The following is a 56,417-nucleotide window of genomic DNA, read 5'->3' on the forward strand; positions in this document are numbered from 1 at the left end:
TACGGACACCGCCACCTCCGGTGCCTGGGAGCGCGGTACGTCGCAGGCGACCAACTCCAGCGGTGCCAAGCAGCTCGCCCCGGCGGGTGGCAGCAACGACCTGTCCACCGGCCGGCTCGCCGGCACCGCCGCGGGTGACTACGACATCGACGGCGGGCTCACCAGCGTCCGTTCGCCCGCGGTGACGTTGCCGGGCAGCGGCACGTTGACGCTGTCGTTGTCGTACTACCTCGCGCACGGCTCGAACGCGTCCTCGGCGGACTTCTTCCGGGTCAGCGTGGTGCACAACGGTGGCACCACCGCGCTGCTGACCCAGGCCGGGGCGGCGAGCAACCGCAACGGCGCGTGGACGTCGGCCAACCTCAACCTGTCCTCGTACGCGGGGCAGTCGGTCCGGATCCTGGTGGAGGCGACCGACGCCTCCGGCGCGAGCCTGGTCGAGGCGGGCGTGGACAACGTGACGATCACCAGCTCCTGATCATCCACAACCGACACTGCCCCGCCGGCCGGTCTCCCGGTCGGCGGGGCAGTGCGTGTGCAGAGGGTTCAACTGAACCGGCGACCCTCGTCCCGGCGGTACGCCCAACCGGCCGCCGAGGCCAGCACCACAACCCAGACCCCGAGCATGATCAGCGCGGTCGGCTCGGGACTGAAGTCACCGACCGCCGCCCACATCAGCTCGACCGCGCCACGGGTCGGCAGGAAGGGCGCGATCGTCTCGATGAAACCGGGTGCGTTACCCGGCGAGGAGAGCAGGCCACCACCGAAGGCGAGCGGGAAGAAGACGACCTGCGCCACCACGATCGCCGCCTTGCTCGGCAGCGCGTACCCGATGGTCAGTCCGAGCAGGGTGAACGGCACCGCGGCCACGACCACCGCGCCGAGCGCGAGCACGAACCCGGTCCCCGTGATCGTCGCCGGTGTCGCCACCGCCGCGATCACCACCACCGGGATCAGCGAGACGAAGGTCAGCGCGAGGCCGGCCAGGATCCGGCCGACGAAGCGCGGCGCCGGCCCGGCCGGCAAGGTCCGGGTGTACGGGTCCCAGGGCTGTGCCCGGTCCTCGGCCACGCCGATGCCGTACTGGAAGATGTTGCTGCTCATCACCGCGAAGGTGACCATCGAGGCGGTGGCGAAGGTGGCACCGGCCGGGTCGTTGCCGGTGAACGGCACCACGAAGAAGAGCATCGAGGCGGCCGGGAAGAAGGCGCTGCCGATCACCGCGATCGGGATTCGGATCGTCTCCAGGAGCTGGTACCTGGCATGTACGAGCGCGAGCTGCATGACTATTCCCCCGGTCAGGCGGTGATCGGTTGGGTGGCGGGCGTACCGGTTCCGACCGGTCGGTCGGTGTCGGCGGTCAGGGTCAGGAACGCCTCCTCCAGCGAGGTGGGTCGGATCTCCAGCCCGGAGAAGTCGACTCCGCTGGTTACCAGGTCCCGGACGAGTTGGTCCGCGTCGGCGGTCAGCAGGTGCGTACGCCCGTCGGTGTGTTCGGTGCCGAGCACACCGGGCAGCGCCGGCAGGTTCCCGGCGACCAGGCTGACCCGGCGTACGCCGACGATGTCCCGGATCGCGGTGACGGTGTCGTCGGCAAGCACCCGGCCCTGGCCGAGCACCACCACCCGGTGCGCTAGCGCCTCGATCTCCTCCAGGTAGTGGCTGCTCAGCAGCACCGTCCCGCCGTCGGCGTGGAAGGACCGGATGGCGGCCCAGAGGCTGTGGCGGGCCTCCACGTCGAGGCCGGTGGTGGGCTCGTCGAGGACGACCAGCTGGGGTCGACCGACGAAGGCCAGCGCCACCGCCAGCCGCCGCTTCTGCCCGCCGGAGAGCCCGCCGGTCTGCCGCCGGGCCAGGTCGGTGATGCCGAACCGGTCGAGCAGTTCGCCACGCGGGACCGGGTCGCTGTAGTGGGCGGAGACGAAGTCGACCACCTCGCCGACCCGCAGGGTGGGCGGCAGTCCGGTCTCCTGTGGGGTGACGCCGAGGCGCTGCCGGCTGCCCGGGTCGCGCGGGTCGCCGCCGAACAGTTCGACCCGCCCGGAGGTGACCCGGCGTACGCCGACCAGCATGTTCAACAGCGTGCTCTTGCCGGCCCCGTTCGGCCCGAGCAGGCCGACGAGTTCACCGGTACGGACTTCGAAGCTGACCTGGTCGAGGGCGGTGACGTTGCCGTACCGGCGGGTGGCCTGGTCGGCGCGGGCGAGAATCATGACGACTCCTGGGCGGGGATGGCTGCCTCGGGCGGGTCGAGCAGGGCGCGCAGCGCGGCGGTGTACTCCTCGAAGGCGAGTCGGCCGCGTCGGCTCAGCCGGACCAGGGTGGCCGGCGTACGCCCGTGGTGGGTCTTGGCGATCTCGACGTACTGGGCGTCTTCGAGTTTGCGTAGGTGCACCGAGAGATTGCCGGCGGTCATCCGCAGGATCTCCTGTAGCCGGGGGAACGTGATCCGGTCGCCCTCGGCCAGGGTGGCCAGGGTGGACACCACCCGCAGCCGGGCCTGGGCGTGGATCACCGGGTCGAGTTCCGGTGGTGTGGTCATGGCCTGTCCCGGCGGTTGAGCCAGGCGATCGTGCCGCCGATCAGCATGCCGCCGCCCCCGGCGAGCGCGACGATCAGCGCGTGCCAGCCGGGTCCGGCGTACACGCCGACGATGTTGATGGCGCTGAGCCAGATACCGAGGCGGAACAGGTTGCGGTCGAGCCAGATCGCCCCACCGGCCACGTGCAGCACCCCGGTCAGGCCGACCGCGGCGGCGGCCCAGAGCAGCCTGGCCAGGTCGTCCGGCTGCTGGTCGGTGACCCGGCCGAGGATGATCCCGTAGCTGACGAAGCCGAGCAGCCAGGCGACGCCGTACCACTGACCTCGACGGGCCGAGTCGCCGGTGATCTGCCCGTACGACCGGGCGCCGGTGATCGCGGAGAGGATGCCGGCGGCGCCGAGCAGGACGAAGAGCGCGGTCAGCGGCAGCCATTCGGGCAGGTTGACGAAGACCCGGTCGTCCGGGCCGAACCGGAGGAAGAACAGGCCGAAGCCGACCAGCCAGGCGATGCCCCACGGCCAGTAGACCAGCCGGGGGTCGGGGTTGAGCTGCCGCGCCGCCTCGGCCTGTTGCTGCCGGATCAGGCGCAGGGTCTCGGCCGGGCTCGCCGGGGGCTGTTCGTCGTCATCGTCCAGGGGCACGCAAACTAGTTTACATTTCAAAGCTGCTGCCCGGACCCACCCCGTCACCCACCCGACAGCCCAGCACCCGAACAAGCCCCGCCTACACCCCCCACGAGAACCCCCCTCACCTCACCCTCCCCTCCCCAGATCCGCCCTCTTGTAGAGAAAGAGGGCCTATCCGGGGCGGAATAGCGCCTCTTTCTCTACAAGAGCTGGGTCGGGTTCCCCACGCGTGCGGAGCGGGGTGGCGGGTTGTGTCGGGGGCGCACACTTGTCGGAGCGAGCCAGATCGGAGGCGGTCGATGCGTTCGAGGTGTCTTGTCCGGCTATCGGGTGACGTGTCATGAGGTGGTTCGCGGCCAAGTGCCCGGTGACCTCCGACGAACAACAGTGGATAGAGGACTCGCTGGACTGGCTGGTCGGCGAGTTCGGCAACGAGGTCCTGCGCCGCCCGGTGGTGCTGCCGACCCCGGAGTTCTTCCCGGACACCTACACCGGGAGCGAGGCCGACGTGCACCGGGTGGTCGGATTGCTCTGCCGGCGGCTCGGTGTCGACCCCGCCCGGCTGGAGGTCGAGTTCTTCGACGACGGCATCGGTGCCGACCTGCTGGCGAGCCTGCCGTCGTTCGCCGGTTCGTGGGCCGGCGCGGCAGGCCACTACCAACCCCGTGGCGACCGCGCCATTATCTCGATCAACAGCGCCGAGGCGGCCAACCCGATGTCACTGGTCGCGACGGTCGCCCACGAACTGGGTCACGTACTGCTCCTCGGCGAGCAGCGGATCGCCCCGGAGCGGCGGGACTCGGAACCCCTCACCGACCTGCTCACCGTCTTCTTCGGCTACGGCGTGTTCAGCGCCAACGCGGCGTTCGACTTCACCACCCACGGCGGCGGCTGGCGGGCCCGACGAACCGGGTACCTGACCGAGCCGATGTTCGGGTACGCGCTCGCCGCGTACGCCTGGCTGCGGGGTGAAGCCGACCCGGACTGGGGCCGGCACCTGGACACCAACCCGCGCGCCTACCTCAGGAAAGGGCTGCGCTACCTGCGGCAACGCGGCTGATCCGCAAGCGTTGTCGTCGTCGACCGGCTAGCCGAGCGCGAGCGCCACCGCCTGGCGCAGGGTGGTCGGCGGGCGGCCGAGCACCCGGTGCAGGTCGTCGGTCTGCCGTTCGAGCGCACCGGACCGGGCCAGACCCATCAGCCACCCCATCGGGCCGGGCGCCTGCTCGGTGGCCTCACGGTATTCGACCACCTGCCCGGTCGCCTCACCCAGGACCTCGGCGAGCTGCGAGTACGTCCACAGGGGACCGGTCAGGTCGTACCCTTGTCCCAGGTGTGCGTCGTCGATCAGCACGTTCGCGGCGGCCTCGGCGAGGTCGGTACGAAACGCGGTGTTCAATCCGCGCCCGCCGGTGCCGCTGGTCAGCTCACCGGACTCGACCGCCGATCGCAGCCCGGCGTTGATGAACGCGTCGCTGTAGAACGGGTTCCGCAGCATCGTCCACGCCAGCCCACTGTCCACGATGGCCCGCTCGGTGCCGTGGTGGGCCGCGTTCATGCCGTCGCCGTCGCGGTCCGCGCCGAGGAAGCTGGTGTAGGCGATGGCGCGTACGCCGCTGTCCCGGGCCGCCTCGACGGCCGCCAGGTGCTGCCGGATCCGCCGGTCCGGGGCAAGCTCCGGGGAGGAGATCAGCAGCACCCTGTCCGCCCCTGCGTACGCCGACCGGAGGCTCTCGGGCCGGTCGTAGTCGCCGAGGCGTACGTCGACACCGAGCGCGGCGAGGTCGGCGGCGCGGGCCGGTTCGCGTACGGCGGCGGTGATCCGGTCTGCGGGCAGCCGGGTCAGGAGGTGTCCGATCACCAGTCGGCCGAGTGCGCCGGTCGCGGCGGAGACAACGATCATGCAGGTTCCCCTTGCTGGTGACGGGCGGGACGATCCCGCCCTGTGGATCTAGCGGTGCCAGGGAAACCCGAACCGTGACCGGGCGCCACCGATTTTCCCGTGACCCGTCCCTACAGCGGGGCGGGCAACGGTTCGTGGTGCAGGACCGCCAGGCGGGAGACGGCGCGGGTCAGCACCACGTAGAGCCGGTGCAGCCCGCGTGGCTCGGCGGCCACGATCTCGGCCGGCTCGACGACGATGACGTGGTCGTACTCCAGGCCCTTGACCAGGCTGGCCGGGACGACGGTGACCCGCTCCGGTGCGTCGACGTCGTCGGCGGTCGAGGTGGCGATGCCGGCGCCGGTGAGGGCGGCGGTCAGCCGGTCGACCGCCGCGTCCGCGGCGATGACCGCGACCGAACCTTCGTAGACCAGCGCCGCCCGTACCTCGGCCACGGTCGCGGCGTCCAGGTCGGTGACCGTACGCAGGTCGAGCGCGCCGTCGCGGCGCAGTGACTCGGCCGGTGGTACGTCGACCGCGAGCGCCGGCAGCAGTTGGTTGGCGAACGCGACCACCGCCGCCGGCACCCGGAACCCGATGGTCAGCGGCACCACGGCCGCGTCCGGCTTGCCGAGGTGGGCAAGCGACTCCCGCCAGTCGGTGGCCGCCCACGGCGCGGTGCCCTGGGCGAGGTCACCGAGCAGCGTGATCGAGCCGTGCACACTGCGCCGGGCGATGGCCCGGCACTGCATCGGGGAGAGGTCCTGCGCCTCGTCGACGACCACGTGCCCGAAGCTCGTCACCCGTTCGATCAGCCCGGCCGCCTCGTCGATCAGGACCGCGTCGGCGGTGCTCCACTTCGCCGCCCGGGCCGTCCTGGGCGGTTTCGCCCAGACCAGCAACTCCTGTTCGGCGTCGGTGAGCAGGTCGGCGGCGGCGCTGGCGAGCGCGGCCGGGTCGCTGAGCAGGTGGTAGACCAGCCCGTCCGGGGTGAGCGCCGGCCAGGCCGCGTCGAGGAACTCGGTCACCGGCTGGATCCTGCCCATCCGGCGCAGCCAGGTGTCGTTCGGCGACTCGCCCCGACGCGCCTCGGCCTGGCGTTGCAGCAGGCCGACGACCCGGGCCCGGACCCGTTCCCGGCCGGTGCCGTACGGGAGTCCTTCCCGGCGGACCTCGTCGACGATCCGGCGCAGCACCTCGACCCCGATCCGCCAGCGGAACGAGCCGTCGGGGACGGTCATCGGCTGCTCCGGTTCGCGGATGTGCGCCTCGACCGCGCGGCGCAGCACCTCGGCCATCCGCACGTCGTGTTTGATCTCGGCGGTGGCCGGGGCGTCGCTGCCGCGTACCGCAATGGTCCTGGGCCGGTCGGCGCTCTCCGGCCGGACGGACGCCGCGGTGACCAGGTCCTCGACCGTGGCCTGCGCGACCTCGACCTCACCCAGCGCCGGGAGTACGGCGGCGATGTACGACAGGAACGCCCGGTTCGGCCCCACGATCAGTACGCCGGAGCGGCGCAGCCGTTCCCGGTGCAGGTAGAGCAGGTACGCGGCGCGGTGCAGCCCGACCGCGGTCTTGCCGGTGCCGGGCGCCCCCTGCACGCAGATCGACGTCTCCAGGTCCGCCCGGACCAGTTCGTCCTGCTCGGGCTGGATGGTGGCGACGATGTCGCGCATCGGGCCGACGCGGGGCCGTTCGATCTCGGAGGTGAGGATCCGGGAGGCGGTGCCGAGTTCCTCGCCCCGGTCCAGGTGCTCGTCCTCGAAGCTGGTCAGTAGACCCGCGCTGAAGCCGAACCGGCGGCGGACGTTGACGCCCTGCGGGTCGCGCACGCTGGCCCGGTAGAACGAGCGGGAGACCGGGGCCCGCCAGTCGAGCACCATGGGCTCGCCGAGGTCGTCGGTGACGTGCCGCCGGCCGATGTGGTAGTCGACCTCGGGAAAGGTGAGCCGGCCGAAGAACAGCGGGGTGGTCGGGTCGTCGGCGAGTTCGGCGACCCGTCGGGAGAGGGTACGGCCGAGCATCTCGGCGGTGTACGAATCACCGGCGACGTTCTCGCCGGTGCTGAAGAGGGCCTCGGCGCGGCGGCGCATCCGGTGCAGCGCGGCACGGGAGGCGTCCAGGTGGGCGCGTTCGCCAGCGAGGTCGGTGTCCAGGTCGGGTGCGGGCATGCTGACTTCCTTGCGATCATCTGCTGCTCGCTCGCGTATCCGGGTTCGGATGGCCGTCACCCAGCGCGAAGACGTCCGCTGCGGTGCATGTTCACCTCGGCCGTCAGCCCAACCACACTACGCATCCTCGCTGGGTCGCTCCACCGAATTAGGTTGACGGCGCATCGGTGCGATCGGTGAGCGGGCTGTCACCGCCCCGATCCGCTATTTTGCCGAGGGGGTGCGCCGGTACCTGCGCATGGGAGATCGAGCGGGTGCCGTGGGTGTGATCTGCCCTGTCGCTTCCAGAGTCTTGAGGGCGCGCAGCACTTTCATGTAGCTGAGCCCGGTGCGTTCCTCGAGATCCCGACGACTCAACTCGGACCCGTCGGCGAGAGCCTGCGAAACCAGATCTTCCGCGCTGCTCCCGCTGGGCCGTTCCGCAAGCAGGGCCGGTGGTGGCGTGGCGGATTCCGGTGCGAGTAGGTAACGGGCGTGGCGCCGTTCGCCGACGCGTACCACGATGCCGCGGTTCACCAGATCCGACAGTTCACTGGTGGCGCGGTGGGCTTCGAGACCCAGATTTCGCATCGTGCCGTTTGTGACCGTACGGCCGGCGCGCATTTCTGCGAGCGCCAGATGCTGTGTAGAGCTGAGTCCAACCTGTCCTAGCCCCGCCAACCACGCCATTGTCTCGTCGTCAAGCAGAGCGTGCCTCGGCATGATTACCTTGAATCGCGTTATCCGACTATGGAACTCTGGCAGAGGTGAACCGGCACGTCGTAGCTCGCGCAACATGGTCGGAATGCCACTTGCGCGATTCTCGCACACCATCCGTCCAGTCTCGGGAAGTCGCACGTCCTGGAGTAGCTTCGCCAAGACGGGATTGCGCGTCGATGTCACACCCTCGCCGCCAAGGTCGTCCTCCGTGATGGCGCCGAACAACCCTCCCGGATTGGCGACTACCAGGCGGTCGACGTACAAGGTGATTTGTACGGGGGTTCCTCGCGAGTACGGTGAATAGTCACGATGAAGGAGCGCGTTTGCGACGGCCTCGCGAATCACCTCTGCGGGATAGTCGTAGACGTCCACCCGACCGCTGCCGTCGACAAAGGAGCGTACCGACGTGTTCCGGAGGATCGCGCTGACGGTCTCGTCCACGATCGCCGGGATTGGGCCGTCGAACGAGCGGTTGTCCAGGAAGCGAGGACCATTCGTAGGAATGTCCTGGGCCGAAACCCCCGGATAGGCGACGAATGTGACGTTGAGCTGCGGAAAGAACTGTTGCGGATAGGCGCCCAGTGACAGCAGGCCGCCCAGTGTGGGGCGGGTAACGCCCTCCGCGTCGTCCGCGATGACGTTGAGTCGCCGCAGTATCTGTTCCTCGGACAGTCCGGCGAACGCTCTGGGCTGCCGCTGACGGACCCGGGCGACCAGTAACTGAGTTTCCGACGGATCGAGATCTGCCACCGTCGCTTCGGGTACCGGGCGACGGTCGTCATCGGGCTGGCCCCGATTGGTATGGAGCAGATGGATCTCGAAGTCGGTGAGTCGCCTGTCGCCGTCGCCGCCACGGGTGAACGACCCGTTGTACTCGCCTCGGGAGGCCACGTAACACGGCTTGAAACGGGGATCCAGTTCGCCGACTTCGGCGACCACGACCAGCGTGTCTTCAAATTCGATGATCTCGATTTCCGCCCGCACAGGTGGCTGCAGATCGTCATTACAGGCGGCCGCGAGCGCATCGCGGATGCGTGAGGCGTTGAAACCGGGTGCGGGGCGGAAGGCCTGCTCCTCCTCCAGGCCGAGGATGAGGGTGCCACCACGGCCGTTGCTGAACGCGCTCAAGGTATCCCGTATCGACTTCGGTAGGCCGCCGCTACCCGCCTTCACCTCGACATCCTCAAGGTCGGTGCCGGCCTGGCGTAGCAGCGCCACCAGACGCTTCAGCTCTGATCCGCCCACCGGTCCTCCTTGCTAAAGTCTTGCGCAAAAGACTTTAGCAGCTTGTGTGGTGAATCCGGTGACACCTGCGACCCGGCGGGTCGGACTGGTGGCCGGGTCAGTGCTGGGGCAACTGTTTGCTTAGGGCCGGATTCGCGCTGGCCACGGCGGGGGCGGGATCATGGCGGGATGAGCGAGCAGACTCCCGGGCGGCGGTGGGCCACGGTCAGCGACCCGAAGGTGATGCGGGCGCTGGCGCATCCGGCCCGGCTGTCGATCATGGAGCATCTCGGGTCGACCGGAGAGTCGGTGACGGCGACCGAGGTGGCCGAGGTGGCCGGTTTGTCCCCGAGCGCGACCAGTTACCACCTGCGGGAACTGGCCAAGACCGGCCTGGTCGAGCAGGCGCCGAGCCGGGGGGACGCGCGGGAGCGGCTCTGGCGGGCGGTGCAGGCCTCGTTCGCGGTCGACGCCGGGCAGGATGCCCCTCCGGAGGCACGGGAGGCCGCGCAGACGCTGGTCGACGTGTACTTGGACCGGGACGTCGAGCGGGCACGCGACTGGATGCGCCGCGCGCACGACGAGCCGAAGGAGTGGTACGACGCCGCCGTACTCAACGGGACCACGCTGCTGCTCGACGCCGAGGAGTTGAGCCGGCTGAACGCGGCGGTGATGGACCTGCTGGAGCCGTACAAGCGTCGGCACCGGCAGGCCGACCCGCCGGCGGATGCCCGGGTGGTACGCGTCAACTACTGGACGCTGCCGGTGGAGTGACGGGGAGGTCGGCTGGGCTGACCCTTGCGCGGAGCAGATGTGAAGGATTATTTTCGAAGTATGTCTTTCACGTCTGCCGTGGTGCGTCCTCCCGCCGTACGGACCGCCGCCTGGCGGGACGTGTACATCGCCGCCACCGCCAAAGGCGTGACCATCTGCGGTGACTTCCTCGCCGCCACCACCCTGGTCCTCACCCTCCAGTCGGCCGGGGCAGGTGGGATCGCCGTCGCCGCACTCCTGCTCGCCTCGACCCTGCCGCTGGTGCTGCTCGCCCCGGTCGCCGGCCGGCTCGCCGACCGGGTCGACAGCCGTACGCTGCTGATCACCGCCGGGGCCGCCCAGGCCGCCGTCTGTGTCGCGCTTGCCCTGGTCAGGGAGCCGGCCGTGGTCATCGGACTGGTCTTCCTGCTCTCCTGCGGGCTGGCGGTCAGCCAACCGGTCCTCTCCGCGCTCATCCCGGCGATGGTGGATCGCGAGGACCTGCCCAGGGCCGGCGCGATCAGCCAGACCGCCGGAACCGTCGGCGCCCTGGTCGGTCCGGCCCTCGCCGGCCTGCTGGTCGGGCAGTTCGGCACCACCGTGCCGCTGCTCATCGACGCGGCCAGCTACGGCGCGCTGGTGGCGGCGGGACTGCTGCTGCGTACCCGTCGGGGTGGTCGGGCAGCGACCCAGACGGGCCCGGCGACCTCACCGTCGGCCGGCGCGGCGGCGAACTGGTCACTCTGGCGGGACCCGCTGCTGCGGGCCATGGTCGTCTCGGTCGCCGCCGTGATCGGCGTGGTCGGCGCGATCAACGTGGTCGCCGTCTTCTTCGTACGCGAAACGCTCGCCGCCTCGGAAACCATGTACGGCGTGGTCGAGGCGGCCTGGATGGTGGGGCTGCTGGCCGGCGCCTGGCTCTGCGCCCGGCTGGCCCGACGCACCCGTGACGACGCCGCACTGGTCGCCGGAATCCTGGTCCTGCTCGGCGCGACCTGCCTGATCCTGCCGGTCGCCGCCGTGGTCGGTACGGTCGCCTGGCTGATCCCGCTCTGGGTGATCGGCGGCGCCTTCAACGGCGGGGAGAACGTCTTCGCCGGAGTGGTGATGGGCAACCGGGTACCGCAGGCGGTGCTCGGGCGCGCCTTCGCCACCTTCGGCGGTGTCATCCAGGGAGCGAGCATGGCCGGTTACCTCGCCGGTGGCCTACTCGCCGACGGGGTGCCGATCCGGCCGCTGGTCGCCGGCCTGGGGCTGGTCGGGCTGGCGGTGGTGCTCGGGCTGGCCGTACCGGTGGTCCGGATCACTCGCCGGGAGCGGACCCGGGCCGCCGTCGCGGCTCCGACCGACGCAACCGGTGCGGGCTTGGCCACTTCTTCGGTGACTGGTTGAGTGGGTGTCCGAAGCGCCGGATACGGTGGAAATCATGGGCGATCTTCAGAGGCCACGGGTCGGGCACATCCAGTTCCTCAACTGCCTGCCGATCTACTGGGGGCTGATGCGGTCCGGCGCCCTGCTCGACGTCGACCTGCACAAGGATTCGCCGGAGCGGCTCAGCGCCGCCCTCGTCGCCGGTGACCTCGACATCGGCCCGATCACCCTGGTCGAATACCTGCGGCACGCCGACGAGCTGCTGCTCCTGCCGGACCTCGCGGTCGGCAGCGACGGCCCCGTGCTCTCGGTGAACGTGGTCTCCACCCGGCCGCTCGCCGATCTCGACGGGGCCAGGGTGGCGCTCGGCTCGACCTCGCGTACGGGCGTCCTGCTCGCCCAGATGCTGCTCGCCGACCGGTACGGCGTACGCCCGGACTACTTCACCTGCCCGCCGGACCTGACCCAGATGCTGCTCGAAGCCGATGCCGGGGTGCTGATCGGCGACGTCGCGCTCCGCGCGCTGTACGAGGCACCGGGCCGGGGACTGGAGGTCACCGACCTCGGTCAGGCGTGGCGGGACTGGACCGGCCTGCCGATGGTGTTCGCCGTCTGGGCGGTCCGGCGCGACTTCGCCGCCGCCCATCCGGGACTGGTCAAGGACGTACACCAGGCGTTCCTGCGTTCCCGCGACCTCTGCCTGTCGGAGCTGGACGAGGTGGCCGAGGCGGCGGCCCGGTGGGAGTCGTTCGACGCGGCGACCCTGGCGTCGTACTTCCGGGTGCTCGACTTCTCCCTCGGCGAACGCCAGGTCAGCGGCCTGCGGGAGTTCGCTCGGCGGGCCGCCGGGATCGGCGCCACCCCGCTGCTCCCGCCGGACGGCCCGGCGTTCTTCGCCGGCTGAGCCGGGCCTTACCCGTCCGGTCTCTCAGTCGACGCGAAGCTGCTCGGCGACCTGCTGGCAGATCTTGGCGCCGTACGTGTAGCCGAGGTTGATCGGGTACTTCGTCATCACGCCCATGGTCCAGCCGTCCCCGATGGCCAGGCAGCTCACGTGGTACTCCTGCTCGGCCTGCCGGTCGACCCAACCGTTCTTGATCGCGATCGTCTTCTGTACCGCGGCCGGGAACGCCTTGCGGATGCCGAAGTCGCCGACCCCGCGTACCGCGCGCATCTCGTCCAGCAGCCACTTCGTCCAGGTGGGTCCGGCGGCCCGCCCGTCGCCGATGCAGGCCGCGAGCCGGGTGATGTCGCGCGGTGAGAGCTGCGTACGGCTCCACCCGCCGTCCTTGGACACGCTGCTGTCGGTGAGCTTGCAGGTGCTGATCAGCCGTTGGATCGACGCGGCCCGTCCGACGGTGTTGTAGAGCGACTCGGCGGCGTTGTTGTCGCTGTCCCGGATCATCACCCGGACCCGCTGCAACTGTGCGTCGGTCGGCTCCTTGTCGGCCTCGGCGGACCGGCGCAGGAAGTCCGCCCCGATCCACGACTTGATCAGGGAGGCGGTGGTGCTGGTCTCGGTCATGTTCTCCGAGCCGGAGATCTCGCCGGTCCGGGTGTCCTGCATCGACCAGGCCCACCAGCCCTTGGCGTCGATCTTCACGTCGGTCGGGGCGATCGGCAGCGGCGGCAGTTCCGGGGTCGGTGTCGGGTCGGGTGCCGACCGGTTCGACCGGCTGGCCGCCTGGTCACCGGCGTGTTCCCCGGCGGAGGCGGACTGCTTGGGCTCGCCCCAGTGTGCCGCCGCGTTGGCCGCCAGCGGCGACCCCGGCAGCAGCCTGAGTGCGGCCAGGACCAGGACCAGGAGTACGCCCGTGATGATCGCGATCCGCAGCGGGGTGATCTCCGTACCCCGGTTGGCCCGTCGGCTGCCGGCCATCAGGACGCCCCACCCGCGCGCACGGTCTTGCCCACCGGTACGGGCACCTTGAGCGCCGCCCCCGGCTGTGCGGTGACAAGCTGGGTCGCCACGCTGGAGCAGACGTCGGCGCCGTAGTCGAGACCCTGCTTCTGCGGGTATCGAAGGAGTACGGCGAGCACCCACTTGTCCGCGACCGCCAGGCAGTTCACGTGCCACAGCCCGTCCGCGAAGATCATCGTCCAGCCGTTCTTGATCGCGATCGGGCCCTGGTCGACGATCTCCTTCGGCAGACCGTCGATGATCCCCCAGCGCCCACCGCCCCTGGTCAGCTGCTGGTCCTTGGCCGCGGTGCTGCCCTGCACCTTGGTCATTTCCTCCAGCACCCAGGTGGTCCACTTCGGGCCGGCGGCGGTGCCGTTCTTGATGCACTCGCCCATCCGGACCGCGTCCTCGGCGGAGATCTTGGTGTAGCTCCACCAGACGGTCTTGTAACCGGGCGGGATGACCGGCTGGGTTTCCGTCAGACCGCACATGTCGATCAGGCGGTCGATCACCGGCTTGCCGCCACCGGCCTGGAACAGCGCCTCGGCGGCGGAGTCGTCGCTGTTGATGATGGCGCTACTGGCCTGCTTCAGCCTCGCCGCCGGCGCCGGCTTGTCGCCGAGCCGGCGCAGGTAGTCCGAGACCAGCCAGACCTTGATCATCGACTCGGTCGTGTTGGTCGCGGTCAGGTTCGGTGCGCCGGAGATCTTGCCGGTGCCCCGGTCGAGCAGCGCCCAGGAGAAGAAGCCCTTGTCGATCTGCACGGAGACCGGTGCGGCCGCGAGCGTCGGTGGCGGCGGGGCGGCCAGCTTGGCCGCTGCCACGGACCCCGTCGCGGATTCGGTCGCGGTCGTGCTGGTGTCGTCGAACCGGGCGTACGCGGCCGGCACCAGCAGGACGCCGCCGGCAACGATGGCCACGAGGGCGAGCACCATGATCACGCGAGGGCGCATGGGTGGAAGAGCTCCAAGAAAGTCGGGGCCCGGGGGGACCGGGGCGTGCTGCGCTTGGGATGTCGATCTTCGCTCTAGGATGGTTTTTGCGCTGGTTGTCCTGTGTTGGCCGACCGCTCCGGGGCGGTGACGCGTCGTGAGCTGCCGGGGGAGGTGGCAGGGCCGACCGTGAAAGTTTACGTGGCGAGGCTCGATGTGCCAGATGAGGAAGCCATCAAGTTTTCGTAAAGAGAACCGAAATAAGCCCTTATGTGGCAATGCATTCCTGACCCCTCACGCTCTGTGATGGGGATCATTTGTCCAAGATGGAACGATTTATCGCGGTATGTAGGCACCCAACTACTTACCGTGCTCGCTTCGTTTTCTTGTGACACCCTCTGGCTTACTCATGGCTGAGCTGTAACACTGGACGGGTGTACGGCAATGACTTCCCCGATGCGTCCGACGAGCCGACCGGCGGCCTGATCGACCAGGTTGAGGCGGCCGAGGCGGCACTGCGTGCCGCGGCCCTCCAGGTGCGCCCCGGGGCCGCCGTAGACCTGGCCGGGGCCAGTGAAAGTGATCTAGGCGACTACTTCACGGCCGTGATCGAGGCGGACCAGAAGATCGAGCCGCGCGACTGGATGCCCGATTCCTACCGGAAGACCCTGATCCGGCAGATCGCCCAGCACGCCCACTCCGAGATCATCGGGATGCAGCCGGAGGGCAACTGGATCAGCCGGGCGCCCTCACTCAAGCGCAAGGCGATCCTGCTGGCCAAGGTGCAGGACGAGGCCGGACACGGCCTCTACCTCTACGCCGCCGCCGAAACGCTCGGGATCAGCCGCGACGAACTGGTCGACATGCTGCTCGAAGGCCGGCAGAAATACAGCTCGATCTTCAACTACCCCACGCTCACCTGGGCCGACGTCGGTGCCATCGGCTGGCTGGTGGACGGCGCCGCGATCGTCAACCAGGTGCCCCTGTGTCGCTGCTCGTACGGCCCGTACGCCCGCGCCATGATCAGGGTCTGCAAGGAGGAGTCGTTCCACCAGCGGCAGGGCTACGAGATCCTGCACACCCTGGCCCACGGCACCCCGGACCAGCAGGCCATGGCGCAGGACGCGATCGACCGCTGGTGGTACCCGTCGCTGGCGATGTTCGGCCCACCGGATACTGACTCGACCCACTCCGCCCAGTCCATGGCGTGGAAGATCAAGCGTTTCTCCAACGACGAGCTGCGCCAGCGCTTCGTCGACATGTGCGTACAGCAGGCCGCCATCCTCGGCCTGCGGCTGCCCGACCCCGACCTGCGGTGGAACGAGCAGCGCCAGGCGCACGACTACACCCAGCCGGACTACGCGGAGCTGATGCGAGTGATCAAGGGCGACGGGCCGTGCAACCGCCAGCGGATCGACCACCGCCGCAAGGCGCACAACGACGGTGCCTGGGTACGCGAGGCCGCCACCGCGTACGCCGCCAAGCGCACCGCCGCCGCCCGCACCCTGGAGCCGGCCCAGTGACCGAACAGTCGCCACTGTGGGAGGTGTTCGTACGCGCCCGTCGCGGGTTGTCGCACACCCACGTCGGCAGCCTGCACGCGCCCGACGCCGAGATGGCCCTGCGCAACGCCCGGGACCTCTACACCCGGCGGCAGGAGGGCGTCTCCATCTGGGTGGTGCCGGCGAGCGCGATCACCGCGTCCAGCCCGGACGAGAAGGACGCCTTCTTCGACCCGGCGGCGGACAAGATCTACCGTCACCCGACCTTCTACGAGGTGCCGGACGGGGTGGCCCACCTGTGACCGCCTCCGTGGAACACCTGCTCGGGCTCGGTGACGACGCCCTCGTGGCCGCCCAGCGGCTCGGCGAGTGGGCCGCCGCCGCACCGGAGATGGAAGAGGACGTCGCGCTGGCCAACATCGCGCTCGACCAGCTCGGTGCCGCCCGCCTCCTGCTGTCGTACGCGGGGGAGCTGGAGGGTGCCGGCCGGGACGAGGACACGTTGGCGTACCTGCGCGACGACCGGCAGTACCGCAACTGCCTGCTGGTCGAGCTGCCCAACGGCGACTTCGGCGTGACCATGGCGAAGCTGCTCTTCCTCTCCGCGTACCAGCTTCCGCTCTACACCGCGCTCGCCGGGTGCGCCGACGAACGGTTGGCCGCGATCGCGGACAAGGCCCGCAAGGAGTCGGCGTACCACCTCGACCACAGTTCACTGTGGACGGTGCGGCTCGGTGACGGCACCGAGGAGTCGCACCGGCGGATGCAGGCGGCGGTGGACCAGATCTGGCCGTACACGCACGAGCTGTTCGCGGCCGACCAGGACGCGCCCGTCGACCCGGCCACCCTGCGCCCGGCGTTCCTGTCCACCGTGGACGCCGTACTGACCGAGGCGACCCTGGTACGCCCCGCCGACGGCTGGGCGCCGGCCGGTGGCCGGACCGGGGTGCACAGCGAGCACCTGTCCTACCTGCTGGCCGAGATGCAGGTGCTGCACCGCGCCCATCCCGGCGCGCGTTGGTGAGCCTGCGGCCGATGGTCAGCGCACGGGACGCGGTGGCGGCGGTGGTGGACCCGGAGATCCGGGTGGTCACCATCGACGAGCTGGGCATCCTGCGTGCCGTCGAGCAGGACCCGGCGACCGGTCGGGTCACCGTCACCATCACCCCGACCTACACCGGCTGCCCGGCGATGGACGTGATCCGCGAGGACATCCGGGCCGCGCTGCACGCCGCCGGCTACCCGGACGCCGAGGTGGCGACCGTGTACGCACCCGCGTGGAGCACCGACTGGGTCTCCGACTCCGGCCGGGCCAAACTGGCCGAGGCCGGCATCGCCCCGCCCGGACCGGCGGACCGGTCGTCCGGCCCGGTGGCACTACGGCTGACCGTACGCTGCCCGCTCTGCGGATCGGTGGACACCGAGCAGGTCAGCCGGTTCGGCTCCACCGCCTGCAAGGCGCTCTGGCGCTGCCGCGCCTGCCGTGAACCGTTCGATCAGATGAAGGCGTTATGAGCAGCGTGACGATCACCCGACCGGTACGCCGCCGGCCGGTATTCCACCCGTTGCCGGTGCTCGCGGTGGACCGGCTCACCGACGACGCGGTGGCGGTCACCTTCGCCGTACCGGCCGAACTGCGCGACACCTTCGCCTTCCGGGCCGGTCAGCACCTCACCGTGCGTCGTACCGACGAGGCGACCGGTGCGGAGGTGCGCCGCTCGTACTCGATCTGCTCGACCCCGACGGAGCTGGCCGACCACGGCCGGCTGCGGATCGGCGTCCGGGAGATCCCCGGCGGCGCGTTCTCCGCCTTCGCCGGCCGGCTGCTGCGAGCCGGCGACACGGTCGAGGTGATGCCTCCGCTGGGCCAGTTCAGCACCGGGCTACGGCCGGACCGGACCCGCCACTACGGCGCGGTGGTCGCCGGCTCCGGGATCACCCCGGTGCTCGCGCTGGTCGCGACCGCCCTGGCCGTCGAACCGGCCAGCACCTTCACCCTGGTGTACGGCAACCGCAACGCCCGCAGCGTCATGTTCACCGAGGAACTCGCCGACCTGAAGGACCGCTACCCGGCGAGGCTGCACCTGATCCACGTGCTGTCCCGGGAACCGGGCGAGTCCGCCCTGCTCTCCGGCCGGGTGGACGCCGACCGGCTGACCCGCCTGCTGGAGCACCTGGTGCCGGCCGAGCGGATCGACGAATGGTTCCTCTGCGGCCCGTACGGAATGGTCACCGACGCCCGTGCGGTGCTCGCCGCGCGCGGGGTGCCCGGCGACGCCGTACACACGGAGTTGTTCCATGTCGACGAGCCGCCCGTGGCACCGGTCCGGCCGACCACGACGGACACCGCCGGCACCGACGTCACCATCATGCTCGACGGGCGGGCGTCGTCGTTCCGGATGGGCCGCACCGAACGGGTGCTCGACGCGGCGCTCAAGGTACGCGGTGAACTGCCGTACGCGTGCAAGGGCGGGGTCTGCTCGACCTGCCGGGCCAAGGTCGTCACCGGCGAGGTGACGATGGCCCGCAACTACGCCCTGGAGCCGGACGAGGTCGCCCGCGGCTACGTCCTGACCTGCCAGTCCAGCCCGGTCGGCGACACCCTCGTGGTCGATTACGACGCCTGACCGCCCGGTCCTCGCCGTTTTTGACACAGCGGCGGGATACCCTGCCGGCGGTGTCTCGAACCGCTCAACCGGAGGAGTCGATGCTGGGATGACGGCAGTGCGACCGATGCCCACCCAGGACGACGTGCTCGGTTACTTCGACACGCTGTCGAACTGGGGACGGTGGGGCGACGAAGACGAGCTCGGGACGCTGAACCACATCACCGACGACGTCCGGCTGGCGGCGGCCCGGGCCGTACGCCACGGCAGGAGCGTGTCCTGCGCGTGGGAGGTTGCCGCACCGGGGGACATGGAGCGGTCGACGACAACGTGCCCGTGCGCCGCCGACATGCCGGGTGCCGAGAACATGCCGGTGGCCGCCTTCCACGCCGACCGGCGCTGGGGCTTTTCGTCCGAGCGGCTCGGCATCACCTTCCACGGCAACACCCTCACCCACGTCGACTCGCCGTGCCATCTCTACTGGGACGGCAAGATGTACAACGGGCGGTCGCACTCGTTGGTCGATCCCGAAACGGGATCGGCGTGGGCGGCCGTCACGGCGGCGGCGAACGGGATCGTCACGCGTGGCGTCCTGCTGGACATCGCGGGGGCCCGCGATGTGCCGTGGTTGGAACCGGGGCAGGGTGTGTTCCCCGACGATCTGGAGGAAGCCGAGCGTCGCCAGGGCGTACGGGTGCGATCCGGCGACGCGGTGCTCCTGCGTACCGGCTACGGCCGCGCCCTGCACGAGGGCGGTGCGGCCAGCGGTTTCACGCAGGCCGGCTGGCACGCGGCCTGCCTGCCGTGGCTGCACGAACGGCAGGTCGCGCTGATCGGCGCGGACACCCCGCAGGACGTCCAGCCGTCGGGGTACGCCGACGTGCTGATGCCGGTCCACGCGGTGAGTCTCGTCGCGATGGGACTGTGGCTGCTCGACAACTGCGACCTGGAGGCGTGCGCGGCAACGGCTGCCGAACTCGGCCAGTGGGACTTCCAACTAGCGGTCGCGCCGGTCCGCTTCGCCGGCACGTCCGGCAGCCCGGTCAACCCGATCGCCACCTTCTGACCGAACACCGCGTCGCCGCTCGCGGCCTACCTCGTGCTCGACTACGACGCCTGACCGTCGGACACCTTCCGGCGGCCGGTGGGCGCCCAGCCGAGCATGCGGTCGTAGAGAGCACGGGTGTCCGGCGGCGGGCCGAGCGCCGGGTGACATCTCCGAATGACGGAGCTTCGGCAGTTCATTCCTCCGCGTGTTACTTGTACCCCGGCGTCACCGTCACGTCACGTAGAGCACGCCGAGAGGCCCGTCTGTGAGTACGCTCTGCCTGAATGTCCGTCCCTCGAACTGATGATGGAGGCAGCGGAATCATGGAGCTGAACATCGAGCCGCGGTGGCGGAAGTCCTCCCGCAGCAACGGGCAGGGCGGTAATTGCGTCGAGGTTGCCGACAACCTGCCCGGCCGCGTACTGGTCCGCGACACGAAAAACCGTGACGGCGGCACGCTGACCTTCGCCCCCGACGCATGGCGGGCCTTCGTCGGCTTGGCGAAGCAGGGCTAACAAACAGACCTCACGCGCGACCCCGACTGAACCAGTGCGGGGGGCCGTCTGTGTTCGGGGCCAGGTCGGCGGCGGTTCGAGTGACCTGCACCGATGACGGAGTTTCGGGCAGCGCCGTCATGACCGGACCAAGAGTTCCCAACCAAGATGATCTAGGTGGTGGACCTTTATCCCTTGTGGAAGGGTTTGAAAAGCGACCGCTCGTCTAGGACCTCTTATCTCTTCTTGATCTTCCGCGCGCTGACGGTAGTATCTCCGTGTTTTGGTCTGCAACGGGGAGGAAAATCCACATGCGATGGAAGGTTCCGGCCGGCGTCTTAATGGCGCTGGCCTTTCTAATTCCGGCATCACCGGCGGTAGCTCAGACCGAGGCGCCCGGGCTGAACGAGGCCTGCCAAACGGTCGAGCGCAAGGTGTACAGGGATATCCGCGAGCTTGTCACCATCGACCTGGACACCGCCACCGATCTAGAGGTGCGGGTGTTGACTGCCCATATCCTGGCCGCGGCGAATGCCGACTCGTTGACCGTCCTGCCTCGCGCGATACAGGAGCGGCTGAAGGGAACCCCGGATGATCTCCGCGCGTTCCTCAAGACGGGCATGCAGAATGCCTGGTCAGTCGATCTGCGGATCAATGTGGTCCGGACGTTGACGGGCGCCGGTCCCTACGTGGAGGAGGCCACGCAAACGGTGCTCAAGAACGGGACCATCGATGCCTACCTGGCTTACCTGAACGACGGCCTGTATGTCGCACGTGCGCAGGACTGCGCGTCTCAGCCCACACCGACACCGACGTCTCAGCCCACACCGGCACCGAGCGCCACGCCCAGCGCCACGACCGTTGCACCGACCCCTGCTTCCTCCGCCAGCCTGGGTGCTCCCGGCGGCGAGGGCGGTGGGCTGCCGGTGACCGGTGCCGACGCCGCGACCGTGGCCGGCATTGGCGGTGCGATTCTGCTCCTCGGCAGCGCGGGCTACCTGATCGGACGCCGACGCCGTTCCCGCTTCGTGGCATAGCTCACTCGACGCGCCCGGCTCGATACTTCGTCGGGCCGGGCGCGATCAGTGTTGTGCTTCGCGAGGTTCGTCGCGGCCCGAGGGCGTGTTGCCAGCTTCGGGAGCAAGCCGCGACGCATGTGCGCCGACGAGCCGGCGACAATCCCCCCAGCCACCCCCGCCCCAGGTCGAAATCCTCATCCGCTGACAGATCCGCCCGTGGGCCGTGGCGATCTGCTGCCCCCATAGGGGCAGTGGAACGCCACAGCGCCGTGGGGCTCAAGGCCGGACCAGGGATCCGCTCGCCTGTGCGCGGGCGTCGCGACCGCTTCGGTACGGCGTTCAGGCTGGTACTTGGAATCCGGCCATGGATCGTGATCTCAGGCGGTGAGTTGCCGGAGCAGTTCGGCGGAGTCGTGCAGGGCCGTCATCTGTACGAATCGGCCGTCGCTGACCTGGTAGATGGCGTACTCGACGATCTCGAACGAGGCGCCCGAAGGAGGGACGCCGAGCCACTCCTTCACTGGAGTGCCGGTGTTGATCACGCGTACGGCAAGCCGGTCACGGTCGAACAGCAGTTCCTTGACCTCCCAGTGAAGGTCCGGAACGGCTTCGACGTCCTGCTTCTGCACCGCGAGGACGTCGTCCCGGGTGCCGGGCTCGCCGTTCAGCAGCACCTGGTCGTTGATGAACTCGCCCATGCCGTCGAACTTGTGGGCGTTGAGCGCCGCGATGTAGCGCAGATACCAACTCCGCAAGTGGTCTTCAGTCATGGCTTGCCCTACCAGCCCAACGTTCCGAGTTCGTCCTGGAAGGTTCCTGTCGGGCCGTCCGGCCCGAGCGTGGCCAACCCCACGATGGTCTTGGCGCTCTCCGCCGCTGGCCTTCCGCCGCCGATGGCGGCCATCATGTCGGTGGCGGTGTAGCCGGGCTCGATCGCGTTGAACTTGATGCCCGGCTGGGACTTGGCGTACTGGACGGTGAGCATGGTGGCCGCCGACTTGGACGCCGAGTAGAGCGTGGCCGACAGGTTGAACTCCGGCCGGTCCGGATTCGTCACCGCCCAGAAAGATCCCATGCTGCTCGACACGGTGACCACCGTGGGATTCGAGGACTTCCGCAGCAGCGGCAGCGCCGCCTCGGTGACGCGGACGATCCCCACCACGTTGGTGTCGAACACCCGCAGGGCAGTCGGTCCGTCGACAGGTCCGACTCCGAGGATGCCCGCGTTGTTCACCAGTACGTCGAGTCGATCCTCGGCCGATTCGATGCTGGCCAGCGCGTCGCGTACCGATGCGTCGTCGGTCACGTCGAGCTGCACGAATCGTGCGCCCAGCGTCGCCGCGGCCTTCTCGCCCCGCTCGACGTCGCGCGCGCCGACGTAGACGGTGTGGCCCAGTTCGAGAAGCTGCTTGGCGGTCTCGAAACCGAGGCCCTTGTTGGCGCCGGTGATGAGTGTGACGGTCATGCGTCTCCTCCAGGTAGGTGACCGGGGCAGGCCGGTCAGTTTTTGTACCGATCGGTTGCAGGCCACCGTAACAGATTTTGTACCGTTCGGTTGGTGGGGCGGGTCACGATTTGTACCGAGCGGTAGGCTTGGCCCATGGGTACCGAGACGCAGACCGCCGGACGACCGCGGGCCTTCGACGAGGAGACGGTCCTCGACCGGGCCGCGGAGGTCTTCTGGCGGCACGGCTACGAGGGTGCGTCGCTGAGCGCCCTCACCGGTGCGATGGGCATAAACCGGCCCAGCCTGTACTCCACCTTCGGCAGCAAGGAGCAGCTGTTCCGCCGCGCCTTCGACCGCTACCACGAGACCCAGGTGGCCAAGGCCCGCGCCGCGATGGAACAACCCACGGCGTACGCCGCCATCGAGGCGTTCCTGCGCTCCAGTGCCGACGGCCTCACCGCCGACGACCACCCCGCCGGTTGCCTCTCCGTCCAGGGCGGCCTGGCCTGCTCGCCCGAGAACGCCCGGATCTCCGAGGTCCTGGCCGCCGGTCGAGCCGCCACCGAGTCCGCGCTCGTAGAACGGCTGTCCCGGGCGGCGCGGGAAGGGGACCTCCCGGACGGTGTCGAGGCCCGCTCGCTGGCGCGATTCGTGATGGCCCTCAGCGAGGGCCACGCCGTCCACGCTGCGGCCGGTGCCAGTCGCGAAGAACTCCAGGCCTCCGTCGACGTCGCCCTGCGAGCCGTCCTGCCGCGCTGAGGTGGCTCGTCACCATCGGCTTCGTGAGCGCGCCGACGCGACCGGCACGCGGGTCAGCTCTACGAACTGACCGACCCCCGGCTACTCAGTGATCCGGTGAAGGTTTTGTGGTCGACGCCCCGGCGCGGTGGCGGCCGGGGGTGGTGCCGACGATCGCGGTGAAGGCGGCGATGAAGCTGCTCGGGTTGGCCCATCCGCAGGCGTGGGCGACGCGCGTCGTGTCGTGGCCCTCGGCGAGCAGCACCAGCGCGTGACAGATGCGTAGCTGGGTGCGCCACTCGTAGAACGTCATCCCCAGCTCGTCGTGGAAGAGGCGGCTGAGCGTACGGGCGCCGGCTCCGACCCGCTGGCCGAGCGCGGCCAGCGGGCTGGTGTCGGCGGGGTTGTCGTCCAGGATGCGAGCGACGGCCCGCAACCGGTCGTCGTGCGGCTCGGGCAGGTGGGTGGGCTGTTCGTGCGCCTCGCGGAGCTCGTCGACCAGGACCCGGTGCAGGCGGGCGCGGGCACCGCGGTCGAGTTGCCGGGTGCCGGTGAGGGTGAGCAGGATCTCGCGGGCGAGGCCGGAGGTGAGGAACACCGCCGGGTGGGCGGGCGCGAGCCGGGTGAGCGAGGGCGGCAGGAAGACGATCCGCATGTCGGTGTCGCCGTGCGCGCGGTGATGGTGCGTGGACCCGGCCGGGATCCAGGCGACCCGGTTGGCCGGGACGATCCAGGTGCCGGGCTCGGTGTGCACGGACAGGACGCCGCTGGCCGCGTACACCAGGTGTCCGCGTGGATGCGAGTGAGCCGGGCTCGTCCCGCCAGAGGGCCAGAGGTGCACACCGCCGGACGGCCAGATCCGGGATTGGCGTGCTAGGGGCATAGTTTGGCATTGTACCGGTAGACGGCCGTACGCCCCGATGACGACAGTTCAGGGCATGAGAACGACGATGCGAGCGGCGGTCTGCGTACGGGCGGGTGGCCCTGAGGTCCTGGAAATCCGTGAGCTGCCGGTGCCGGCGGTACGGGACGGCTGGAGCCTGGTCCGGGTAATGGGCGCGGGCCTCAACCGGTCGGAGTTACGTACCCGTCAGGGGCATTCGCCCAGCGTGCGGTTCCCGAGGGTGCTGGGGATCGAATGCGTGGGCGTCGTGGCGGCCTCGACGGATTCCGCGCTGCCGGAGGGCGCGACCGTGGCGGCGGTGATGGGCGAGATGGGCCGGGAGTTCGACGGCGGTTACGCCGAGTACGCGTTGCTGCCCAACGAGCTGCTGATGCCGGTGACCACCACGTTGCCCTGGGAGACGCTGGCCGCGCTGCCGGAGACGTACCTGACCGCGCAGGGCGCCCTCGACGCGCTGGGGATCCGCCCCGGTGAGCGGCTGCTGATCCGCGGCGGTACCTCGTCGGTCGGCATGGCCGCCGCGTCGATCGCGCACGGCCACGGCGTCGAGGTCGCGGCGACGACCCGCCGGCCCGAGAAGGTTGACGCGCTGGGTGCGGCCGGCGTCGACCACGTCCTCCTCGACGACGGCGGGTCGCTGGACATCCCGTGGGCCGACGGACCGAGCCACGTGCTGGATCTCGTCGGGGCGAGCACGGTCGTCGACTCACTGCGTCTGGTCCGTCGGGGCGGGACCGTCTGCGTGGCGGGCTCGCTCAGCGGATGGCTGATCCGGGACTTCGAGCCGATCGCGATGATCCCCTCCGGAACCCGGCTCACGGCCTTCCACAGCAACGACGCCAGGGGCAAGGCGGGCGCGGCCGTACTCGAACGGGTCGTCCGCAACGTCGAGACCGGTGTCTACCGGCCGAATGTCGACCGGGTCTTCGGCCTGGACGACATCGCCGAAGCCCACCGGTACATGGAGGACAACCGGGCCACCGGCAAGGTCCTCATGCTGCCGCAGCGCGTGTCCTGAGCCCGACCAGCACCGGCGGAACCTCACTCGCACCGCCGGGCCTCCAGCAGTTCCGAGCGCACCCCGGGTCCGAGTCGAATCCGGGCCGGGCTATCTGGAAATGGCGGCACTCAGGCTGTCTCGGCGCTCCGGTTCGCGGGTGGCCGGGATGGTGACCGGTGGTGTGTCCGACGGCCGGTTGGTCAGCCCGTGCCAGGCCATCGCCGCCGCGATCGCGGACAGCGGCAGCGCTGGCAGCGCGTACCTGGGCTCGTACATGCCGACGGCGACGGTGAGCACGGTCAGGCCGGGTCCGGCGAGCAGTAACAGCACCAGGTCCAGCCGGACCCGTCCGTCGACCCGTACGCCCGGCGGTCGGATGCCGTCGACCCGGCGGCGGCGCACGACCAGTGCCGCCAGCGTGAGCAGTACGCCGACCAGCAGCACGATCGGCACGACCCGGAGCAGTTCGCCGTACCGGTGCAGTCCCTCGGTCAGGGCCGTGCCCTCCGGCGCGGTGCCCGGCCAGGTCGCGCCGCCGCCGAAGTTGGCGGAGCCCTGGGCGGGTGGGCAGCGGTCCGGCAGCCGTTCCGTGCCCCGGAACGCGGCCGGTGGGACCAGCCGCTCGCGCAGGCACTCGTTCATCGGCCCCAGGTACATCCTCGGTACGAAGTGCGCCGCGCTTTCCTTGCCGACGATCCGCAGGTAGTCCAGCGGCTGTTGCCGCACCACCTCGACCGCGAAGTCGACCAGCCGCTGCGCGCCGGCCTCGGTGTAGACGTCGTCGAGCCGGGCCGGGCGGCGCCAGAAGAACGCGTCGGCGCGGTCCCAGCGCTGCCCCAGCGGCTGGTCCGGGCAGGCGACCCGCTCCCGGTCGGTCAACCGGAGCCGGTCACAGTCGGCGATGATCGCGGCGCGTCCGTACAGGGCGGTTCCGCTCTGGCTGCCGTACACGCTGGGTCGGTCGCCGATCCAGACCAGCAGCCCGACGTACGGCACGGTGAAGCCGAGCGCGTAGCCGACCAGGCGGCGCCAGCCGACCCGGCGGGCCAGCAGGTAGAGCCCGAGCAGCAGGGCCACCGGCAGCGCGGTGGGTTTGGTGATCCAGGCCGCCGCGATCAGCAGGCCGGCGCCGACCACCGCCGGCTGGCTCGGTGTGCCGGGCCCGAGCAGCAGTACGACAGCGCCCGCGAAGAGCGCCGTGAAGAGCATGTCCGGCAGCAGGTAGTGACCCGTGGTCAGGACGAGCGAGTCGAACAGCAGCGGCGCGGCGGCGAGGCAGCAGAGCCGTCGGGACAGTCCCCGGCGTTGCAGCAGGACGTAGACGGCGAGCGCGAGCAGGAGGCTGAGCAGGTGCTGCGCGGCAACCACGGCCAGGTGCGTACCGGCCGGTGCGAGCAGTTTGAGCAGCACCGGGTAGCCGAGTGGGCGGGTCGGGTGCGGTGCCAGTGCCGACCCGGCCAGGTTGAGGTAGACCCCGCTGTCGCCGTGGAACCAGAACGCGGGCCGGTACGCGATCATGAACAGCGCCCGGAGCAGCACACCGAGCCCGAGCAGCACCCCGATCCCGGCATGCCGGCGCAGTACGCCGCCCACCCGCCGACGGGCTGCGGTGATCTTCGGTGACCTGCTGCTGGCTGCGCCCATGCTGCGTACAACTCGGCACCGCCGGATGCGGGTGCGGGTGGACCGGGGGAGCCGTGGGGTGTGATCGGGGCCGGTGGGCGGCACCATCCGGGCGGCTGTCCGGCCCGGCCACGTACGCTCGGAGCTGTGACTGGGAGCCGCGAGATCGACAACATTCTCCAGCGCGGTGCCGACGGCGGGCGGATCACGCCCGAGGAGGCGCTGCTGCTCTACACCGAGGCGCCGTTCCACGCCCTCGGCGAGGCCGCCGACGCCGTACGCCGACGCCGGTACCCGGACAACATCGTGACCTACCTGATCGACCGCAACATTAACTACACCAACGTCTGCGTGACGGCCTGCAAGTTCTGCGCCTTCTACCGGGCGCCGAAGCACGCCGAGGGCTGGACCCACCCGACCGAGGAGATCCTGCGCCGCTGCGGCGAGGCGGTCGAGCTGGGCGCGACGCAGGTCATGCTCCAGGGCGGGCACCACCCCGACTACGGCGTGGAGTACTACGAGGAACTCTTCTCCTCGGTCAAGGCCGCGTACCCGCAGCTCGTGATCCACTCGATCGGGCCGAGTGAGATCCTGCACATGGCGAAGGTGTCCAAGGTCTCACTCGACGAGGCGATCAGCCGGATCAAGGCAGCCGGACTGGACTCCATCGCCGGTGCCGGCGCCGAGATGCTGCCCGACCGGCCGCGCAAGGCGATCGCCCCGCTCAAGGAGTCCGGGCAGCGCTGGCTCGAAGTGATGGAACTCGCCCACCGTCAGGGGGTCGAGTCGACCGCCACGATGATGATGGGCACCGGCGAGACCAACGCCGAGCGGATCGAGCACATGCGGATGATCCGCGACGTGCAGGACCGTACCGGCGGGTTCCGGTCGTTCATCCCGTGGACGTACCAGCCGGAGAACAACCACCTCAAGGGGCGTACGCAGGCGACGACGCTGGAGTACCTGCGGCTGATCGCGGTGGCCCGGTTGTTCTTCGAGACCGTGCCGCACCTGCAGGCGTCCTGGCTGACCACGGGCAAGGAGGCGGGGCAGCTCGCCCTGCACATGGGCGTGGACGACCTGGGCTCGATCATGCTGGAGGAGAACGTCATCTCCTCCGCCGGAGCCCGGCACCGGTCCAACCTCCAGGACCTGATCTGGATGATCCGTTCCGCCGGTCGGATCCCGGCCCAGCGGGACACGCTCTACCGTCACCTGGCGGTGCACCGTACGCCGGCCGAGGACCCGCACGACGACCGTGTGGTGTCGCACTTCTCCTCGATCGCGCTGCCCGGCGGAGGGGTCGGCAAGCAGCTGCCGTTGGTGGAGGCGAAGTAGCCGTACGGTCGGTGCGACACACCGGTTCGGGTGGACTCCTGTTCGGCAAGGCCGATCAATCGGGACAATCCTGAACCCGCTGCGCCGCAGGTCATAACGGATGTATCACTGGGGTAGCGGCGGATCGGCAGAGATCGCTAACGTCGGTTACAGGTCCCGCGTTCCCGGGACGACATCCCGAATCTCCTGCCCTCCGCCGCGATCGTGTCGACCGCGACGGCGGCTCACTTCGTACTCCATCGGCCCAGCGGGGCCGTCCACATAACGCACGGCGGTACGGGCGGGGTGCTTCGGCACCCCGCCCGTACCGTGTTCACCGCCAGATTTTGTTGTTTTCCCAGGTGAAACGCGATTGGTCAGGCGCGTCGCGTCGGGTATTTGACTACAGTACGCACTCATGCGAACACACCTTTTCCTGGCCGCGCCGGCCTGTGCAGCCCTGCTACTCGTACTCGGGCTGGCCGTCGCCTCGCCGGTGTTCGCCGCCATACCCTCGTCCGACGACGTCGACCTGGCGATTTCCCTCGACGGCACCACGTTGACCAACCGAGCCCAGCACAAGGTCGCCACCGCGACCGTGACCAACCGGAGCGCCACCACCGCCCACGGTGTCCGGGTGCGCTACTCCGGCCGGGTGGACAGCGAAGTCATCAACCCCAGCAGCGTCGCCTTCTGTCCACCGTCGGCAAACAGTCCTGAACCGGGCCCACCGACCTCGGCACCCTCGCTGGAGGTGACGGTCGACGGCGAGTGCACCCTGCCGGATCTCGCCCCCGGCCAGTCGACGCGGCTGACCAGCGCCATCGTCCGATCGGCACACGGCGTGGGCCCGGTCGGTCAGGTGACCGTACGGGTCTGGCACGGTGGCACCGACCCGGTCGGTGACAACAACTCGGCCACCGCACCGATCACGTTTGCCGAGGGTGTCCCCGACCTCTACGCCCGGGCCTGGGACGGGCCGGCGGACCGGACCGGTGCGATCAGTCCGGCAGCGCCCGGAAGTGTCGGCGACCTCCGGTTCGAGATCGGCAACCACGGGACCGAGCCGGTCAGCGGGATGGTGGTCACGGTCGGCCTGCCGGCGCACGTGACGTTCGCCGATGACCGGCCGGGGTGCACGTACGACACGGAGCGGCGCAACGCCACCTGCGCGTACCCCGATCTGTCGTTGGTCACGGCGGAGGCGGACCGCGACCCGGACGACCTGAACTACTCGGCGCTGCGTTTCCGGCACCCGCTGTTGGTGGACCCGTCCGCGCCCGCACCGGCCCGGTTGGGCGGTGGCCGGCTCGACGTCGAACCCCTGCTCGCCGGTCAGGTCCCGCCCCCGATGGACCTGCCCGAGGACATCACCGGCCTGGTCGCCACCGACCTCGACAGCACCGACGACAGCGACCGTTTCACCGTGTCGACCGCGGCCCGCGCCGGCACCAGCGGTGGCCTCCCGCAGACCGGCTCACCCACCGCCCTACTCAGCACCCTCGGCCTGGGCACCCTAGCCACCGGCAGCGGCCTCCTCCTCCTGACCCGCCGCCGCCACCACCCCCTCCTCACCCCCTAACCCCACCCCAAGATCCGCACTCTTGTAGAGAAACGAGATCCGCACTCTTGTAGAGAAAGAGGGCCTATTCCGTCGCGGATACGCCCTTTTTCTCTACATGAGGCGCGTCCGGGGTGGGGTGGGGGAGGAGGGCGCGGGAGGGTGGGTGGCAGAGTTGTACGGCGTGACTCGTACCCCGCACGGACAGCGCGCGAGCCTGGACAAGCAGCCGCATGAGGTGGCGGCGATGTTCGACGGCGTGGCATCCCGGTATGACCTGACCAACACGATCGTCTCCTTCGGGCAGGACCGGGGCTGGCGCCGGGCCACCCGCGCCGCCCTCGGGTTGCGTCCGGGTGAGCGGGTGCTCGACGTGGGCGCCGGCACCGGGGTTTCCACCGAGGAACTGGCCCACTCCGGCGCGTACGCGGTGGGGCTCGACCTCTCGATCGGGATGTTGCAGGCTGGCCGGCGGACCCGACCGTACGTGCCGTTGCTGGCCGGTGACGCGCTGCGGCTGCCGTTCCCGGACCGCTCGTTCGACGCGGTGACGATCTCGCTGGCGCTGCGCAACGTGGTGGACACCGAGGCGGCGCTGCGCGAGATGGCCCGGGTGACCCGTCCGGGTGGGCGGCTGGTGGTCTGTGAGTTCAGTACGCCGACCAACCCGGTCTTCCGTACCGTCTACCTGTCGTACCTGATGCGGTCCCTGCCGGCGGTGGCGCGGACGGTGTCGAGCAACCCGGACGCGTACGTCTACCTGGCGGAGTCGATCCGGGCCTGGCCGGACCAGGCCGGGTTGGCCGCGCGGATCGCCGCGTCGGGCTGGGGTCGGGTGGGCTGGCGCAACCTGACCGGCGGCATCGTGGCGCTGCACCGCGCCGTCCGCGAGTAACCGGCTCAGATCGGTACAGCCGGTCAGATCGGCACAGCCGCGCCCGGATGGGCAACATTTCGCGTTTCGTCCTTTTCGTGCTCTCTCGGGCAGTACGCTGCGCAAATGGCGGGGGCACAGCGGCAGCCGGACGGCGACGACTGGTCGGCAGCGGCGGAGCACGGCGCGCCGGCCGACACGGACGCGGCCGAACTGATCGCACAGATCCGGCAGTTGGCCGCCGACGCCGACCCGGCCGGCGTACGGCAGGTGGTCGCCGAGGTGCTCTCCGCGCTCGACCGGGCGGCCGGCGGCGCTCTGCGCGAGCAGCTGCCGAACGGTCTGCCGGGCGCGACCGGATACGACGGGCCGGCTGATCGCCGAGAGGGCGCCGATCCGGCCCGGGGTGACGACAACCTCGCGGGGCGGGCGGAGCCACCGGTCGATCTCCCAGACGGGTACGAGAACGCCCCGGTCGATCTGCCGGCCGGTGCCGAGGACGCGGAGTCGACCTCGTCGGCGGAGACGGACGGCCCACCGGCCAACAGGTTGACCGGGCAGGACGAACCGCCGGTGACACTGTCCGATCTGGAGGCCGCCGGGTCCGAGGAGCGTCCCACCGGATCGGGTTGATCCGACCGTCCCGCTTCCCCGGGAGGCTCACCGCGCCCACCTCGGGAAGTTAGGTTCACCTAACCCGCTGGCACCCTTAACGCGGTCTTAGACTCCTCCCGAACTAGCTTGTGAAGCATTTCACGAGCACCTCGGGAAGGAGGCGCTGATGGCCACGGTCGAGTACGACGCGGACGTCATCGTCGTCGGCGCCGGACCGGGTGGTTCGACCACCGCCTACCACCTGGCACGGCACGGACTGCGGGTGCTGCTGCTGGAGAAGACCGAGTTCCCGCGCGAGAAGGTGTGCGGCGACGGCCTCACTCCGCGCGCGGTCAAGCAGCTGATCAGGCTCGGCGTCGACACCTCCGCGGAGGCCGGCTGGTTGCACAACCGCGGCCTGCGGGTGATCGGCGGCGGGATGCGGCTGGAGCTCGACTGGCCCGACCTGGCCAGCTTCCCCAACTACGGCCTGGTCCGCACCCGGCTGGACTTCGACGACCTGCTCGCCAAGCAGGCGGTGGGCGCCGGAGCCGAGTTGCGTACCGGCGTCAACGTCACCGGGCCGGTGCTGGACGCGACCGGCCGGGCGATCGGGGTCAGCGGCGAGTCGGGACCGGGCAAGGAACCGGTGACCTTCCACGCGCCCCTGGTCGTGGCCGGCGACGGCGTCTCCGGTCGACTGCCGCTCGCCATGGGCCTGGCCAAGCGCGAGGACCGGCCGATCGGCGTGGCGGTACGCCGTTACTACAAGTCACCGGCCAAACACGACGACAACTATCTCGAGTCGTGGCTCGAACTGCGCAGCCGGGACTCGGGCGACAACCTGCTCCCCGGCTACGGCTGGATCTTCGGCATGGGCGACGGTCGGGTCAACGTCGGTCTCGGCGTACTTAACTCGTCGTCCGCGTTCGGCAAGACCAACTACCGCCGGATGCTCACCGACTGGCTGGCCAACACCCCGCCCGAGTGGGGCATGACCGACGAGACCAACGCCGAGGGCCCGATCCTCGGGGCCGCGCTGCCGATGGGCTTCAACCGGGTGCCGCACTATACCCGCGGGGTGCTGCTGGTCGGCGACTCCGGCGGCATGGTCAACCCGTTCAACGGCGAGGGCATCGCGTACGCGATGGAGTCCGGCGAACTCGCCGCCGAGGTCATCGTCCAGGCGCTGGCCCGCGCCGAGGGACCGGACCGGGAGCGGGCGCTGGCCGGCTACCCGGCCGAGTTGAAGGCCCGCTACGGCGGTTACTACCGGCTCGGCGGGATCTTCGTGAAGCTCATCGGCAATCCGCAGATCATGCGGATCGCCACCAAACACGGCATGCCGCACCCGACCCTGATGCGGTTCGTCCTGAAACTGCTGGCCAACCTGACCGACCCGCGCGGCGGGGACGCGATGGACCGGGTGATCAACGCGATGACCAAGGTGGCACCAGCGGTGTGAGCAGCGGCCCCCCGGGCGAAGGCGCCCGGAGGACTGTGAATAGTGTGAATTTTGTTAATGACCGAGGGCAGGGAAGGACGAGCAGGAGAAAACGATGTCGCTCTCGCCTTACGTACCCATCATCGGGCTTCTCGCCCTCGCCGCGGCGTTCGCGCTGTTCTCCGTCGGCGCCGCGCGGTTCGCCGGTCCGCTGCGCTACAACAAGGCCAAGCTCGAGGCGTACGAGTGCGGCATCGAGCCGAGCCCACAGCCTCCGGGCGGTGGTCGGTTCCCGATCAAGTTCTACCTGACCGCGATGCTCTTCATCATCTTCGATATCGAGATCATCTTCCTCTACCCGTGGGCGGTCGTGTTCGACTCGCTGCCCATCTTCGGCTTCGTGGAGATGGTGCTGTTCATCGTCGCGGTCTTCGTCGCGTACGCCTATGTCTGGCGGCGCGGCGGCCTGGACTGGGACTGAGGGAGGACGTCAGATGGGTATCGAAGAGAAGCTCCCCGCCGGTGTCCTGCTCACCTCGGTGGAGAAGCTGGTCAACTGGTCCCGCAAGTCGTCGGTCTGGGGTGCCACCTTCGGCCTCGCCTGCTGCGCCATCGAGATGATGGCGGCCGGCGGCCCGCACTACGACATGGGCCGCTGGGGCATGGAGGTCTTCCGCGCCTCGCCGCGCCAGGCCGACCTGATGATCGTCGCGGGCCGGGTCAGCCAGAAGATGGCCCCGGTGCTGCGCCAGATCTACGACCAGATGGCCGAGCCCCGGTGGGTGCTGTCGATGGGCGTCTGCGCCAGCAGCGGCGGCATGTTCAACAACTACGCGATCGTGCAGGGCGTCGACCACATCGTCCCGGTCGACATGTACCTGCCCGGCTGCCCGCCCCGGCCGGAGATGCTGATCGACGCGATCCTGAAGCTCCGCGAGAAGATCATGCACGAGCCGCTCGGCCCGAACGGCCGCAAGATGCTCGAGGCCCGGCAGGCACGCGGTGACGTCCCGGTGGTGCCGTACGGCTCGATGCCGTCGTCGTACCGGTCCGACAAGGCCCGGCGGGCCGAGTGGACGCAGGCGGTTCGCGAGGGCCGCGAGGAACAGCTCCGGATCGAGAACTGGATGAACGCACAGAACCACATCACCGGGGGTGTCAAGCCGTGACCACGCCCAGTGACAAGCCCGGCAACGGCGTACCGGTGGCCGCGCCCCCGGTCGGCGCGACCAGCGGCGCCCCCGCCGAACACCCCCCGGCCAGCCCGGCCGGACAGGGCATGTTCGGCATCCACGGCTCCGGTGACACCTCCGGCTTCGGCGGCCTGGTCCGCCGGCACGTCGGCCTGGTCGACAGCCCCCGGCCGTACGGCGGCTACTTCGACGAGGTACGGGACGCGCTCGAAGAGGCGTACCCGGCGTTCGCCGACGCGATCGAGAAGATCGTGGTCGACCGGGGCGAGCTGACCCTGCACGTACGACCGGAGCGGATCGCCGAGGTCTGCCAGGTGCTGCGCGACGACCGGGCCCTCCGGTTCGAACTCTGCTCCTCGGTCTCCGGCGTCGACTACCTCGGCACCGACGACCGCCGGCTGCACGTGATCTACGAGCTGACCTCGATGACCTACCGGCGCCGGATCCGGCTGGAAGCCGCCGTGACCGCCGAGGACCCGCACCTGCCGAGCGTCACGGCGGTCTACCCGACCGCGGACTGGCAGGAGCGCGAGGCGTACGACATGTTCGGCATCGTGTTCGACGGCCACCCCGGCCTGACCCGGATCCTGATGCCGGACGACTGGGAGGGACACCCCCAGCGCAAGGACTACCCGCTCGGTGGCGTGCCGGTCGAGTACAAGGGCGCCGAGATCCCACCGCCCGACAAGCGGAGGAGTTACCAGTAATGACCACTCCTGGATACGCGGCTGAGCGCGAGACCACCGAAGGCAGGGTCTTCACCGTCACCGGTGGCGACTGGGACACCGTGGTGTCCGGCCACGACCCGATCGCCGACGAGCGGATCGTGGTCAACATGGGTCCGCAGCACCCGTCCACGCACGGTGTGCTGCGGCTGGTGCTGGAACTCGAGGGCGAGACGGTCCGCGAGGCCCGCAGCGTCGTCGGCTACCTGCACACCGGCATCGAGAAGAGCCTCGAGTACCGCAACTGGGTGCAGGGCTCGACGTTCGTGACCCGGATGGACTACCTGGCCCCGATCTTCAACGAGACGGCGTACAGCCTGGCCGTGGAGAAGCTGCTCGGCATCACCGACGACATCACCGAGCGGGCGACCACCATCCGGGTGCTGATGATGGAGCTGAACCGGGTCGCGTCGCACCTGGTCTGGCTGGCCACCACCGGCATGGAACTCGGCGCCATCTCCATCATGCTGTACGGCTTCCGCGAGCGTGAGTACATTCTCGACATCTTCGAGATGGTCACCGGCCTGCGGATGAACATGGCGTACGTCCGCCCCGGCGGAGTCGCCCAGGACGTGCCGGACGCGGCGATCGTCAAGATCCGCGAGTTCCTCGACATGATGCCGAAGCGGCTCAAGGAGTACGAGGACCTGCTCTCCGGGCAGCCGATCTGGATCGAGCGGACCAAGAACGTGGCCGTGCTCGACGTGACCGGTTGTGTCGCGCTCGGCGTCACCGGTCCGGTGCTCCGCTCGGCCGGACTTCCCTGGGACCTGCGCAAGACGATGCCGTACTGCGGCTACGAGACGTACGAGTTCGACGTGCCGACCTCGACCGACGCCGACGTGTGGGGTCGTTACCAGGTCCGGCTCGGCGAGATCCGCGAGTCGCTCAAGCTGATCGAGCAGGCGCTGGACCGGCTCCGGCCCGGCCCGATCATGGTGGCCGACAAGAAGATCGCCTGGCCGGCCCAGCTCGCCATCGGCGTCGACGGCATGGGCAACTCCCTCGAACACGTAGCGAAGATCATGGGTCAGTCGATGGAATCGCTGATCCACCACTTCAAGCTCGTCACCGAGGGCTTCCGGGTGCCGCCGGGCCAGGTCTACGTCGCGATCGAGGCGCCTCGCGGCGAACTGGGCGTACACGCGGTCTCGGACGGCGGGACCCGGCCCTACCGGGTGCACTACCGCGAGCCGAGCTTCGTCAACCTCCAGGCCCTCCCGGCAATGGCCGAGGGCGGTCTGATCGCGGACGTGATCGCGGGCGGTGCCTCTCTGGATCCGGTGATGGGTGGGTGTGATCGCTAGTGGCCTTCAGTGAAGAGACGTACGGGCGGGCGCGGGAGATCGTCGCCCGCTACCCGGCCGACCGGTCCCGCTCGGCCCTGCTGCCGCTGCTGCACCTGGTGCAGTCCGAGGAGGGTTACGTATCCCCGGCCGGCGTGTCGTTCTGTGCCGAGGTCCTCGGCCTGAACAAGGCGCAGGTCGGCGCGGTGGCGACCTTCTACACCATGTACAAGCGCCGGCCGACCGGTGACTACCTGGTCAGCGTCTGCACCAACACGATGTGCAACGTGCTCGGCGGGCAGAAGGTCTACGACGCCCTCTCCGAGCACCTCGGCGTCGGGCACGACGAGACCACCACCGACGGCACCATCACCCTCGAACACGCCGAGTGCCTGGCCGCGTGCGACTACGGCCCGGTGATGACGGTCAACTACGACTTCTTCGACAAGGTCGACCCGGACAGCGCGGTCGGTGTGGTCAACGAACTGCGTGCCGGCAACCGGCCCATGCCGACCCGTGGGGCCCGGCTCTGCACGCTCAAGGAGATGTCGCTGCAACTCGCCGGCTTCGCCGACGAGCGTGAGGGCGCGGTGGCCGACGGCCCGGCCGGCGACGCGACGCTGCGCGGGCTTCGGCTGGCCGAGCAGCACGGGATCTCGGTGCCGGGCTTCGACCCGAACACCCCGATCAAGAGCACGAAGGCCGCCGCCGCACCGGCACCGGCCACCACCCGCCCGGCCGCCGCCACCGGCACCACCGCACCGGACCTGCCGGCACCGGACCAGAAGTCGCCGCAGTTGCGTACCGCGGAGACCCGCGCGCCGGACGCGAAGACGCCGGCACCGGACGCGCCGGGGGTAGCCACCCCGGTCGACGGCGAACCGCCGGAACCGGCGGACGCCAAGGCCGCCGCCGATGCCGGCGCCGCCGCCAACAAGCCGGCCAGCGATGGCAAGCCGGCCGGTGACGACGCCGAGCAGCAGCAGCGTTCGTTGAAGGAGGCTCAATCATGAGTACGCCTCGGCCGGAGACGCTGGCGAAGCTGACCCCGGTGCTGACCAAGCGCTGGCTCTCGCCGGACGCCTGGAAACTCGACACCTACCAGAAGCTCGACGGATACGCCGCGCTGCGCAAGGCGATCGCCGCCCACCCGGACGACCTCATCCAGCTCATCAAGGACTCCGGTCTGCGGGGGCGCGGCGGCGCCGGCTTCCCCACCGGACTCAAGTGGGGCTTCATCCCGCAGGGTGACGGCAAGCCGCACTACCTGGTGGTGAACGCGGACGAGGGCGAGCCCGGCACCTGCAAGGACCTGCCGCTGATGACGCACGATCCGCACTCGCTGATCGAGGGCGTCATCATCGCGTCGTACGCGATCCGGGCCAACCGCGCCTACATCTACATCCGCGGCGAGGCGGTGCACGCCGCCCGGCGGCTGCGCAACGCGATCGCCGAGGCGAAGCGGGCCGGTTACCTCGGCACCAACATCCTCGGCTCCGGGTTCGACCTGGAAGTCGTGGTGCACAGCGGCGCCGGGGCGTACATCTGCGGCGAGGAAACGGCCCTGCTCGACTCGCTCGAGGGCTTCCGGGGCCAGCCCCGGCTGCGCCCGCCGTTCCCGGCCACGCACGGCCTGTACGCCTCGCCGACCGTGGTCAACAACGTCGGCACCATCGCCAGCGTGCCGTACATCGTGCTCGGCGGGGCCGACTGGTGGAAGAGCATGGGTACGGAGAAGTCGTCCGGCCCGATGATCTACTCGCTCTCCGGCCGGGTGGTCAACCCCGGTCAGTACGAGGCCGGCCTCGGCATCACCCTGCGGGAACTGATCGAGCTGGCCGGCGGCATGCTGCCCGGTCACGAGCTGCGGTTCTGGACCCCGGGTGGCTCGTCGACGCCGCTGCTCGCGGCCGAGCACATCGACGTACCGCTGGACTTCGAGGGAGTGGCGGCCGCCGGTTCGATCCTCGGCACCACCGCCACCCAGATCTTCTCCGACCAGGACTGCCCGGTCTACGCGACCTACCGGTGGCTGGAGTTCTACCACCACGAGTCGTGCGGCAAGTGCACCCCGTGTCGGGAGGGCAACTACTGGATGGTCCGGGTCTACCGCCGGATCCTCTCCGGGCAGGGCACCCAGGAGGACCTGGACACCCTGCTCGACACCTGTGACAACATCCTCGGCCGCTCGTTCTGCGGTCTGGGCGACGGCGCGACCAGCCCGGTGACCTCGTCCCTGCAGTACTTCAAGCAGGACTACCTCGACTACATCGAGGGGCGCACCGCGCCGAAGCTGTCGGACAAGCAGTTGGTAGGGGCGCACTAATGACCGATCTGAAGGCTGTCAACCCGGCCGGTGCCGTCGCGCCGGTCGAGACCGTGACCCTGACCATCGACGGCATCGAGGTGACCGCGCCCAAGGGCACGCTGCTCATCCGGGCCGCCGAGACGCTCGGCATCGAGATCCCCCGGTTCTGCGACCACCCACTGCTCGCGCCCGCCGGGGCGTGCCGGCAGTGTCTGGTCGACGTGGAGGGCCAGCGCAAGCCGGTCGCCTCGTGCACCCAGACGGTCGCCGAGGGCATGGTGGTCAAGACCCAGCTCACCTCTCCGGTCGCCAAGAAGGCGCAGGAGGGGATCATGGAGCTGCTCCTGGTCAACCACCCGCTCGACTGCCCGATGTGCGACAAGGGCGGCGAGTGCCCGCTGCAGAACCAGGCGATGTCGACCGGCCGCCCCGAAACCCGCTTCCACGAGACGAAGCGGGAGTACGAGAAGCCGATCAACATCTCCTCCCAGGTGCTGCTGGACCGCGAGCGCTGCGTGCTCTGCCAGCGCTGCACCCGGTTCTCCGAGGAGATCGCCGGAGACAAGTTCATTGACCTGATGGACCGCTCCTCCGGCGAGCAGATCAACGTCTACCGGGACGAGGTCTACGGCGGCGAGGGCGACGGCAGCGGCCGGGACGCGGGCGGGACCGGCGATGTCCCGTTCAACTCGTACTTCTCCGGCAACACGGTGCAGATCTGCCCGGTCGGCGCGTTGACCGGAGCCCAGTACCGGTTCCGGGCCCGCCCGTTCGACCTGGTTTCCACCCCGAGCGTGTGCGAGCACTGCTCCGCCGGCTGCGCCCAGCGCACCGACCACCGCCGGGGCAAGGTACAGCGCCGCCTCGCTGGTGACGACGCCGCGGTGAACGAGGAGTGGAACTGCGACAAGGGCCGCTGGGGCTTCCGCTACAGCACCGCCACCGAGCGGCTCACCCACCCGCTGATCCGGGACGCGAAGACCGGTGAGCTGCGCGAGGCCTCCTGGAGCGAGGCGTTCGCCTTCGCCGCCGAAGGGCTGCGGCTGGCCCGCGACGGCGCGTACGGGGTCGGGGTGCTCACCGGCGGCCGGCTCACCGTCGAGGACGCGTACGCGTACTCGAAGTTCGCCCGGGTTGCCTTGGGCACCAACGACATCGACTTCCGGGCCCGCCCGGTCGCCGCCGAGGAGACGCAGTTCCTGGCGAGCAACGTGGCCGGCGTGACCGACGTGACGTACGCCGACATCGAGCAGGCGTCCGCGGTGGTGCTGGCCGGGCTGGAGCCCGAGGAGGAGTGCCCGATCCTCTTCCTGCGGCTGCGCAAGGCGTACCAGAAGAAGGGCCTCAAGGTCTACGCGCTGGCGCCGTTCGCCACCCGTGGGCTGGAGAAGCTCGGCGCCAAGCTCGCCCGGGTGGTACCGGGTGAGGAGGCGCAGGTGCTGGCCGAGCACGACACGGTCGCCGACGCGCTGGGCAAGCCCGGCGCGATCCTGTTCGTCGGCGAGCGGCTCGCCTCCGTACCGGGCGGGCTCTCCGCCGCGGCCGCGGTCGCGGAGCGTACCGGTGCCAAGCTGGCGTGGGTGCCGCGGCGAGCGGGCGACCGGGGTGCGGTCGACGCGGGCTGCCTGCCCAACCTGCTGCCCGGCGGACGCCCGGTGAGCGACCCCGGCGCGCGGGCCGAACTGGCCGGCGCCTGGGACGTGGCCGCCGGGGTCATCCCGAGCCAGACCGGTCGGGACACCGACCAGATCATCGCCGCTGTCGCCGACGACAAGATCGGCGCGCTGGTGGTGGCCGGGGTCGACCCGGCCGACCTGGCCGACCCGCGACTGGCCGAGGAAGCCCTGGAGAAGGTCCAGTTCCTGGTCAGCCTGGAGATCAAGGGCGGACCGGTCACCCGGCGCGCCGACGTGGTCTTCCCGGTCGCCCCGGTGGTCGAGAAGGCCGGCAGCTTCCTCGACTGGGAAGGCCGGCTGCGCACCTTCGAAGCCGTGCTCGACACCACCGCGATGACCGATGCCCGGGTGCTCGACGCGCTCGCCGCACAGCTCGGCGTGAACCTCAACGCGGGCGACGTGAACAGCATCCGCCGCGAGCTGGGCGGACTGCCGGTGACCCGGGCCGAGCGCCCGGCCAGCCCGGCGGTCGAGCCGGCCGAGGCGGCCACCCTCGGTACGGACGAAGCGGTGCTCGCCACCTGGCACCACCTGATCGACCTGGGCACCCTGACCGAGGGCGACGAGCAGCTCGGCGGCACCGCCCGCCCGCCGGTCGTCCGGCTCGGCAAGGCGGCGGCCGAGGCGCTCGGCGTGGCCGACGGCGACGCGGTCACGGTCGGCACCGACCGGGGCGCGCTGACCCTGCCGCTGGAGATCACCGACATGCCCGACGGTGTGGTCTGGCTGCCGACCAACTCGCCCGGCTCGACGGTCCGGCGCAGCCTCGGCGCCACCTCCGGCGCGGTCGTCCGGCTGTCCACAGGCAGTGGAAGAGGTGCTCAGTGAGGCTCGATTATCTGGCCCAGGACCCGACCCTGGCCGACTTCGGCCAGGACACCTGGTGGCTGGTGCTGCTCAAGGTTGTCCTCGCCTTCGTCTTCGCGGTGCTCGCCACCCTGCTCGGGGTCTGGTTCGAGCGCCGGGTCGTCGGCCGGATGCAGGTCCGCCCCGGTCCGAACCAGGTGGGCCCGTTCGGACTGCTGCAGACCCTCGCCGACGGTCTCAAGATGGCCTTCAAGGAGGACATCCTGCCGAAGGCGTCGGACAAGGTGGTGTTCTTCTTCGCGCCGACCATCTCGGTGATCAGCGCGGTCACCGTGATCTCGGTGATCCCGTTCGGACCGATGGTCAGCATCTTCGGTGAGCGGACGCCGCTGCAGGTCACCGACGTACCGGTGGCCGTCCTGGTGATCCTGGCCTGCTCGTCGATGGGCATCTACGGCATCGTGCTCGGCGGCTGGGCCTCCGGCTCGACCTACCCGCTGCTCGGTGGGCTCCGGTCCAGCGCCCAGATGATCTCGTACGAGGTCGCGATGGGACTCTCCATCGTCGCCGTCTTCATGACCGCCGGCACCATGTCGACCAGCGGTATCGTCGCCGCCCAGTCGGGCAACTCGGCGGCGAGCTGGGACATCTTCGGCTGGCACCCCACCGCGCCGAGCTGGTACGCGATCCTGCTGCTACCGAGCTTCATCATCTTCTTCATCGCGGTGGTCGGCGAGACCAACCGGGCACCGTTCGACCTGCCCGAGGCCGAGTCGGAGCTGGTCGCCGGCTTCATGACCGAGTACAGCTCGCTGAAGTTCGCGCTCTTCATGCTCTCCGAGTACGTGGCCATGGTGAGCATGTCGGCGGTGACCGTCACGCTCTTCCTGGGCGGCTGGCGGGCACCCTGGCCGATCACCTTCTGGGACGGTGCCAACTCCGGCTGGTGGCCGCTGCTCTGGTTCCTCGGCAAGGTCGTCCTGCTCGTCTTCGTCTTCGTCTGGCTGCGCGGCACGCTGCCCCGGCTCCGGTACGACCAGTTCATGCGGTTCGGCTGGAAGGTGCTGCTGCCGATCAACCTGGTCTGGATCCTGGCGCTGGCCGGCATCCGCTCGGTCGACGGCCGCGGCGCGACCGACCGCTGGATCATCTTCGGTGTGGTCCTGCTGGTCCTGCTGCTGATCGTGCTCTTCTGGCCGAGCCGGAAGCCGGAACCGACCGAGACCCTGCAACAGCAGGTGCGTAACCGGCCCACCGGCAGCTTCCCGCTGCCGCCCATGGACCTGCAGGTCCCGCCGAGTCCGCGGCTCAAGCGCGCGGTCGCCGAGCGGGAGCCGGCCAACGTTGTTGCCGGCGCGGACGAGAAGGAGGTGTGACGTGGGCGCGATCTCGGGCACGTTCAAGGGTTTCGGGGTCACCTTCTCGCACATGTTCAAGAAGGTGGTCACCACCGACTACCCGTTCAAGCCACCGGTCTCCGCTCCCCGCTACCACGGGCGGCACATCCTCAACCGGCACCCGGACGGGCTGGAGAAGTGCATCGGCTGCGAGCTGTGCGCCTGGGCCTGCCCGGCGGACGCGATCTACGTGGAGGGTGGCGACAACACCGACGAGCAGCGCTTCTCGCCCGGTGAGCGGTACGCCAGCACCTACCAGATCAACTACGCCCGGTGCATCTTCTGCGGGCTCTGCATCGAGGCCTGCCCGACCCGCTCGTTGACCATGAGCAACGAGTACGAGTTGGCGCGGGACAACCGGCAGGACCTGATCTTCACCAAGGAACAGCTGCTTGCTCCGCTGCTGCCCGGCATGGAGCAGCCGCCGCACCCGATGCGGCTCGGGGACACCGAGAAGGACTACTACGTCGGTGCGCTGACCAATCCGGGTACGTCGGCCGGCGCCGAACGGGCGCCCTGGTCGGAAACCCGCACGGTGGACGGCTCCGGCGCGACTGGAGACACGAAATGACGACGCAGACGGTGCTCGCCGCAGCCGGTGACGTCTCCACCGGCGAGGCGGTGACCTTCTGGATCCTCGCCCCGCTCGCCCTGATCGGCGGAATCGGCATGGTCGCGGCCCGCAACGCCGTGCACTCGGCGCTCTGGCTGGTGCTGACCATGCTCTGCCTGGGCGTGTTCTACGTGCTCCAGGCCGGTCCGTTCATCGGCATGGTGCAGATCATCGTCTACACCGGCGCGATCATGATGCTGTTCCTGTTCGTGCTGATGCTGGTCGGCCGGGACGCCTCGGACTCGCTGATCGAGACGCTGCGCGGCCAGCGGGTCGCCGCGATCGCCCTCGGCCTCGGCTTTGCCGCGCTGGTGGCGACCGGGGTCTACCGGGCCGTACACGGCACGACGGTGGTCGGGCTGGACGAGGCGAACGCCGACGGCAACGTCCAGGGCATCGCCTCGCTGCTGTTCACCAAGTACGTCTTCGCCTTCGAGATCACCTCGGCGCTGCTGATCACGGCGGCGGTCGGGGCGATGGTGCTGGCTCACGTCGAGCGGCGCAAGGGCGAGCGGATGGACCAGGTGGCGACGATGAAGGCGCGCTTCGCACCGGGTAACTACCCCGGCCCGAAGCCCGGCCCCGGTGTCTTCGCCACCTCGAGCTCGGTCGCCACCCCCGGCCGCCTGCCGGACGGAACGCTCAGCGAGCGCAGCGTGCCCGAGATCCTTCCGACGCGGGAGATGACCACGTCGGAGACCGCGCTGAAGGGGACCGAGAAATGAGTCCTGACTACTACCTGGTCCTCGCCACGGTGCTGTTCACCATCGGCGCGGTCGGGGTCCTGATCCGACGCAACGCGATCGTGCTGTTCATGTGCGTCGAGCTGATGCTGAACGCGGCCAACCTGGCGCTGGTCACCTTCAGCCGGATCAACGGCGACCTCAACGGCCAGATCATGGCGTTCTTCGTGATGGTGGTCGCCGCGGCCGAGGTTGTCGTCGGGCTCGCGATCATCATGTCGATCTTCCGGACTCGACGCTCCGCGAGCGTCGACGACGCCAACCTGCTGAAGTACTAAAGGGGCCCTGGAGTGGAAGAGACTGTGGAGTACGCCCAGGCCACGGGGCTACTGAGCAGCGTGTGGCTGCTGGTGGCCATCCCGCTGGCCAGCGCGGCGATCCTCCTGCTGCTCGGCCGGCGGGCCGACCGGTGGGGTCACTGGCTTGGCGTGGCGAGTATCGGTGCCGCCTTCGTACTTGGCCTGACCTATTTCTTCCAGCTGCGCGGCCTGGACAACAAGTCCGTCGAGAGCAGCCTCTGGGAGTTCATCTCGGTCGGCAATTTCAAGGTCGACTTCGGCCTGCTCTTCGACCCGCTGTCCGGGGTCTTCGTGCTGCTGATCACCGGCGTGGGTTTCCTGATCCACGTGTACGCGGTCGGCTACATGGAGCACGACCCGGGCCGGCGTCGGTTCTTCGCGTACTTCAACCTGTTCGTCGCCGCGATGCTGATGCTCGTGCTCGGCAACAACTACGTGATGCTCTACTTCGGCTGGGAGGGCGTCGGTCTGGCGTCGTACCTGCTGATCTCGTTCTGGTACGGGCGGCCGTCCGCGGCCACCGCCGGTAAGAAGGCGTTCCTGATGAACCGGGTCGGCGACGCCGGCCTGGCGATCGCGATCTTCATCATGTTCGCGTCCTTCGGCACCACCCAGTACAACGAGGTCTTCAACGGGGTGATCGGCGGCATCGACGCCGGCTCGCTGGCCGGCAGCACCGTACTGGTGATGGGGCTGCTGCTCCTGCTCGGCGCGGCCGGCAAGTCCGGTCAGTTCCCGCTCCAGGCCTGGTTGCCCGACGCGATGGAGGGCCCGACCCCGGTCTCCGCCCTGATCCACGCAGCGACCATGGTGACCGCGGGCGTCTACCTGATCGCCCGGTCCAACCCGATCTTCTCCGCCGACCACACGCTGCAGACCGTGGTCGTCAGCGTCGGTGCGCTCACCCTGCTGATGGGCTGCATCATCGGCGCCGCCAAGGACGACATCAAGCGGGTCCTGGCCTGGTCGACGGTGAGCCAGATCGGCTACATGTTCCTCGGCGTCGGGCTCGGCGGCGGTGCGTACGCGCTGGCCATCATCCACCTGCTGGCGCACGGCTTCTTCAAGGCGAACATGTTCCTCGGCGCCGGCTCGGTCATGCACGGCATGAAGGACCAGGTCGACATCCGCCGCTTCGGTGGTCTGGCCAAGTACATGAAGATCACTTGGCTGACCTTCGGCGCCGGCTGGCTGGCGATCATCGGCATGTTCCCGTTCTCCGGGTACTTCTCCAAGGAGCCGATCATCGCCGCCGCGTTCGAGCGGCACGGCTGGACCGCCTGGCTCTACGGCGGTGCCGCCCTGCTCGGCGCCGGTCTGACCGCGTTCTACATGACCCGGCTGTTCGTGCTCACCTTCCACGGCCCGAAGCGCTGGACCGATGACATCGAGCACCCGCACGAGTCGCCCGCGGTGATGACCATCCCGCTGATCCTGCTCGGCATCGGCTCGCTCGGTGCCGGTGCGCTGCTCGCCACCTCGGTGCCGGACTGGCTGGCCCCGGCCGTGCTGCCGGAGGCCGAGGAGGGCGTACACGGTGTGCTCTCGCACGGCGTCATCACCGCGCTGTCGCTGATCCTCACCGTGCTCGGTGCCGGACTCGCCTGGCTGCTGTTCCGCAACGGCACCGCGCTCCAGCAGCAGCCCGTCGGACCGGTGGTACGGGCCGCGCGGCGCAACCTCTACACCGACGCGTTCAACGAGGCGGTCTTCGAAAAGCCCGGCATCTTCCTCACCCGGGCCCTGGTCTACCTCGACAACCGCGGCATCGACGGGCTGGTCAACGGACTGGCCGCGGCGGTCGGCGGCGGCTCCGGCCGGCTGCGCCGGCTGCAGACCGGGTTCGTCCGGTCGTACGCGATGTCGATGCTCACCGGCGCCCTGCTGGTGGTGGCGGCGTTCCTGGCCCTGCAGATGGGATGGCTGGCATGACGAACATTATTCGGTCCGTCGGCTCGAACGGACCGTGCGCTAACAACGCAGGAAAGGCCGAATAATGTTCGCAGGGGATTTTCCCTTCCTCTCCGTACTGACGCTGGCGCCGCTGGTCGGTGCCCTGGTCGTGGTATTCCTGCCACGCAGCCAGCCGGAGCTGGCCAAGCGGGTCGCGCTCGTCTGGTCGATCGCCGTACTGGTGCTCTCGATCTTCATGTGGGTGGCGTTCCAGGCCGGCGGTGACCGACTCCAGTTCCGCGAGTCCTACTCCTGGATCCCGCGCTGGGGCGTCAACTTCACCTTCGCGGCCGACGGCATCGCGCTGGTCATGCTGATGCTGATCGCGCTCCTGGTGCCGCTGGTGATCCTGGCGAGCTGGCACGACGCGGACAAGTCGAAGCGCTCGGTGCCGGTCTACTTCGCCCTGCTGCTGCTCCTCGAGTGCACGATGATCGGCGTCTTCGCCGCCGCCGACGTGTTCCTGTTCTACGTCTTCTTCGAGGTCATGCTCGTCCCGATGTACTTCCTGATCGGAAGCTACGGTGGGCACCAGCGTCAGTACGCCGCGGTGAAGTTCTTCCTCTACTCGCTGGTCGGCGGTCTGTTCATGCTCGCCGCGGTGATCGGCCTCTGGGTCGTCGGCGGCAAGACCTTCGACTGGCAGACGCTGATCCAGACGCTGCCGAACATGGACATCTCCACCGGCACCGAACGCTGGCTCTTCCTGGGCTTCTTCATCGCCTTCGCGATCAAGGCGCCGTTCTTCCCGTTCCACACCTGGCTGCCGGACGCCGGTGGCGCTGCCCCGGCCGGTGCCGCCGCGCTGCTGGTCGGCGTGATGGACAAGGTCGGCACGTTCGGCATCCTCCGGTACTGCCTGCCGCTGTTCCCCGAGGCGTCCCGCTGGTTCGCCCCGTACGCGATCGCCATCGCGGTGATCGGCATCATCTACGCGGCGCTGCTGGCGGTCGGCCAGAACGACCTGAAGCGGCTGGTGTCGTACACCTCGATCGCGCACTTCGGCTTCATCGGCGTCGGCATCTTCGCCTTCACCAGCCAGGCCGGCACCGGCGCGGTGCTCTACATGCTCAACCACGGCCTCGCCACCGGACTGCTCTTCCTGGTGGTCGGCATGTTCGTCGCCCGCCGCAACTCGGCGCTGATCAGCGACTTCGGCGGCGCCGGCAAGCTGGTCCCGGTGCTCGCCGGGGTGTTCTTCTTCGCCGGCCTGGCCTCGCTGGCCCTGCCCGGAACGGCCCCGTTCATCTCCGAGTTCCTGGTGCTGATCGGCACCTACACGGTGAACAAGCCGGTGGCGATCATCGCCACCCTGGGCATCATCCTGGCCGCCGCGTACGTCCTCTGGATGGTGCAGCGCACCACCCAGGGCACCCTGAACCCGGAGCTGTCCGAGGTGCCGGGGATGCGGCGTGACATCACCCTGCGGGAGAAGGTCGTGGTCGCACCACTGATCGCGCTGCTCCTGCTGCTCGGCTTCTACCCGAAGCCGGTCACCGACGTCATCAACCCCGCCGTACAGGCCACGATGGAGAACGTCGGCAAGACCGACCCCGCTCCGACGGTCGGGCACCTTCCGGAGGCCGCGAAATGAACACGCTGCAGTTGCCCTCCATCAACTACGCGGCCCTCGCGCCGATCCTGATCCTGGTCGGCGCGGCCTGCGTCGGGATCCTGGTCGAGGCGTTCGTCCCCCGGCGCTTCCGGCACGTGGTGCAGCTCGTCCTGGGCCTCGCCGCCCTGGTCGCCGCGCTGGTCGTGGTGGTGGTCGAACGGACCACCCAGACGGTCACCGCCGGTGAGGCGGTCGCGGTCGACGGTCCGACCCTGTTCCTGCAGGGCGCGATCATCGTGCTCGCCGGGATGGCGCTGCTGATGATCGGCGAGCGCACGCTGGAGCACGGCGGGGCCTTCGTGGCCCACGCCGCGGTCACCGTCGGCTCCGAGGAGGACCGCCGGCAGGCGGCCGAGGAGGGTGGCTCGACCGAGGTCTTCCCGCTGACCATGTTCGCGGTCGGTGGCATGTTGCTCTTCGTCGCCGCCAACGACCTGCTCACCATGTTCATCGCGCTCGAGGTCTTCTCGCTGCCGCTCTACCTGCTCTGCGCGCTGGCCCGTCGCCGACGCCTGCTGAGCCAGGAGGCGGCGCTGAAGTACTTCATGCTCGGCGCGTACGCCTCCGCGTTCTTCCTGTTCGGCATCGCGCTCACGTACGGCTTCACCGCCGGTGTGACCAACGGCCAGCCGGGTGACGAGCCGGGTGGTGTCGACTTCGCGACCATCAGCGCCGCCGTCACCGACTCGACCGCCAGCCGTACACTGCTGGTCGCCGGGATCGCGATGATCAGCATCGGCCTGCTCTTCAAGGCCGCCGCGGCGCCGTTCCACGTCTGGACGCCCGACGTCTACCAGGGCGCCCCGACGCCGGTCACCGCCTTCATGGCCGCCTGCACCAAGATCGCCGCGTTCGGTGGCCTGCTCCGGGTGCTCTACGTGGCGTTCGCCGGGGCAGCCTGGGACTTCACCCCGATCCTCGGCACCGTCGCGATCCTGACCATGCTGGTCGGCGCGGTGCTCGCGGTCACCCAGACCGACATCAAGCGGCTGCTCGCGTACTCGTCGGTGGCGAACGCGGGTTACCTGCTCGTCGGCGTACTCGCGCTCACCCGCGACGGCCTGTCCAGCACCATGTTCTACCTGGTCGCGTACGGCTTCACCGTGCTCGCCGCGTTCGGCGTGGTGAGCCTGGTACGGGACGCCGACGGGGAAGCCACCCACCTGTCCCGCTGGGCCGGGCTGGGCAAGCGGTCCCCGCTGTTCGCCGGGGTGTTCACGTTCCTCCTGCTCGCCTTCGCCGGCATCCCCCTCACCAGCGGCTTCACCAGCAAGTTCGCGGTCTTCGGGGCGGCCCTCGACGGCGGACAGACCTGGCTCGTGATCGCCGGTGTGCTGACCAGCATGATCCTGGCGTTCCCGTACCTGCGGGTGGTGGTCATGATGTGGCTCTCCGAGCCCGGCGAGTCCACTCCGACGGTGTCGATCCCGGGCGGCCTGACCTCCGCCGCGCTCATGATCGGCGTCGTGGCCACGCTCGCGCTCGGAGTGGTGCCGGCACCGTTGCTGGACCTCGCCAACGGCGCGGCAGAATTCGTGAAGTGATCGGCACAACCGTCCGGGCCCCGCACCAGCGCACGAAGGCCGCCGACCGCCCCCGGCCAGGGGTGGTCGGGCCGGTGTGGCATGGTTGAGAGCGTGGGGAGACCGGCTGACGGCCTGACGGGGATTGGGCTCGACTTTGTCGACGCTGAAGTGGAAGCGTCGGCCCTAGCGGTCCTGGCCTCGGTCGAGACCGAGCTACGGGCCAGTGTGGCGAGCGCAGACCCGCTCGTGACCGAGGCGGCCCGGCATCTGGTGGAGGCCGGCGGCAAGCGCTTCCGCCCGCTGCTGGTCGCACTCGGTGCCCAGTTCGGCGACGCGACCAATCCGCTGGTCGTCCCGGCCGCCGTGGTGATGGAGCTCACCCACCTGGCGACGCTCTACCACGACGACGTGATGGACGAGGCCGCGGTGCGCCGGGGTGCGCCGAGCGCCAACTCCCGCTGGACGAACTCGGTGGCGATCCTGGTCGGCGACTACCTCTTCGCCCGTGCCGCCGACATCGCCGCCGACCTCGGCCCGGAAGCCGTACGCCTCCAGGCCCGTACCTTCGCGCGGTTGGTGCACGGTCAGATCGCGGAGACCGTCGGCGTACGTGCCGGCGAGGACCCGGTCGGCCACTACCTGCACGTGATCAGCGAGAAGACCGGTTCCCTGATCGCCACCTCGGCCCGGTTCGGCGGCATGTTCGGCGGCGCCACCCAGGCACACACCGAGGCTCTCGCCGGCTACGGCGAAACGATCGGTGTCGCGTTCCAGCTCTCCGACGACCTGCTCGACATCGCCTCGGAGTCGGTCCAGTCCGGCAAGACGCCCGGCACCGACCTGCGCGAGGGCGTACCGACCCTCCCGGTGCTGTACGCGCTCTCCTCGGACGACGCCGACGCGGCCTCCGTACGCCTGCGTGAGATCCTCTCCGCTGGCCCGGTAACCGACGACGCCCTGCATGCCGAGGCCCTCGGCCTGCTCCGCGAGTCACCCGCCCTGAAGCGTGCCCGTGAAACCGTACGCAGCTACGCCGAGGACGCCCGCGAACAACTGGCCCCCCTGCCCAACAGCTCGGCCCGCCAGGCCCTCGAATCCCTCTGCGACTTCATCGCCGACCGCACCAGCTAACCCGTCACCGCACCGGGGCCGCGCCGGGGCACGCGTCGATCTTGCAGTTGTGGCTGTGCATAAAACACGACTAAAGCCTCGAATTCAGGCGCCACAACTGCAAGATCGCCGGGAAGGGTCAGCGGGGTACGGGGTCGTTGTACTGGCCTGAGTGGCCGGCGTAGAAGGTGCCGTTCAGGAGGGGGTAGGGGTTTGGGGTGCAGGCGTGTAGGGCCAGTGTCTGCTGCTGCATCACGGGGGCGGGCTGGCCGGGGGCGGGGCAGAGTTGGTGGCCCTGACCCAGCCGGTGGCCCACCTCGTGGTTGATGACGTACTGCTGGTACGTGGCCAGGGGAGCGCCGTAGTTCGGGACGCCGTGCACCCAGCGGGCGACGTTGACGACCACCTGGTTGCCGTTGCGGCAGGAGGTGTAACGGTCGTAGCCGTCGTCGCAGAGCCGGTCCCGGGTGGCCGGGGTGGCCAGGTAGACGGTGAACGACGCGGCCTCGTTCGGCCCTACCCGTTGGAGTCGCCGCTGACCGTTGCCGGTCCAACTGCGCGGATCGCCCAGGGTGGTCACCACCGCCTCGGCGAACGCGTCCGGCGTGATGCCGGTGATCCCGTTCTCGACGGCCACCCGGAAGCGCAGTAGCTGTCCCGAGCGGCCGAGGACGGCGCTGCGACCGTCGGCGGTGTGCCAGGTCCTGGGTCCGCTCTCCGGGTACGTCACCGGCGTCGTGACGGGGGTTTCCGGTCGGGGTGTGGCGGGTTGCGGTGCGGGACCGGAGGGTGCGGTCTCGCCGATCGGATCGGGGCTGGCGCTGTCCGCCGTACCGGTGGTCGCCGGGTCGGGCTTGCCGCCGGCCTCGCCGGCCACCCCGAGCAGGGCGACGACCAGGCCGATCACCACGGCACCCACCGCGGGCAGCAGCAGGCGGCGACTGGCGGAACGCTGGTCGGATCCGGTACGGCGGGCGGACATCTGCTGCTCCTCGGGGTACGGGTGACGGCGGCGTGTTGCGGGCGTGCGGGACCGGCCGGCCCGGTTGTGGCGGTCGGGTCGGTTCTTCGGGTGGCGCGGGGGCGGGACCGGTCAGGCCGGTCGGTGCGGTGTGCTGCGGGTGGTGGCGGAGCCCTTCGGAGGGTCGGACGGGCGCTGGGCGAGTCGGATCAGGGGAGCAACGTCGGGTTGCTGGTCAGGTCGGCGAGTTGTCGGTCGTCCAGGACGGGACGGCCGAGTGCGTACACGTTGGGGCGTGGCCGACCGGCCTGCTGGACCGTGACCAGCACGCCGTTCACGAGCCGGGTGGCCTCGTCCACCGGCCCGGTCACGGGTCTCCAACTGGCAATGCGTACGGGTGTTCCGTCGGAGGCGAGCACCACCCGGCAGCTCTGCTCGTCGGTGCTGATCCGGACCGAACAGGGGTCGGCCGCCGAGCGCAGGTGGGCGGGGACCTGATCGGTCACCCGGACGGTCAGTACGGCGGCGCGGCCGTCGAGCTGGACTTCGAGCATTGCCCAGTACAGGTCCTTCCCGGGCCGCCCCGGACCGCGCCACGTCGTCTCCCGTACCGCGTAGGTGCTTGCACCGGGGCCGGGCGCAGGTTCGCCCTTCTGCACCCGGTATCCGGGCGGTGCGGCGGCGACGAGCAGGCCCAGCGCGGCCTTCGCCCGGCTTTCGAGGTCGATCGGCGGTGTCGGCGTCACGACGGCCGGCTCGGTGGCGGCCGGTGCCGGTGGCCGCAGGGCCGACGGTGGCCCTCCGGGGAGCAGGACGGAGAGTCCGGCCGCACCGGCCAGCAGGACCACCGTGGCGAGCGCCTGGCCGATCCGCCGACGGCGCAGCACCCGCGCGTTGCGGGACAGTACGTCGTCGACCGGCAGTTGGATGCCCGACGGCGGTCCATCCTCGACGGCCCGCGCCATCAGTTCCCGGATCGAGGTCTCGGTCATCGGCTCTCCTCCGTCGGCACCAGGGCCAGCGAGCCCAGCCGGGTACGCAGTGCCGCCAGCGCCCGGGACGTGTGTGTCTTGACCGCACCGGGGGAGATCCCGAGCAGGTCGGCGGTCTGCTCGACCGACATGTCCTCGAAGAAGCGCAGGACGAGGGTGGCGCGTTGCCGGTCCGGCAGGCCGGCGAGCGCGCCGAGCAGCACCAACCGGTCCTCGGTGTCCCCGCCGGTGGCGGTGGTCGGGGTGGCGGGGAGTTCCCGTACCGGGTCCTCCCGTCGCCAGGCGCGGCGACGTTCGCTGAAGAACGTGTTCAGCAGGGTGCGGTGGGCGTACTGGTCGAGGTGCTCGTACCGGTAGATCCTGGGCCAGGCCAGGTACAGCTTGGTGAAGGCGGCCTGTACGAGGTCCTCGGCCAGGTGCCAGTCGCCACACAGCAGGTAGGCGGTGGCGCGCAGACGGGTGCCGCGCGCGAGGTAGAAGTCCCGAAAGCCCTGGTCCCGCGCGGCGGCCGGATCCTTGGCCGTCCCCATTCGTGTTCCCTCCTGCCGTACCGGGATACAACGCGGGCGGGGCGACGGCAGGTTGACGTGATGCGGGACACGGGCTCTCGGAGTGCGGCGAGAGGCCCTGGGAAAGCCGAGTCGAGGGACTTACCGTGTCTGTCGCTGCACGCACTGTCGCCGTAGATCTGGCATCCTCGATCCGAACGGGCATTTCGTAGTCGGCCGATTTTTCATATGGTGTAATCCCCAGCGGCGGAGGTGGTTGTGCGCGACCCTCTGGCGGAACCTTCGGACCTGATCCGTAGCGTGTCGCGTGCGCTACGTGTCCTCGAAGCGGTCGGACGTGCCCCCAAGGGCTTGACCGTGAAGCAGATCGCGCGGCGCTGCGAGCTGACCGTGGCCACGACGTACCACCTGGTGCGCACGCTCGCGTACGAGGGTTACGTGATCCGGCGCGAGGACGGCACGTACATCGTCGGGCTGGAGGTGGCCGACCGCTACCGGGAGCTGGTCACGGCCTTCCGGGGGCCGCCGGTCGTCGGCGAGGCGCTGCGTCGGGCCGCCGCGGACAGCGGCTACAGCCACTTCCTCGGCCGCTTCGTCGGCGGGCAGGTGGCGATCACCGCGGTCGCGGAGGGCCCACGGTCGCCGTACCTCGAAGATCTTGTGCCCGGCTTCGACGAGGGTGCCCACGCGACCGCCCTCGGCAAGGCCCTGCTCGCCACGCTCACGCCCGAGCAGCGCTTCCGTTACCTGCGGGAGTACGGCATGCGCCCGTTCACCACCGCGACGCTGACCGCGACCGACACCTTCGAGGCCGACCTCACCGCCGGGGACCGGCGCGGGATGCACCTGGAACTGGGGCAGTACCGCCAGGGGGTGGCCTGTGCCGCCGTGCTGGTCACCCCGGACAAGGACATGGAGCGCAGGGTGGTGCTGGCCTGCGCGCTGCCGGCGGCGGAGATGATGACCTCGGCGCGGGTGGTCCGGGCGAAGCTGCTGACGGTGGCCCGTGCGGTCGCCGACGGCCTCGCCACCGAAACCTGACCGGCGGGTCCTGCGCGCCGACGGTGGCGCCTGGTCGTCGAAGCCGGGAACCGAGCGTCGACGACCGCGAACACGAACCCGCCCGGAGCCGGCGGTGTGCCGGTCCGGGCGGGTCGGTCAGATCGGTTTCCGGTGGATCAGCTTCCCACCGGGCCGCCGTCCAGGCGCCAGGTGACGACCACGCCCGGCTTGGCGAAGTCGCCGTCCGGCCAGTTCGACGCCGGCTTCTCGATCGAGGCACCGCTGATCTCGCCCGGGTGCTGTACGGCGACGAAGACCGAGCGGTTGTCGGTGCTGATGAACGGGCCGCAGGTCTCGGCACCGATCGGTACGGTCAGGAACTGCTTGAGGTGACCCTTCTCCGGACCCTCGATCGGGGTGGCGAAGAGGCCGTCGTTGCTGCCCAGCGCGTTGCCGTCGGTGGAGATCCAGAGGTTGCCCGCGCCGTCGAAGGCCACGTTGTCCGGGCAGGAGATCGGCGAGACCTTGGTCTTGTCGTACCCGGCGAAGAAGGTCGACGGGTCGGTCGGGTCACCGCAGACGATCGGCAGCGACCAGGCGAAGTTCTCGCCGGTGTGGTCGCCCTTGTCCTCGACGATCTCCAGGATCTGCCCGTGCTTGTTGGCGTTGCGCGGGTTCGCCTCGTCGACCTTGGGGTTGGTGCCGACACCCCGGTTGGTGTTGTTGGTCAACGCGACGTAGATCTTGCCGGTGACCTGCGACGGCTCGACGTCCTCGGGCCGGTCCATCTTGGTTGCGCCGACCGCGTCACCGGCGAGCCGGGTGAAGGTAAGCACGTCCGCCGCGGTCATGCCGGGCACGTACGAGGTGTTGCCGCGGACGAGCTTGATCCAGCGGCCCCGGCCGTTGAACGCGCCGTCGCTGGGGAGTTTGCCCGAGCCGTCGATCTCGTCGGCGCTGGTGTAGTCGAGCTTGGCGACGTACAGGGTGCCGGACTCCAGCAGGGTCAGGTTGTGCTGCCGTGCGGTCCAGGAGTTGCCCTTGATGTACTTCTTGTCGGAGACGAACTTGTACATGTAGTCGAACCGCTCGTCGTCACCCATGTACGCGACCACGTGGCCGGACTTGGCGATGATGACGTTCGCGCCCTCGTGCTTGAGCCGGCCGAGCGCGGTGTGCTTGCGCGGCTTCGCCTCCGGGTCGAGCGGGTCGACCTCGACCACCCAGCCGAACCGGTGCACCTCGTTCGGGTGCTTGGCCAGGTCGAAGCGCTCGTCGGCGCGGTCCCACTTGCGGCTGCCGCTCGGGTAGCGCTCGGTGACCGGGATGCCGTACCGGGCCAGCTTCGGCTTGAGCGCCTCGGGTGCGCCGTCGCCGCCGACGAAGTACTGGTTGAAGTTCTCCTCGCCGGAGAGCACCGTGCCCCACGGGGTGACGCCGCCGGCGCAGTTGTTGAGCGTACCGATGGCGACCTTGCCGCGCGGGTCCGCCGCGGTCTTCAACCAGGCCGAGCCGGCCGCCGGGCCGGTGAAGTCGAACCGGGTGTTCAGGGCGGTGATCCGCTGGTTGTACGGCCGCTTGCCGCTGCGGACCAGCTTCCACTCGCCGGTGCCGTCGACCCGCTCCAGTTCCACCACGGACAGGCCGTGCGCGGCGATGGTGGCCCGGACCTGCTCGACCGTGAGCGCGTCCAGCGAGGTGAAGCCCGGGAACATCAGCTCCTCGTTGGTGTACTCGTGGTTGACCACGAGCAGCGCCCGGTTGCCCTTCTTGTCCAGCGGCAGCACGGCGACGAAGTCGTTGTTGTAACCGAACTGCTTCGACTGCCGGGCCGCGGTCTGGTGGTGGACGTCCAGCTCGGGCGCGTCCGGCACGACCGGGTCGCCCCAGCGGGCCACCACGGAGTGGTCGTAGCCGTTCGGGACCACCAGGGTGTCGAGCTTGTTCGGCGGGATCGCCTTGAAGGTCAGCGCGCCGTTGCCGGCCGGGGGCTTGCGGGCCGTGAACGACTCGACGTCCGGCAGGGCCGGGGCCCCGCTCGGGGCGGCGAGCGCGGGAGCCGCGCCGGCCAGCGCACCGGCGGCGGCACCGCCGAAGCCGAGCACCAGGGCGCCGACCGCGCCGGCCCGGACCACGCCGCGGCGGGTGACCTCGGCCTTGACCACGTCACCGAAGTATTCGTTGTCCGACTCGTTCGGTACCGGGTGGTCGCAGGCGTTTCCGCAGCGGTACAGGCAGGTCATGGCATCGCGGCCACCGTGGGGGCCGGTTTGGCCGAGCAGGGGGAGCAGCCGGGGACGGTCGCTCATGTGGGATGGCCTCCTTGGCTGGATCAGACGATCGGGTGGAGCGCTTTGTCGGCGATCAAGGCATTTACACGTAAAAGTGCTGGCCGCGCCCGGGAACAGCGCGCGGGTGGGTGAGCCGCACGCTAGGAGTGCGCTGTGAGCGCCTGTCAGCGCTGTGGTGAACCCCACATGAACAAGTGCGCAGACGGGGACCGGGGGGACCACCGGCGGCGCAGGTGAACCGATCGCCCGCGGATTACGTGGAACAGTTCGCAAGGGTGTCGGGAGTGCCGGCGCCGGGTGCGGCACCGAGGAGGTTGCCATCAGCGACCGGGACGCCGAACTCCTGCGCGCGCTGCACGACGAGCACGCCGAGGCGCTCTTCGCGCACTCCCTGCGCCTGGTCAACGGCGACCGCCAGCGGGCGGAGGACCTGGTCCAGGAGACCCTGCTGCGGGCCTGGCGCCATCCGGAGGCGCTGGATCCGGAGCGCGGCTCGGTCCGGGCGTGGCTCTTCACCACCGCCCGCAACCTCGCGATCGACGCCTGGCGACGGCGTACGTCCCGGATCGGTGAGGTGATCACCGACGAACTGCCCGAGCCGCCGCAGTCGACCGACGAGGCGGACCGGGCGGTGGAGGCGTGGATGGTCGCCGAGGCGCTCGCGCGGCTCTCCTCGACCCACCGCGAGGTGCTGGTGGAGTGCTTCTACCAGGGAAGATCGGTCGCGGAGGCGGCGGCGCGGCTGGGCGTACCGGCGGGCACGGTGAAGTCGCGGACGCACTACGCGCTGCGATCCCTACGGTTGGTGCTGGCGGAGATGGGGGTGACCCAATAGATGAGCGAGCGCGACGAGCGGTGTGACTTCGCCTTCGACGACGGCGCGTACGTGCTGGGTGCGCTCGCTCCGGCCGACCGCGCCGCGTACGAGCGACACCTCGCCAGCTGCCCGTCCTGCCGCCAGGCGGTGGCCGAGATCGCGGCCCTGCCGGGGCTGCTGAGCCGGCTGGACGCCGACGGGCTGGCGCTGATCACCGCGCCGTCGCCGACCGTCGAGTCGCGACTGCCGGAGCTGCTGACGGCCGCGCAGACAGCGCGGCGCCGCCAGCGCCGGACGACCCGTTACCGGTACGCCGGCAC

The 56,417-nt window shown here is 69.8% G+C and carries 55 protein-coding genes (2 of these 55 running past the window's edge); 38 read left to right on the plus strand and 17 right to left on the minus strand.

What is annotated here, in order from left to right:
- A protein-coding gene (locus tag AB0J90_RS09785) for a M14 family zinc carboxypeptidase (RefSeq protein ID WP_363594038.1) crosses the window boundary here: on the plus strand, positions 1–478 show its end. It extends 1,412 nt beyond the left edge of the window; the window shows 478 of its 1,890 coding nt (coding positions 1,413–1,890); the start codon falls outside the window, past its left edge; its stop codon occupies positions 476–478.
- A gap of 68 nt (positions 479–546) precedes the next feature.
- Here AB0J90_RS09785 and AB0J90_RS09790 read toward each other — a convergent pair whose 3' ends face one another.
- From AB0J90_RS09790 to AB0J90_RS09805, 4 genes are read right to left on the minus strand one after another with little or no spacing between them, the layout of a single operon-like run.
- Complete coding sequence (locus AB0J90_RS09790) at positions 547–1,284, minus strand: ABC transporter permease (RefSeq protein ID WP_363594040.1); 738 nt, start codon at positions 1,282–1,284, stop codon at positions 547–549.
- Between the two features lie 14 nt (positions 1,285–1,298).
- Entirely contained in the window at positions 1,299–2,213 is a 915-nt protein-coding gene (locus AB0J90_RS09795; RefSeq protein ID WP_363594042.1) for an ABC transporter ATP-binding protein, read from the minus strand.
- The gene (locus tag AB0J90_RS09800; protein WP_363594044.1) at positions 2,210–2,542 is read right to left on the minus strand and encodes a transcriptional regulator; all 333 of its coding nucleotides are present in this window, start codon (positions 2,540–2,542) and stop codon (positions 2,210–2,212) included. Before AB0J90_RS09800 ends, AB0J90_RS09795 begins: the two co-directional genes overlap by 4 nt.
- Complete coding sequence (locus tag AB0J90_RS09805; RefSeq protein ID WP_363594046.1) at positions 2,539–3,183, minus strand: transporter; 645 nt, start codon at positions 3,181–3,183, stop codon at positions 2,539–2,541. The genes AB0J90_RS09800 and AB0J90_RS09805 overlap by 4 nt, the downstream gene beginning before the upstream one ends.
- A 325-nt stretch (positions 3,184–3,508) precedes the next feature.
- Here AB0J90_RS09805 and AB0J90_RS09810 point away from each other — a divergent pair, with 325 nt between their 5' ends.
- Positions 3,509–4,228 carry a hypothetical protein gene (locus AB0J90_RS09810; protein ID WP_363594048.1) on the plus strand — a complete coding sequence of 240 codons (720 nt, stop codon included), beginning with the start codon at positions 3,509–3,511 and terminating at the stop codon, positions 4,226–4,228.
- A gap of 27 nt (positions 4,229–4,255) precedes the next feature.
- On the opposite strand, the gene AB0J90_RS09815 is transcribed toward AB0J90_RS09810, so the two are convergent.
- The 3 genes from AB0J90_RS09815 to AB0J90_RS09825 all read right to left on the minus strand — a co-directional run bounded on the left by AB0J90_RS09815 (position 4,256) and on the right by AB0J90_RS09825 (position 9,165).
- Complete coding sequence (locus AB0J90_RS09815) at positions 4,256–5,071, minus strand: NAD(P)H-binding protein (RefSeq protein WP_363594050.1); 816 nt, start codon at positions 5,069–5,071, stop codon at positions 4,256–4,258.
- 110 nt (positions 5,072–5,181) lie between these two features.
- On the minus strand, positions 5,182–7,221 hold the full coding sequence (locus AB0J90_RS09820; protein ID WP_363594052.1) for an AAA family ATPase: 2,040 nt from the start codon (positions 7,219–7,221) through the stop codon (positions 5,182–5,184).
- Between the two features lie 204 nt (positions 7,222–7,425).
- A complete protein-coding gene (locus AB0J90_RS09825; protein ID WP_363594054.1) occupies positions 7,426–9,165 on the minus strand; it encodes an ATP-binding protein in 1,740 nt (579 codons plus the stop codon).
- Between the two features lie 168 nt (positions 9,166–9,333).
- Here AB0J90_RS09825 and AB0J90_RS09830 point away from each other — a divergent pair, with 168 nt between their 5' ends.
- The 3 genes from AB0J90_RS09830 to AB0J90_RS09840 are packed head-to-tail and all read left to right on the plus strand — an operon-like array spanning position 9,334 to position 12,172.
- Positions 9,334–9,918, plus strand: coding sequence for a helix-turn-helix domain-containing protein (locus tag AB0J90_RS09830; RefSeq protein ID WP_363594056.1), 585 nt, complete (start codon positions 9,334–9,336; stop codon positions 9,916–9,918).
- 60 nt (positions 9,919–9,978) lie between these two features.
- Positions 9,979–11,289, plus strand: coding sequence for an MFS transporter (locus tag AB0J90_RS09835; protein ID WP_363594058.1), 1,311 nt, complete (start codon positions 9,979–9,981; stop codon positions 11,287–11,289).
- A 31-nt stretch (positions 11,290–11,320) separates the two neighbouring features.
- On the plus strand, positions 11,321–12,172 hold the full coding sequence (locus AB0J90_RS09840; protein WP_363594374.1) for a menaquinone biosynthesis protein: 852 nt from the start codon (positions 11,321–11,323) through the stop codon (positions 12,170–12,172).
- A 24-nt stretch (positions 12,173–12,196) separates the two neighbouring features.
- Here the strand turns inward: AB0J90_RS09840 and AB0J90_RS09845 are convergent, their stop codons facing one another.
- Together AB0J90_RS09845 and AB0J90_RS09850 are read right to left on the minus strand one after the other, a co-directional pair.
- Positions 12,197–13,147 carry a serine hydrolase gene (locus tag AB0J90_RS09845; RefSeq protein ID WP_363594060.1) on the minus strand — a complete coding sequence of 317 codons (951 nt, stop codon included), beginning with the start codon at positions 13,145–13,147 and terminating at the stop codon, positions 12,197–12,199.
- Complete coding sequence (locus AB0J90_RS09850; RefSeq protein WP_363594062.1) at positions 13,147–14,124, minus strand: hypothetical protein; 978 nt, start codon at positions 14,122–14,124, stop codon at positions 13,147–13,149. Before AB0J90_RS09850 ends, AB0J90_RS09845 begins: the two co-directional genes overlap by 1 nt.
- A 413-nt stretch (positions 14,125–14,537) precedes the next feature.
- Here AB0J90_RS09850 and paaA point away from each other — a divergent pair, with 413 nt between their 5' ends.
- The 8 genes from paaA to AB0J90_RS09890 all read left to right on the plus strand — a co-directional run bounded on the left by paaA (position 14,538) and on the right by AB0J90_RS09890 (position 20,790).
- Entirely contained in the window at positions 14,538–15,626 is a 1,089-nt protein-coding gene (paaA, locus tag AB0J90_RS09855; protein WP_363594064.1) for a 1,2-phenylacetyl-CoA epoxidase subunit PaaA, read from the plus strand.
- On the plus strand, positions 15,623–15,907 hold the full coding sequence (gene paaB / locus AB0J90_RS09860; protein ID WP_326561470.1) for a 1,2-phenylacetyl-CoA epoxidase subunit PaaB: 285 nt from the start codon (positions 15,623–15,625) through the stop codon (positions 15,905–15,907). Before paaA ends, paaB begins: the two co-directional genes overlap by 4 nt.
- Entirely contained in the window at positions 15,904–16,629 is a 726-nt protein-coding gene (paaC, locus tag AB0J90_RS09865) for a 1,2-phenylacetyl-CoA epoxidase subunit PaaC (protein ID WP_363594066.1), read from the plus strand. The genes paaB and paaC overlap by 4 nt, the downstream gene beginning before the upstream one ends.
- Before the next feature lie 11 nt (positions 16,630–16,640).
- On the plus strand, positions 16,641–17,120 hold the full coding sequence (paaD, locus tag AB0J90_RS09870) for a 1,2-phenylacetyl-CoA epoxidase subunit PaaD (protein ID WP_363594068.1): 480 nt from the start codon (positions 16,641–16,643) through the stop codon (positions 17,118–17,120).
- On the plus strand, positions 17,117–18,232 hold the full coding sequence (gene paaE / locus AB0J90_RS09875) for a 1,2-phenylacetyl-CoA epoxidase subunit PaaE (protein WP_363594070.1): 1,116 nt from the start codon (positions 17,117–17,119) through the stop codon (positions 18,230–18,232). The genes paaD and paaE overlap by 4 nt, the downstream gene beginning before the upstream one ends.
- An 88-nt stretch (positions 18,233–18,320) precedes the next feature.
- A complete protein-coding gene (locus AB0J90_RS09880; RefSeq protein ID WP_363594072.1) occupies positions 18,321–19,277 on the plus strand; it encodes a cyclase family protein in 957 nt (318 codons plus the stop codon).
- A gap of 305 nt (positions 19,278–19,582) precedes the next feature.
- Entirely contained in the window at positions 19,583–19,774 is a 192-nt protein-coding gene (locus tag AB0J90_RS09885) for a DUF397 domain-containing protein (RefSeq protein WP_363594074.1), read from the plus strand.
- Between the two features lie 290 nt (positions 19,775–20,064).
- Positions 20,065–20,790, plus strand: a complete 726-nt coding sequence (locus AB0J90_RS09890; protein ID WP_363594076.1) for an LPXTG cell wall anchor domain-containing protein — start codon at positions 20,065–20,067, stop codon at positions 20,788–20,790.
- Between the two features lie 359 nt (positions 20,791–21,149).
- Here the strand turns inward: AB0J90_RS09890 and AB0J90_RS09895 are convergent, their stop codons facing one another.
- Together AB0J90_RS09895 and AB0J90_RS09900 are read right to left on the minus strand one after the other, a co-directional pair.
- Complete coding sequence (locus tag AB0J90_RS09895; protein ID WP_363594078.1) at positions 21,150–21,542, minus strand: ester cyclase; 393 nt, start codon at positions 21,540–21,542, stop codon at positions 21,150–21,152.
- 8 nt (positions 21,543–21,550) lie between these two features.
- Entirely contained in the window at positions 21,551–22,237 is a 687-nt protein-coding gene (locus AB0J90_RS09900) for an SDR family NAD(P)-dependent oxidoreductase (protein WP_363594080.1), read from the minus strand.
- Positions 22,238–22,372: 135 nt separating this feature from the next.
- Between AB0J90_RS09900 and AB0J90_RS09905 the strand changes: the two genes are divergently transcribed.
- Positions 22,373–22,978 (plus strand): TetR/AcrR family transcriptional regulator, encoded by a 606-nt coding sequence (locus tag AB0J90_RS09905; protein WP_363594082.1) that lies wholly within the window; start codon positions 22,373–22,375, stop codon positions 22,976–22,978.
- 85 nt (positions 22,979–23,063) lie between these two features.
- Here AB0J90_RS09905 and AB0J90_RS09910 read toward each other — a convergent pair whose 3' ends face one another.
- Entirely contained in the window at positions 23,064–23,840 is a 777-nt protein-coding gene (locus AB0J90_RS09910; protein ID WP_363594084.1) for a helix-turn-helix transcriptional regulator, read from the minus strand.
- Positions 23,841–23,895: 55 nt separating this feature from the next.
- Here AB0J90_RS09910 and AB0J90_RS09915 point away from each other — a divergent pair, with 55 nt between their 5' ends.
- A complete protein-coding gene (locus AB0J90_RS09915; protein WP_363594086.1) occupies positions 23,896–24,879 on the plus strand; it encodes a zinc-binding dehydrogenase in 984 nt (327 codons plus the stop codon).
- Between the two features lie 90 nt (positions 24,880–24,969).
- Here AB0J90_RS09915 and AB0J90_RS09920 read toward each other — a convergent pair whose 3' ends face one another.
- A complete protein-coding gene (locus AB0J90_RS09920; protein ID WP_363594088.1) occupies positions 24,970–26,505 on the minus strand; it encodes a hypothetical protein in 1,536 nt (511 codons plus the stop codon).
- A gap of 126 nt (positions 26,506–26,631) precedes the next feature.
- Here AB0J90_RS09920 and mqnC point away from each other — a divergent pair, with 126 nt between their 5' ends.
- The 20 genes from mqnC (at position 26,632) to AB0J90_RS10020 (ending at position 49,546) form a co-directional block, all read left to right on the plus strand.
- Complete coding sequence (gene mqnC, locus AB0J90_RS09925; RefSeq protein ID WP_363594090.1) at positions 26,632–27,822, plus strand: cyclic dehypoxanthinyl futalosine synthase; 1,191 nt, start codon at positions 26,632–26,634, stop codon at positions 27,820–27,822.
- Positions 27,823–28,219: 397 nt separating this feature from the next.
- Entirely contained in the window at positions 28,220–29,383 is a 1,164-nt protein-coding gene (locus AB0J90_RS09930) for an LPXTG cell wall anchor domain-containing protein (protein ID WP_363594092.1), read from the plus strand.
- A 163-nt stretch (positions 29,384–29,546) separates the two neighbouring features.
- Positions 29,547–30,257: a demethylmenaquinone methyltransferase gene (locus AB0J90_RS09935; protein WP_363594376.1), complete on the plus strand. Its 711-nt coding sequence runs from the start codon at positions 29,547–29,549 to the stop codon at positions 30,255–30,257.
- A gap of 105 nt (positions 30,258–30,362) precedes the next feature.
- Positions 30,363–30,869: a hypothetical protein gene (locus tag AB0J90_RS09940; protein WP_363594094.1), complete on the plus strand. Its 507-nt coding sequence runs from the start codon at positions 30,363–30,365 to the stop codon at positions 30,867–30,869.
- 148 nt (positions 30,870–31,017) lie between these two features.
- On the plus strand, positions 31,018–32,295 hold the full coding sequence (locus AB0J90_RS09945; protein WP_363594096.1) for a geranylgeranyl reductase family protein: 1,278 nt from the start codon (positions 31,018–31,020) through the stop codon (positions 32,293–32,295).
- A 94-nt stretch (positions 32,296–32,389) separates the two neighbouring features.
- On the plus strand, positions 32,390–32,755 hold the full coding sequence (locus AB0J90_RS09950; protein WP_363594098.1) for an NADH-quinone oxidoreductase subunit A: 366 nt from the start codon (positions 32,390–32,392) through the stop codon (positions 32,753–32,755).
- A gap of 13 nt (positions 32,756–32,768) precedes the next feature.
- Complete coding sequence (locus AB0J90_RS09955) at positions 32,769–33,443, plus strand: NADH-quinone oxidoreductase subunit B family protein (RefSeq protein WP_326561448.1); 675 nt, start codon at positions 32,769–32,771, stop codon at positions 33,441–33,443.
- Entirely contained in the window at positions 33,440–34,174 is a 735-nt protein-coding gene (locus tag AB0J90_RS09960) for an NADH-quinone oxidoreductase subunit C (RefSeq protein ID WP_363594100.1), read from the plus strand. Before AB0J90_RS09955 ends, AB0J90_RS09960 begins: the two co-directional genes overlap by 4 nt.
- Positions 34,174–35,499, plus strand: a complete 1,326-nt coding sequence (locus tag AB0J90_RS09965; protein WP_363594102.1) for an NADH-quinone oxidoreductase subunit D — start codon at positions 34,174–34,176, stop codon at positions 35,497–35,499. Before AB0J90_RS09960 ends, AB0J90_RS09965 begins: the two co-directional genes overlap by 1 nt.
- Entirely contained in the window at positions 35,499–36,491 is a 993-nt protein-coding gene (nuoE, locus tag AB0J90_RS09970) for an NADH-quinone oxidoreductase subunit NuoE (RefSeq protein WP_363594104.1), read from the plus strand. Before AB0J90_RS09965 ends, nuoE begins: the two co-directional genes overlap by 1 nt.
- Positions 36,488–37,804, plus strand: a complete 1,317-nt coding sequence (nuoF, locus tag AB0J90_RS09975) for an NADH-quinone oxidoreductase subunit NuoF (protein ID WP_363594105.1) — start codon at positions 36,488–36,490, stop codon at positions 37,802–37,804. Before nuoE ends, nuoF begins: the two co-directional genes overlap by 4 nt.
- Positions 37,804–40,290 (plus strand): NADH-quinone oxidoreductase subunit G, encoded by a 2,487-nt coding sequence (locus AB0J90_RS09980; protein WP_363594107.1) that lies wholly within the window; start codon positions 37,804–37,806, stop codon positions 40,288–40,290. Before nuoF ends, AB0J90_RS09980 begins: the two co-directional genes overlap by 1 nt.
- On the plus strand, positions 40,287–41,645 hold the full coding sequence (gene nuoH, locus AB0J90_RS09985; RefSeq protein ID WP_363594109.1) for an NADH-quinone oxidoreductase subunit NuoH: 1,359 nt from the start codon (positions 40,287–40,289) through the stop codon (positions 41,643–41,645). The genes AB0J90_RS09980 and nuoH overlap by 4 nt, the downstream gene beginning before the upstream one ends.
- A gap of 1 nt (position 41,646) precedes the next feature.
- Entirely contained in the window at positions 41,647–42,237 is a 591-nt protein-coding gene (gene nuoI / locus AB0J90_RS09990) for an NADH-quinone oxidoreductase subunit NuoI (RefSeq protein WP_363594112.1), read from the plus strand.
- Positions 42,234–43,004 carry an NADH-quinone oxidoreductase subunit J gene (locus tag AB0J90_RS09995; RefSeq protein WP_363594114.1) on the plus strand — a complete coding sequence of 257 codons (771 nt, stop codon included), beginning with the start codon at positions 42,234–42,236 and terminating at the stop codon, positions 43,002–43,004. The genes nuoI and AB0J90_RS09995 overlap by 4 nt, the downstream gene beginning before the upstream one ends.
- On the plus strand, positions 43,001–43,300 hold the full coding sequence (nuoK, locus tag AB0J90_RS10000; RefSeq protein ID WP_326561439.1) for an NADH-quinone oxidoreductase subunit NuoK: 300 nt from the start codon (positions 43,001–43,003) through the stop codon (positions 43,298–43,300). Before AB0J90_RS09995 ends, nuoK begins: the two co-directional genes overlap by 4 nt.
- Before the next feature lie 12 nt (positions 43,301–43,312).
- The gene (gene nuoL, locus AB0J90_RS10005) at positions 43,313–45,253 is read left to right on the plus strand and encodes an NADH-quinone oxidoreductase subunit L (RefSeq protein ID WP_363594116.1); all 1,941 of its coding nucleotides are present in this window, start codon (positions 43,313–43,315) and stop codon (positions 45,251–45,253) included.
- 64 nt (positions 45,254–45,317) lie between these two features.
- Positions 45,318–46,868 (plus strand): NADH-quinone oxidoreductase subunit M, encoded by a 1,551-nt coding sequence (locus tag AB0J90_RS10010; protein WP_363594118.1) that lies wholly within the window; start codon positions 45,318–45,320, stop codon positions 46,866–46,868.
- Positions 46,865–48,433, plus strand: coding sequence for an NADH-quinone oxidoreductase subunit NuoN (gene nuoN, locus AB0J90_RS10015; protein WP_363594120.1), 1,569 nt, complete (start codon positions 46,865–46,867; stop codon positions 48,431–48,433). Before AB0J90_RS10010 ends, nuoN begins: the two co-directional genes overlap by 4 nt.
- Positions 48,434–48,514: 81 nt before the next feature.
- Positions 48,515–49,546 carry a polyprenyl synthetase family protein gene (locus tag AB0J90_RS10020; RefSeq protein ID WP_363594122.1) on the plus strand — a complete coding sequence of 344 codons (1,032 nt, stop codon included), beginning with the start codon at positions 48,515–48,517 and terminating at the stop codon, positions 49,544–49,546.
- Between the two features lie 118 nt (positions 49,547–49,664).
- On the opposite strand, the gene AB0J90_RS10025 is transcribed toward AB0J90_RS10020, so the two are convergent.
- The 3 genes from AB0J90_RS10025 to AB0J90_RS10035 form a co-directional block, all read right to left on the minus strand.
- Positions 49,665–50,507 (minus strand): DUF3152 domain-containing protein, encoded by an 843-nt coding sequence (locus AB0J90_RS10025; protein ID WP_363594124.1) that lies wholly within the window; start codon positions 50,505–50,507, stop codon positions 49,665–49,667.
- Between the two features lie 188 nt (positions 50,508–50,695).
- Entirely contained in the window at positions 50,696–51,478 is a 783-nt protein-coding gene (locus AB0J90_RS10030) for a hypothetical protein (RefSeq protein WP_363594126.1), read from the minus strand.
- Entirely contained in the window at positions 51,475–52,008 is a 534-nt protein-coding gene (locus tag AB0J90_RS10035) for a SigE family RNA polymerase sigma factor (RefSeq protein ID WP_363594128.1), read from the minus strand. Before AB0J90_RS10035 ends, AB0J90_RS10030 begins: the two co-directional genes overlap by 4 nt.
- A 237-nt stretch (positions 52,009–52,245) precedes the next feature.
- Between AB0J90_RS10035 and AB0J90_RS10040 the strand changes: the two genes are divergently transcribed.
- On the plus strand, positions 52,246–53,028 hold the full coding sequence (locus AB0J90_RS10040; RefSeq protein ID WP_363594130.1) for an IclR family transcriptional regulator C-terminal domain-containing protein: 783 nt from the start codon (positions 52,246–52,248) through the stop codon (positions 53,026–53,028).
- Between the two features lie 137 nt (positions 53,029–53,165).
- Here the strand turns inward: AB0J90_RS10040 and AB0J90_RS10045 are convergent, their stop codons facing one another.
- Positions 53,166–55,298, minus strand: coding sequence for a PhoX family phosphatase (locus tag AB0J90_RS10045; RefSeq protein ID WP_363594132.1), 2,133 nt, complete (start codon positions 55,296–55,298; stop codon positions 53,166–53,168).
- Between the two features lie 301 nt (positions 55,299–55,599).
- Between AB0J90_RS10045 and AB0J90_RS10050 the strand changes: the two genes are divergently transcribed.
- Both AB0J90_RS10050 and AB0J90_RS10055 read left to right on the plus strand, forming a co-directional pair.
- On the plus strand, positions 55,600–56,115 hold the full coding sequence (locus AB0J90_RS10050) for a sigma-70 family RNA polymerase sigma factor (protein WP_363594378.1): 516 nt from the start codon (positions 55,600–55,602) through the stop codon (positions 56,113–56,115).
- Positions 56,116–56,417, plus strand: partial view of a zf-HC2 domain-containing protein gene (locus AB0J90_RS10055; RefSeq protein WP_363594134.1) — the beginning only. 442 nt of this gene lie beyond the right edge of the window; 302 of the gene's 744 nt are visible here — the first part of the coding sequence; its start codon is at positions 56,116–56,118; its stop codon lies off the right edge, out of view.

Origin of the sequence: Micromonospora sp. NPDC049523, assembly GCF_040676775.1 — a bacterium.
In the GTDB taxonomy this organism is placed as follows: Bacteria; Actinomycetota; Actinomycetes; order Mycobacteriales; family Micromonosporaceae; genus Micromonospora_G.

Coding starts and splice junctions, on each gene's coding strand:
- AB0J90_RS09790 (WP_363594040.1), bottom strand. CDS start 1,284: ATGCAGCTCGCGCTCGTACATGCCAGGTACCAGCTCCTGGAGACGATC.
- AB0J90_RS09795 (WP_363594042.1), bottom strand. CDS start 2,213: ATGATTCTCGCCCGCGCCGACCAGGCCACCCGCCGGTACGGCAACGTC.
- AB0J90_RS09800 (WP_363594044.1), bottom strand. CDS start 2,542: ATGACCACACCACCGGAACTCGACCCGGTGATCCACGCCCAGGCCCGG.
- AB0J90_RS09810 (WP_363594048.1), top strand. CDS start 3,509: ATGAGGTGGTTCGCGGCCAAGTGCCCGGTGACCTCCGACGAACAACAG.
- AB0J90_RS09815 (WP_363594050.1), bottom strand. CDS start 5,071: ATGATCGTTGTCTCCGCCGCGACCGGCGCACTCGGCCGACTGGTGATC.
- AB0J90_RS09820 (WP_363594052.1), bottom strand. CDS start 7,221: ATGCCCGCACCCGACCTGGACACCGACCTCGCTGGCGAACGCGCCCAC.
- AB0J90_RS09830 (WP_363594056.1), top strand. CDS start 9,334: ATGAGCGAGCAGACTCCCGGGCGGCGGTGGGCCACGGTCAGCGACCCG.
- AB0J90_RS09835 (WP_363594058.1), top strand. CDS start 9,979: ATGTCTTTCACGTCTGCCGTGGTGCGTCCTCCCGCCGTACGGACCGCC.
- AB0J90_RS09845 (WP_363594060.1), bottom strand. CDS start 13,147: ATGGCCGGCAGCCGACGGGCCAACCGGGGTACGGAGATCACCCCGCTG.
- AB0J90_RS09850 (WP_363594062.1), bottom strand. CDS start 14,124: ATGCGCCCTCGCGTGATCATGGTGCTCGCCCTCGTGGCCATCGTTGCC.
- paaD (WP_363594068.1), top strand. CDS start 16,641: ATGGTCAGCGCACGGGACGCGGTGGCGGCGGTGGTGGACCCGGAGATC.
- paaE (WP_363594070.1), top strand. CDS start 17,117: ATGAGCAGCGTGACGATCACCCGACCGGTACGCCGCCGGCCGGTATTC.
- AB0J90_RS09880 (WP_363594072.1), top strand. CDS start 18,321: ATGACGGCAGTGCGACCGATGCCCACCCAGGACGACGTGCTCGGTTAC.
- AB0J90_RS09885 (WP_363594074.1), top strand. CDS start 19,583: ATGGAGCTGAACATCGAGCCGCGGTGGCGGAAGTCCTCCCGCAGCAAC.
- AB0J90_RS09890 (WP_363594076.1), top strand. CDS start 20,065: ATGCGATGGAAGGTTCCGGCCGGCGTCTTAATGGCGCTGGCCTTTCTA.
- AB0J90_RS09895 (WP_363594078.1), bottom strand. CDS start 21,542: ATGACTGAAGACCACTTGCGGAGTTGGTATCTGCGCTACATCGCGGCG.
- AB0J90_RS09900 (WP_363594080.1), bottom strand. CDS start 22,237: ATGACCGTCACACTCATCACCGGCGCCAACAAGGGCCTCGGTTTCGAG.
- AB0J90_RS09905 (WP_363594082.1), top strand. CDS start 22,373: ATGGGTACCGAGACGCAGACCGCCGGACGACCGCGGGCCTTCGACGAG.
- AB0J90_RS09910 (WP_363594084.1), bottom strand. CDS start 23,840: ATGCCCCTAGCACGCCAATCCCGGATCTGGCCGTCCGGCGGTGTGCAC.
- AB0J90_RS09915 (WP_363594086.1), top strand. CDS start 23,896: ATGAGAACGACGATGCGAGCGGCGGTCTGCGTACGGGCGGGTGGCCCT.
- AB0J90_RS09920 (WP_363594088.1), bottom strand. CDS start 26,505: ATGGGCGCAGCCAGCAGCAGGTCACCGAAGATCACCGCAGCCCGTCGG.
- AB0J90_RS09930 (WP_363594092.1), top strand. CDS start 28,220: ATGCGAACACACCTTTTCCTGGCCGCGCCGGCCTGTGCAGCCCTGCTA.
- AB0J90_RS09940 (WP_363594094.1), top strand. CDS start 30,363: ATGGCGGGGGCACAGCGGCAGCCGGACGGCGACGACTGGTCGGCAGCG.
- AB0J90_RS09945 (WP_363594096.1), top strand. CDS start 31,018: ATGGCCACGGTCGAGTACGACGCGGACGTCATCGTCGTCGGCGCCGGA.
- AB0J90_RS09950 (WP_363594098.1), top strand. CDS start 32,390: ATGTCGCTCTCGCCTTACGTACCCATCATCGGGCTTCTCGCCCTCGCC.
- AB0J90_RS09955 (WP_326561448.1), top strand. CDS start 32,769: ATGGGTATCGAAGAGAAGCTCCCCGCCGGTGTCCTGCTCACCTCGGTG.
- AB0J90_RS09965 (WP_363594102.1), top strand. CDS start 34,174: ATGACCACTCCTGGATACGCGGCTGAGCGCGAGACCACCGAAGGCAGG.
- nuoF (WP_363594105.1), top strand. CDS start 36,488: ATGAGTACGCCTCGGCCGGAGACGCTGGCGAAGCTGACCCCGGTGCTG.
- AB0J90_RS09980 (WP_363594107.1), top strand. CDS start 37,804: ATGACCGATCTGAAGGCTGTCAACCCGGCCGGTGCCGTCGCGCCGGTC.
- AB0J90_RS09995 (WP_363594114.1), top strand. CDS start 42,234: ATGACGACGCAGACGGTGCTCGCCGCAGCCGGTGACGTCTCCACCGGC.
- nuoK (WP_326561439.1), top strand. CDS start 43,001: ATGAGTCCTGACTACTACCTGGTCCTCGCCACGGTGCTGTTCACCATC.
- AB0J90_RS10010 (WP_363594118.1), top strand. CDS start 45,318: ATGTTCGCAGGGGATTTTCCCTTCCTCTCCGTACTGACGCTGGCGCCG.
- nuoN (WP_363594120.1), top strand. CDS start 46,865: ATGAACACGCTGCAGTTGCCCTCCATCAACTACGCGGCCCTCGCGCCG.
- AB0J90_RS10020 (WP_363594122.1), top strand. CDS start 48,515: ATGGTTGAGAGCGTGGGGAGACCGGCTGACGGCCTGACGGGGATTGGG.
- AB0J90_RS10025 (WP_363594124.1), bottom strand. CDS start 50,507: ATGTCCGCCCGCCGTACCGGATCCGACCAGCGTTCCGCCAGTCGCCGC.
- AB0J90_RS10030 (WP_363594126.1), bottom strand. CDS start 51,478: ATGACCGAGACCTCGATCCGGGAACTGATGGCGCGGGCCGTCGAGGAT.
- AB0J90_RS10035 (WP_363594128.1), bottom strand. CDS start 52,008: ATGGGGACGGCCAAGGATCCGGCCGCCGCGCGGGACCAGGGCTTTCGG.
- AB0J90_RS10045 (WP_363594132.1), bottom strand. CDS start 55,298: ATGAGCGACCGTCCCCGGCTGCTCCCCCTGCTCGGCCAAACCGGCCCC.